The organism is Autumnicola psychrophila, assembly GCF_031846645.1.
Taxonomy (GTDB): Bacteria; Bacteroidota; Bacteroidia; order Flavobacteriales; family Flavobacteriaceae; genus Autumnicola; species Autumnicola psychrophila.
Genome location: NZ_JAVRHN010000002.1, coordinates 173,015 through 230,685, shown reverse-complemented (window position 1 = coordinate 230,685; position 57,671 = coordinate 173,015). Strand labels below are relative to the sequence as shown.

At 39.2% G+C, this 57,671-nt stretch carries 40 protein-coding genes and 2 tRNA genes (2 of these 42 running past the window's edge); 20 read left to right on the top strand and 22 right to left on the bottom strand.

Annotated features, from left to right (window positions below; all coding sequences use genetic code 11):
• The 12 genes from RM541_RS03525 to RM541_RS03470 form a co-directional block, all read right to left on the bottom strand.
• On the bottom strand, window positions 1–661 hold the 5' portion of the coding sequence (locus RM541_RS03525) for a fumarylacetoacetate hydrolase family protein (protein ID WP_311498841.1). It extends 194 nt beyond the left edge of the window; 661 of the gene's 855 nt are visible here — the first part of the coding sequence; its start codon is at window positions 659–661; its stop codon lies beyond the left edge, outside the window.
• Window positions 662–677: 16 nt separating this feature from the next.
• Window positions 678–1,451 carry an SDR family NAD(P)-dependent oxidoreductase gene (locus tag RM541_RS03520; protein WP_311498840.1) on the bottom strand — a complete coding sequence of 258 codons (774 nt, stop codon included), beginning with the start codon at window positions 1,449–1,451 and terminating at the stop codon, window positions 678–680.
• The gene (locus RM541_RS03515) at window positions 1,426–2,814 is read right to left on the bottom strand and encodes an L-fuconate dehydratase (protein ID WP_311498839.1); all 1,389 of its coding nucleotides are present in this window, start codon (window positions 2,812–2,814) and stop codon (window positions 1,426–1,428) included. The genes RM541_RS03520 and RM541_RS03515 overlap by 26 nt, the downstream gene beginning before the upstream one ends.
• Window positions 2,801–3,679, bottom strand: a complete 879-nt coding sequence (locus RM541_RS03510) for an AraC family transcriptional regulator (protein ID WP_311498838.1) — start codon at window positions 3,677–3,679, stop codon at window positions 2,801–2,803. Before RM541_RS03510 ends, RM541_RS03515 begins: the two co-directional genes overlap by 14 nt.
• A gap of 115 nt (window positions 3,680–3,794) precedes the next feature.
• The gene (locus RM541_RS03505; RefSeq protein WP_311498837.1) at window positions 3,795–5,243 is read right to left on the bottom strand and encodes a cellulase family glycosylhydrolase; all 1,449 of its coding nucleotides are present in this window, start codon (window positions 5,241–5,243) and stop codon (window positions 3,795–3,797) included.
• A 26-nt stretch (window positions 5,244–5,269) separates the two neighbouring features.
• The gene (locus tag RM541_RS03500) at window positions 5,270–7,519 is read right to left on the bottom strand and encodes a glycoside hydrolase family 3 C-terminal domain-containing protein (RefSeq protein WP_311498836.1); all 2,250 of its coding nucleotides are present in this window, start codon (window positions 7,517–7,519) and stop codon (window positions 5,270–5,272) included.
• Between the two features lie 62 nt (window positions 7,520–7,581).
• A complete protein-coding gene (locus tag RM541_RS03495) occupies window positions 7,582–9,588 on the bottom strand; it encodes a glycoside hydrolase family 97 protein (protein ID WP_311498835.1) in 2,007 nt (668 codons plus the stop codon).
• A 34-nt stretch (window positions 9,589–9,622) separates the two neighbouring features.
• Complete coding sequence (locus tag RM541_RS03490) at window positions 9,623–12,022, bottom strand: glycoside hydrolase family 31 protein (protein ID WP_311498834.1); 2,400 nt, start codon at window positions 12,020–12,022, stop codon at window positions 9,623–9,625.
• Between the two features lie 30 nt (window positions 12,023–12,052).
• Window positions 12,053–14,527 carry a beta-galactosidase GalB gene (galB, locus tag RM541_RS03485; RefSeq protein WP_311498833.1) on the bottom strand — a complete coding sequence of 825 codons (2,475 nt, stop codon included), beginning with the start codon at window positions 14,525–14,527 and terminating at the stop codon, window positions 12,053–12,055.
• A gap of 128 nt (window positions 14,528–14,655) precedes the next feature.
• Complete coding sequence (locus RM541_RS03480; protein WP_311498832.1) at window positions 14,656–16,536, bottom strand: copper resistance CopC family protein; 1,881 nt, start codon at window positions 16,534–16,536, stop codon at window positions 14,656–14,658.
• Between the two features lie 24 nt (window positions 16,537–16,560).
• Window positions 16,561–18,150: a RagB/SusD family nutrient uptake outer membrane protein gene (locus RM541_RS03475; RefSeq protein WP_311498831.1), complete on the bottom strand. Its 1,590-nt coding sequence runs from the start codon at window positions 18,148–18,150 to the stop codon at window positions 16,561–16,563.
• 10 nt (window positions 18,151–18,160) lie between these two features.
• Entirely contained in the window at window positions 18,161–21,283 is a 3,123-nt protein-coding gene (locus RM541_RS03470; protein WP_311498830.1) for a SusC/RagA family TonB-linked outer membrane protein, read from the bottom strand.
• Window positions 21,284–21,964: 681 nt separating this feature from the next.
• Here RM541_RS03470 and RM541_RS03465 point away from each other — a divergent pair.
• Complete coding sequence (locus tag RM541_RS03465; RefSeq protein WP_311498829.1) at window positions 21,965–24,595, top strand: ATP-binding protein; 2,631 nt, start codon at window positions 21,965–21,967, stop codon at window positions 24,593–24,595.
• On the opposite strand, the gene RM541_RS03460 is transcribed toward RM541_RS03465, so the two are convergent.
• Window positions 24,587–25,267 (bottom strand): LytR/AlgR family response regulator transcription factor, encoded by a 681-nt coding sequence (locus RM541_RS03460; protein WP_311498828.1) that lies wholly within the window; start codon window positions 25,265–25,267, stop codon window positions 24,587–24,589. The genes RM541_RS03465 and RM541_RS03460 overlap by 9 nt on opposite strands.
• 111 nt (window positions 25,268–25,378) lie before the next feature.
• Between RM541_RS03460 and RM541_RS03455 the strand changes: the two genes are divergently transcribed.
• Window positions 25,379–26,869: a vanadium-dependent haloperoxidase gene (locus RM541_RS03455; protein WP_311498827.1), complete on the top strand. Its 1,491-nt coding sequence runs from the start codon at window positions 25,379–25,381 to the stop codon at window positions 26,867–26,869.
• Window positions 26,870–27,398: 529 nt separating this feature from the next.
• Here the strand turns inward: RM541_RS03455 and RM541_RS03450 are convergent.
• Both RM541_RS03450 and RM541_RS03445 read right to left on the bottom strand, forming a co-directional pair.
• A tRNA-Asn gene (locus RM541_RS03450) sits at window positions 27,399–27,472 on the bottom strand.
• A gap of 124 nt (window positions 27,473–27,596) precedes the next feature.
• Window positions 27,597–27,670, bottom strand: a tRNA-Asn gene (locus RM541_RS03445).
• Between the two features lie 235 nt (window positions 27,671–27,905).
• Between RM541_RS03445 and RM541_RS03440 the strand changes: the two genes are divergently transcribed.
• The 3 genes from RM541_RS03440 to pncA are packed head-to-tail and all read left to right on the top strand — an operon-like array spanning window position 27,906 to window position 30,469.
• Window positions 27,906–28,427 carry a macro domain-containing protein gene (locus tag RM541_RS03440; RefSeq protein WP_311498826.1) on the top strand — a complete coding sequence of 174 codons (522 nt, stop codon included), beginning with the start codon at window positions 27,906–27,908 and terminating at the stop codon, window positions 28,425–28,427.
• 24 nt (window positions 28,428–28,451) lie between these two features.
• Window positions 28,452–29,861 carry a nicotinate phosphoribosyltransferase gene (locus RM541_RS03435; protein WP_311498825.1) on the top strand — a complete coding sequence of 470 codons (1,410 nt, stop codon included), beginning with the start codon at window positions 28,452–28,454 and terminating at the stop codon, window positions 29,859–29,861.
• The gene (pncA, locus tag RM541_RS03430; RefSeq protein WP_311498824.1) at window positions 29,858–30,469 is read left to right on the top strand and encodes a bifunctional nicotinamidase/pyrazinamidase; all 612 of its coding nucleotides are present in this window, start codon (window positions 29,858–29,860) and stop codon (window positions 30,467–30,469) included. The genes RM541_RS03435 and pncA overlap by 4 nt, the downstream gene beginning before the upstream one ends.
• Here the strand turns inward: pncA and RM541_RS03425 are convergent.
• The gene (locus tag RM541_RS03425; protein ID WP_311498823.1) at window positions 30,466–31,236 is read right to left on the bottom strand and encodes a THC0290_0291 family protein; all 771 of its coding nucleotides are present in this window, start codon (window positions 31,234–31,236) and stop codon (window positions 30,466–30,468) included. The genes pncA and RM541_RS03425 overlap by 4 nt on opposite strands.
• Window positions 31,237–31,438: 202 nt before the next feature.
• On the opposite strand from RM541_RS03425, the gene gdhA reads away from it, so the two are divergent.
• From gdhA to RM541_RS03390, 7 genes are all read left to right on the top strand, one after another.
• Window positions 31,439–32,782, top strand: a complete 1,344-nt coding sequence (gene gdhA, locus RM541_RS03420; RefSeq protein WP_311498822.1) for an NADP-specific glutamate dehydrogenase — start codon at window positions 31,439–31,441, stop codon at window positions 32,780–32,782.
• Window positions 32,783–32,910: 128 nt separating this feature from the next.
• On the top strand, window positions 32,911–33,630 hold the full coding sequence (recO, locus tag RM541_RS03415) for a DNA repair protein RecO (RefSeq protein ID WP_311498821.1): 720 nt from the start codon (window positions 32,911–32,913) through the stop codon (window positions 33,628–33,630).
• Window positions 33,630–36,029: a TonB-dependent receptor gene (locus tag RM541_RS03410; RefSeq protein WP_311498820.1), complete on the top strand. Its 2,400-nt coding sequence runs from the start codon at window positions 33,630–33,632 to the stop codon at window positions 36,027–36,029. Before recO ends, RM541_RS03410 begins: the two co-directional genes overlap by 1 nt.
• Window positions 36,030–36,446: 417 nt before the next feature.
• Window positions 36,447–39,866, top strand: a complete 3,420-nt coding sequence (gene ileS / locus RM541_RS03405; RefSeq protein WP_311498819.1) for an isoleucine--tRNA ligase — start codon at window positions 36,447–36,449, stop codon at window positions 39,864–39,866.
• A 3-nt stretch (window positions 39,867–39,869) separates the two neighbouring features.
• Entirely contained in the window at window positions 39,870–40,256 is a 387-nt protein-coding gene (locus RM541_RS03400; RefSeq protein WP_311493789.1) for a TraR/DksA family transcriptional regulator, read from the top strand.
• A gap of 67 nt (window positions 40,257–40,323) precedes the next feature.
• The gene (locus RM541_RS03395; RefSeq protein WP_311498818.1) at window positions 40,324–40,947 is read left to right on the top strand and encodes a DUF4097 family beta strand repeat-containing protein; all 624 of its coding nucleotides are present in this window, start codon (window positions 40,324–40,326) and stop codon (window positions 40,945–40,947) included.
• 39 nt (window positions 40,948–40,986) lie between these two features.
• Window positions 40,987–41,598, top strand: a complete 612-nt coding sequence (locus RM541_RS03390; RefSeq protein ID WP_311498817.1) for a lipoprotein signal peptidase — start codon at window positions 40,987–40,989, stop codon at window positions 41,596–41,598.
• Here the strand turns inward: RM541_RS03390 and RM541_RS03385 are convergent.
• From RM541_RS03385 to RM541_RS03360, 6 genes are read right to left on the bottom strand one after another with little or no spacing between them, the layout of a single operon-like run.
• A complete protein-coding gene (locus RM541_RS03385) occupies window positions 41,595–42,014 on the bottom strand; it encodes a response regulator (RefSeq protein ID WP_311498816.1) in 420 nt (139 codons plus the stop codon). The two genes, RM541_RS03390 and RM541_RS03385, sit on opposite strands and share 4 nt — an antisense overlap.
• Window positions 42,015–42,023: 9 nt before the next feature.
• A complete protein-coding gene (locus RM541_RS03380) occupies window positions 42,024–43,475 on the bottom strand; it encodes a sensor histidine kinase (protein WP_311498815.1) in 1,452 nt (483 codons plus the stop codon).
• A 56-nt stretch (window positions 43,476–43,531) separates the two neighbouring features.
• Window positions 43,532–44,104, bottom strand: coding sequence for a 5-formyltetrahydrofolate cyclo-ligase (locus RM541_RS03375; RefSeq protein ID WP_311498814.1), 573 nt, complete (start codon window positions 44,102–44,104; stop codon window positions 43,532–43,534).
• Window positions 44,079–45,080, bottom strand: coding sequence for a succinylglutamate desuccinylase/aspartoacylase family protein (locus RM541_RS03370; protein ID WP_311498813.1), 1,002 nt, complete (start codon window positions 45,078–45,080; stop codon window positions 44,079–44,081). The genes RM541_RS03375 and RM541_RS03370 overlap by 26 nt, the downstream gene beginning before the upstream one ends.
• 3 nt (window positions 45,081–45,083) lie before the next feature.
• Window positions 45,084–45,956 carry a 30S ribosomal protein S6--L-glutamate ligase gene (rimK, locus tag RM541_RS03365; protein WP_311498812.1) on the bottom strand — a complete coding sequence of 291 codons (873 nt, stop codon included), beginning with the start codon at window positions 45,954–45,956 and terminating at the stop codon, window positions 45,084–45,086.
• Complete coding sequence (locus tag RM541_RS03360) at window positions 45,934–46,377, bottom strand: ATP-dependent zinc protease family protein (RefSeq protein WP_311498811.1); 444 nt, start codon at window positions 46,375–46,377, stop codon at window positions 45,934–45,936. Before RM541_RS03360 ends, rimK begins: the two co-directional genes overlap by 23 nt.
• Before the next feature lie 451 nt (window positions 46,378–46,828).
• On the opposite strand from RM541_RS03360, the gene RM541_RS03355 reads away from it, so the two are divergent.
• From RM541_RS03355 to RM541_RS03320, 8 genes are all read left to right on the top strand, one after another.
• Window positions 46,829–47,374 (top strand): gluconate 2-dehydrogenase subunit 3 family protein, encoded by a 546-nt coding sequence (locus RM541_RS03355; RefSeq protein WP_311498810.1) that lies wholly within the window; start codon window positions 46,829–46,831, stop codon window positions 47,372–47,374.
• A gap of 2 nt (window positions 47,375–47,376) precedes the next feature.
• On the top strand, window positions 47,377–49,092 hold the full coding sequence (locus tag RM541_RS03350; RefSeq protein WP_311498809.1) for a GMC family oxidoreductase: 1,716 nt from the start codon (window positions 47,377–47,379) through the stop codon (window positions 49,090–49,092).
• Window positions 49,093–49,213: 121 nt separating this feature from the next.
• A complete protein-coding gene (gene uvrC / locus RM541_RS03345) occupies window positions 49,214–51,007 on the top strand; it encodes an excinuclease ABC subunit UvrC (protein ID WP_311498808.1) in 1,794 nt (597 codons plus the stop codon).
• Complete coding sequence (locus RM541_RS03340) at window positions 51,008–53,227, top strand: patatin-like phospholipase family protein (RefSeq protein WP_311498807.1); 2,220 nt, start codon at window positions 51,008–51,010, stop codon at window positions 53,225–53,227.
• Window positions 53,228–53,652: 425 nt separating this feature from the next.
• Entirely contained in the window at window positions 53,653–54,819 is a 1,167-nt protein-coding gene (locus RM541_RS03335) for a homogentisate 1,2-dioxygenase (protein ID WP_311498806.1), read from the top strand.
• A 76-nt stretch (window positions 54,820–54,895) separates the two neighbouring features.
• Window positions 54,896–56,038, top strand: coding sequence for a 4-hydroxyphenylpyruvate dioxygenase (gene hppD, locus RM541_RS03330; protein ID WP_311498805.1), 1,143 nt, complete (start codon window positions 54,896–54,898; stop codon window positions 56,036–56,038).
• A 297-nt stretch (window positions 56,039–56,335) separates the two neighbouring features.
• A complete protein-coding gene (locus RM541_RS03325) occupies window positions 56,336–57,115 on the top strand; it encodes a DUF3108 domain-containing protein (protein ID WP_311498804.1) in 780 nt (259 codons plus the stop codon).
• A gap of 2 nt (window positions 57,116–57,117) precedes the next feature.
• A protein-coding gene (locus RM541_RS03320) for a tryptophan 2,3-dioxygenase family protein (protein WP_311498803.1) crosses the window boundary here: on the top strand, window positions 57,118–57,671 show its 5' portion. Its footprint extends 415 nt past the window's final position; only the first 554 of its 969 coding nucleotides appear in the window; its start codon is at window positions 57,118–57,120; its stop codon lies off the right edge, out of view.

Sequence of the window (57,671 nt, the reverse complement as noted above, 5' to 3'; positions counted from 1 at the left end):
AAACAAAATCTGAAGTGTTGCTGCTTTGCTTCGTTTCTCCATTCAGTTTTAGCCAAAGGTTGAGGTTGTTGGGATTCTTAATTTCATCTTTGGTGACCAGCCAGGGACCTAGAGGAGCGAAAGTGTCACAACTTTTACCTTTTACCCACTGGCCGCCCCTTTCAATTTGAAATGAACGCTCACTGTAATCGTTGTGCAAAACATATCCTGCCACGTGATCTAGAGCATCTTCTTCGGAACAATAAGATGTTTTTTTGCCAATTACTACGCCTAATTCCACTTCCCAGTCAGTTTTAGTGCTGTTCTTCGGAATAATTAAATCGTCATTAGGCCCCACAATTGCGGAAGTGGCCTTAAAAAAAAGTACCGGTTCCTTTGGTGCTTCGGCTCCGGTTTCCTCGGCATGTTTTGCATAATTTAGACCGATGCAAATAATTTTGGAAGGTCGGGAAAACGGACTTCCAAGACGGGTGTCTTTGGTAATTTCCGGACAATTTTCAGTATTATCTTTTAGCCAGGTTTGCAGGTTTTCTATTCCCCCGGTTTGAAAGAATTTTTCATTAAAATCGTCAGTGAAGGCAGAAACATCTATTCGTTTGCCATTTTCCAGTTCCACACCCGGTTTTTCTTCATTTATATTTCCAAAACGTATTAATTTCATATTTTAATTTTTTTGTTTAAGTGCCATTCAGTTTTATATATCCTCCGTCTATTGGAAAATCTGTTCCGGTAATAAAAGCAGCTTCATCCGAGGCGAGGTACACCGCTAAGTTAGCAACTTCTTCCGGTTTTCCCATGCGACCCAAAGGTTGGGTTGCAGAAAGTTTTTCGAACATTTTTTCTTCCTCTCCGGGATAATTTTGCTTTATAAATCCATCTACAAAAGGGGTATGCACCCTCGCAGGAGAAATGCTGTTACATCGTATACCGTATGAAATATAATCTTTTGCTATGGAATAGGTCATGGTGAGCACCGCACCTTTGGTCATGGAATACGCGAAACGATCTGCCACCGCCACAGAAGAAGCTATTGAGGCAATATTAATAATTGTACCTTTTTGCTTCTCTTTCATTTTTGAAATACAGGCCTTAATACAGTTGTAAGTGCCTTTAATATTCACATTGTAAAGGCGATCCAGGTCGGCTTCTTCGGTTTTCTCAATATTCCCCACATGAGCAATTCCCGCATTATTCACGAGGATATCGATATTTGCCATTTTCTCTACTGCACTTTTTACTGCAGCCTGACTGGTAATATTACAGGTATGGACAAATAATACTTTTTCCTTTTTATTTAATTGAGAAGCCAGTTCTTCTCCTGCTTCTGTATTAATTTCAAGAATATGCACTGTAGCTCCCTGGGCAATAAAAGCTTCTGTTATGGCTTTGCCGATCCCGCTGGCTCCTCCGGTAACTACGGCCGTTTTATTTTTTAAGCTGAACTTCTCCATTGCTTTGATGATTATTCGAAAGAACTGTTTCTTCTAAATCTGAAAGCCATGCGGTTCCATTTGGATAAGCGTATTCCTGAAGGGAAGCGGGTTTCATGGTAATGCTGTAGCCTGGCTGTTGGGGCAGAAGGTAAGCACCATTTTTAATCATTACCGGATCCTCAAAATGTTCATGCAAATGATCAACATATTCAATTATGCGATCGTCCAACTTTCCGCTAATTGCAATAAAATCTATCATGGCCAGGTGCTGTACATATTCGCAAAGCCCCACCCCGCCTGCGTGTGGACATACCGGTATATTATATTTATTTGCCATTAGTAAAATAGCCAGAACTTCGTTTACCCCACCAACACGGCAGCTGTCTATCTGGCAAATGCCAATGGCATTGCTCTGCATTAGCTGTTTAAACATAATCCGGTTATGGCAATGTTCACCTGTAGCTACCTGAACAGGATCTACATTGCGCGCAATTTTGGCGTGGCCTAAGATATCATCTGGACTTGTTGGCTCTTCAATCCACCATGGCTCAAACCGGGCAAGAACTTTCATATTTTCGATGGCTTCATCTACATCCCATTTTTGGTTGGCATCCATCATCAACTTGAGGTCTGCACCTATTTCCTCTCTGATGATACTCGCTCTTCGTAAATCGTCTTCAAGATTGGAACCCACTTTCATTTTTATGTGTTTCCAACCTTCGGCTTTGGCCTCACGGCAAAGTTGCCTTATTTTTTCATCGGAATATCCCAGCCATCCCGCAGAGGTAGTGTAAGCAGGATAACCTTCTTCAACTAAATGCTTAATGCGCTCCTGTTTGGTAGCTTCCTTTTCCTTAAGCATAGAGAGTGCTTCATCAGGAGTAATAGCATCTGTGATATACTTGAAATCTATACAGGATACCAGTTCTTCCGGAGACATGTCTGCCAAAAGTTTCCATAATGGTTTGCCTTCAGTTTTTGCATACAAATCCCAAACAGCATTAACGACGGCACCAGTGGCAAGATGTATTACGCCCTTATCAGGGCCAAGCCAACGTAGCTGACTATCCCCGGTTATCATCGTCCAGAAAGCACCCATATTTGTTGTGAAAGATTCAAGGGTTTTATTTATTAGGAGAGGTGATAAAGATTTGATGGCTTTGGCACAAATTTCATTACCCCGACCGATAGTAAAAGTAAGACCATGGCCTTCAATATTATCTGGATGATCGGTTTTTAATATGACATATGCCGCTGAATAATCAGGATCGATATTCATGGCATCAGATCCAATGAAGTCTCTGCTTGTAGGGAAACGCACATCGTGTACTTCTATATCAATTATTGTAATTGGCTTTTTCATGGTATTAATTTCTTTCATATACCCGTTGATAATCCTGAAGATATTCTGTGGGCGTATAATTTGTTATCGCCTTAAACTGTCTGTTGAAGTTGGAGAGGTTGTTAAACCCCGATTCATAGCAGATATCTGTAATAGTATATTTTTGTTCCAGTAACATTTTACAAGCGTATCCCACCCGTATTTCATTAAGGTAGCGGGAAAAGGTTTTTTGGCTTACTCGCTTAAAAAAACGGCTGAAGGCAGCCGGATTCATATGAGCAATTTCTGAAACATCCTCCAGAGAAACAGGTTTTTTGAAGTTGTTAAATATATAAGAGTAAACTTTGTCTAAATTGTTATTGTCGCTTTGATGAAAAGAATTTAAAAAACCTGAACTTGAGAGTAATACTGAATTTCTGGATTTCGATAATAAATTTAGAACTTCCAGCATCTTGAGGACACGACCAAAATCATCAAGCTCCACCATCTTCATAATCTCCTGAATAATTTCTTCATTTTTATCTGTGAATTTAATACCGTGTCTCGCTTTTTCAAATAACTGCCCGATGTGTTTCATTTCTGCAGTATTGAAAAAGTCATGGCCTAGAAATTCCTGTTTAAAATGAACTGCTACTGCTTCAGCTTTCAGCTCGGAACCTTCAGCAAAATATGCTTTGTCATTGAGCCACATATGAGGCAAGTTTTTACCTAAGAGTATAATTTCTCCTTTGCTAAACTTTTCTATATTGTCCCCTACAAATCTTGTTCCTGTGCTTTTCAAAATTACCACAAGTTCCAACTGTTCATGGTAATGCCACAGCTTTAAAAAATTTGAATAGTTGTTATAGTGAACAGAAAGGGATTTGTTGCTAAGATCTGTCCTGTCTAAAAAGTGTAATTTCATAATATGAATCTCATACTTTATCTTAAATAAGTTCTACTTCAGGAAATTATGATAAAATTCCTGAAGTAGAAATACACTTTACACTCTAATTAACATCAACTCCAGGTTACAGAAATTATTCCTCCCCGGGTATTATTGCATCCAGAAGATCGGGATACAAAACTTCTCCAGTTTCACGGTCAAAAAGGGCAAAGCCATTGGCATTATCATCCCCATTATCCCAGTAGAAAGGTACCAGTCCATGCTCCATGGCAGATGTCGTAACGTATTCCATGTAATATTGGCGATACTGTTCATGACCATCAACATTGGGACGGGAGATAGCGCCATATTCACCTAAAATCACACCTATTCCATTATCTATGAATTCAGTTTTCATTCTGTCAAATTGATCATCAACATAAGATTCGTTCGCCCAGTCTTCAGATTCTGATGCGTCATCTCCCCATTGATAAACATTACTTTCGGTGTTTAAAGTAAAGTTGTAAGGGTCGTAATAGTGTATTTCCATCATTAGCCGGTCATCAACAACATCTTCAGGAATTTCGGCGAAATTAATGGTATGGTCAATATTGGTATTAAAGCCCTGTACCACCAGATGACGATAATGGTTCCTTCCGCCGGTAGCTCTTACGGCATCCACAAAAGTTTGATTAAATCCGTTTTGCACGGTATAATATTCTTCTGTAGGCGTTCCATAATCACCTTCTACCATTACTTCATTTGTACCTGCAAACAGAAGCCTGTCGCCATAATCCCGGAAATTAATAGCGATTTGTTGCCACATAATTTCAAGACGGTTATTCACATACTCTTCATCGTCATAGGTAGGCTGCATCCAACCGTTGTCCCAATGGATGTTGACAATGGCGTACATATCATTATCCAGGACTAAATTTACCACTTCTTCCACACGGTTCATCCAATCTTCTGTAATAACAAAATTTTCTTCATCTGAAAATTTACTCCACGCTACTGGAATACGTATCGCATTAAACCCTGCTTCCTTAACAGATTGGATCAATTGCTCATTTACTACTGGATTACCCCAGGCCGTTTCCCCGCCAATAGCATCAAGCGAATTTCCCAAATTCCACCCTATTTCTATTTCATTGGCAAGTTCAACACTCGTTAGGGCACGCATATCTGTTTCATCTGGTGGAATAGTAGCTTCAACAGGTGGTGCTTCGGCTGCGGCTTGTGTTATTAAAATATCCTGCGTGTCATCTTCAGTAGAAATGGTTAGGATGGCAGTTCTTTCTTCAGTTTCTCCATTTGCCTCTGCTGTAACTACTACATCACTTGTTTCCAATCCGCTTTCTGTAGATAACGACAGCCAGTCTGCATCACTCAAAACCGTCCACGCGTCACCACTGGTAACTTCGAAAGTGTTTTCACCTCCCATAGCTTCAAAATCAATGCTCGTTGGGGATACCGCAAATTCGATTGGATCGGGTGGTGCAACGGTTCTTGATCCTTCATCGTCTTCTGAGCAGGAAACTAACCCACTGCATATAAAAAGTGCTGTGAATATGCTAAAGGCACTAAATGCTTGTTTTTTCATAACTATTACTTTTAATTAATAATTTTTTACTCGATCTCAATATCTACTTGTTGCAAAATGTTCCTTGAGGAGTTTCCTATTTTAAGGGTATATGTGCCGGGTTCAACTGTCCACGATTTATTATCCACGTTGAAATAAGACAGGTCTTTAACCGGTATTTTAATGGAGACTGTTTCTGAACTTCCTGTTGAAACATTTACTTTTAGGAATCCTTTCAGTTCCTGTGCAGCACGTTCTATCTGGGAATCAGATTTTGAAACATATACCTGTACTACTTCTTTACCATCTACTTCTCCAGTATTTTGTACCTCTACATTCACAGTGATCGTATCGCTCTTTGTGTATGCTCCTTCTTTGTCCACTTCCGGATTATTAAATGCAAAGGAAGCATAGGAAAGTCCGTACCCAAAAGGATAAAGCGGATCCACATTTTTAGTATCGAACCAGCGATAGCCTACTAAGATTCCTTCATCATAAGTTGCTGTTTCATCTCCGGGAAAGCTGTTGGTGGCGTGCGCAGGAGAATCTTCAAGTTTTTTAGGCATAGTCCAGGGAAGTTTACCGGATGGATTCACGTTGCCCAGAAGCACATCTGCAAGAGCATTTCCACCTTCAGAACCATTAAACCAGCTCCACACGAGCGTCGAAGTTTTTTGATCAATGTTTTCAATATCAAAAGGTGCTCCGGCAATCATTACTACAATGGTATTCGGATTGGCCTCTATTACCTTCTCAATTAATTCTTCCTGTCCAAACGGTAAATCCAGGCTTGCCCTGTCTGAAGCTTCCGTTTCATAATCACGATTAGAACCGGCAAATATTATAGCGACATCAGAATTTTTAGCCGCATTCACGGCCTCATCTACCAATTTCGGATCAAGTTCATCAATGGTGACAGGACCGTCCAAAGTTATATCACCAAGCTTGGCTTTTTCTGTTTTGGAATAGCGCTCGAGGTAACCTTGCGCATGGTTGATTTGTACCGACTCGGGTAATCTGTTCTTGAGACCTTCCAACGGAGTTACCTCGCGTTTCGTTTTAACGCCTGCTCCAAAACCTCCCAAAGCATTTTTCTTGGTAGCGTTGTCACCTATTACTGCAACGCTTTTAATGTCGTCCAACTTCAAGGGTAGCATATCATTTTCATTTTTGAGCAGTACCACCGATTCTGAAGCTATGTCATAAGCATCCTCAAAATGCTGCTCCGCATTTCTGCTGCCTTTTGCACGACTGGTAGAATCAATACTTTTAATATTATACATTACTCTGAGCACTCGTCTTACATGCTTGTTCACTTCTTCTTCAGAAAGTTTACCTGCCTGTACAGAATCAATTAGGGGCTGAGCAAAGAAATATTCATCAAAGGGAGCATTGGTTCCCATTTCCACATCGGCTCCGGCCTTTAACGCTTTTACGGTGCTATGGATGGCATTCCAATCCGAAATTACAATACCTTTAAAACCCCATTCATCTCTTAGGACATCCTGAAGCATGTACTCATTTTCGTTGAGATAATCTCCCCGGAGTTTATTATATGCACCCATTACGCTATAAGCATGAGCATCTTTAATGGCTGCTTCAAATGCTGGAAGATAAATTTCCCGTAATGTCCGGTCGTCCAATTGAACATCTACAGTACCACGGTTTGTCTCCTGATTATTGACCGCATAGTGTTTTATACAGGCAGCCACGTCATTGTCCTGAACCCCTACGATATAAGGAACTGTTATCTGCTTGTTCAAAAATGGATCTTCCGTGAAATATTCATAAGTACGTCCACCTAATGGAGTTCTTATAATATTGAAAGCAGGAGCCAATAAAACATCTTTATTTCGGTCTCGTGCTTCTGCTCCAATAACATTTCCAAAAGTATATGCCAACTGCGGATTCCAGGTAGCCGAGAGCCCGGCACCTGCGGGAAGGTAAGTTGCGTAGTCGTTCTCCCAACCTGCAGGCGCCCAGGAGTCACGGGAGATCTCTTCACGTACTCCAAGCGGTCCGTCTGCCATTGTTAGTTCAGGGATTCCAAGGCGTGGAATACCTGAAGTGGCAAACATACTGGTGCCGTGCAGCATTCCTGCTTTTTCTTCTAATGTCATTTGAGAGATCAGGCTGTCGATTTCATTTTCATATTTCATACTCAGAGGCTCGCCCTGGAATATTTCCTTTTGTTCTGCGGTTTCAGGATTGCTTTCAATGGCTTCCGGGCTTTCGCCACATGCTGTAAAAGCCGCAAGGCTAGCAAAGCTCAGAAAGGTGAATATGTTATTTTTCATAATAATGTAAATATGGAATGCGTTTTTAATTCCTTTTCAGCTTAAGATTTATGCCTTACGATTTATAGTTTTTTGAACCTTATCGCTGCTCCTCCACTTTCACCAAGTTGGAGCGTAAGATTATCTGCGGCTGTTACTTCTTTGGTGGTAATTTTTACTTCCGAAGGGTTGTTATCTAATCCGGTTCCTTCGGCATCTGCATATATCTGAGCTTCGTAAGTTGCTCCTTCATCGAGAAAGGATAGGGAAATTTCCAGATCGCGTGCATTTTCATCGGTAATACTTCCCAGGTACCAGTCTTCACTATCTATATCTTTCCTTACCGTGGTGATATAATTCCCAATTTCGCCATTGAGAACTTTTGTGTCTTCCCAATCCATTGGCACATCTTTCAAAAATTGGAATTCTGGTTTGTTCACGTAGTTTTCCGGTAGATCGGCCAACATTTGTATTGGCGAGTATACAGTTACCAAAAGGGCCAATTGTTTGGCTGAAGTGGAATGTACCCTTCTGCCGGGATAACCCTGGCTAACCTCCACATCCAGAATTCCGGCAGTGAAATCCATAGGACCAGCAAGAAAACGGGTGAAAGGTAAGATGGTGACGTGATCTGGAGGGTTACCTTCGCTCCAGGCATTATATTCTATTCCGCGGGCCCCTTCTCGCGCCAGCATATTAGGATAGGTGCGTCTTTCCCCGGTGTCTTTTATAGGTTCGTGGAAAAGTACATTCAGGTTATACTCTGCCGCTTTTTCAAGTACATATCTAAAGTAATTTACCCCAAATTGACCGTGATGCCATTCTTCCATATTTAGCATAGAACCAACGTGACCAATTTTTACATCATGAATTCCAACTTTGTTATAAAGAGCAAAAGCACTGTCTATTTGTTGTAGATAATTGTCAATATTTGAACCTGTTTCATGATAACCGATTATACGTACGCCATTTTCCGCAGCATAGTCCGTTACTTCTTCCAGATCAAAATTGTCTGCTTCTTCTGTAAAACTGAACTGGTGCAAAGCATTCTCGTACCATGATGGTGTCCAACCTTTGTTCCAGCCCTCAATCAACAAATGGTCAATTCCGAGCTGATCAGCATAATCAATGTGTTCTCGGGCGTTTTTGGTGGTTGCTCCCTGGTTTTCACCTTCCCAAAAAGTGTATTTTCCAATATGCATTCCCCACCATATTCCTATATATTTTACAGGCTCTATCCAGCTGGTATCTTCAATTTTATTGGGCTCATTAAGGTTTATAATGAGATAAGAAGTAATAAGATCTGTTGGTTCTTCACCTATCTGGATTGTTCTCCAGGGAGTGGTAAAAGAATTTGTAGTACGAACCTTCACTCCGTCTGCCCAGGGAACCAAATTAGCTTTTAGCTTGGTTCCTGAAATGTTTTCAAGAGTCATACTGGCAAAATCTGTCAGGTTTGCTTCATGGAAGCTAATTGCCAGTCCGTTTTCACTCTCTATAGTGAGCGGTGTATGAACGGTATCCAGTTCACTCACAGGAGAAGCTTTATAAAGGTTCTCATAACGTTGTTCGTGATAGGCAGGAATCCACCAGGCTTTTCCTTCATCTTTTAAACTGAAGGTGGTAAGCTCGTCCATAATAAAAATACTGTCGTTGATTCCCTGCTCCGGAAAAACATATCGGAAAGCAACTCCATCATCAAAAGCACGAAATTGTACCTGAAGTTTCCGTTGTTTTTCGTTTTTCTCCTGAAGGTTTACAACCAGCTGATTGTAATGGTTCCTGATGTTTTTCTTCTCTCCCCAAACCTGCTCCCATGTTTCGTCATAGGAAGATTCTTCTACAGAAGCAATTTCAAAATTACTGCTAAGCGAATCATTGTCCCGGAGAACAAAACCCATTTCTGAGGGGGAAATAATTTCGGTATCACCATGAGAAACAGAATATTTTGGGCTGTTGCCAGAAAGTTCAAACCTTATTTTATTCTGTCCATCGGGCGATGCTATTTCATGAACATCTTCTACCTGTTGTTGTCCACAGGAGATTAATGAAATTAGAAGTGCGGAGACTATGCTTAATCTTTTTATCATTTTTGTATTTACTTAAACTTGGTATAATAATATTTTACTTCTGCCACTGGGTTTTGAAAGTTGTTTTTCCGCTTAAAGGATTTTCTGTAACTTCAAAGTTGTTTCCTTCTTTTGAAATGTTAATGGTTTGTACAGCATCTCCTTCCGGAAGGAAAATTTTTCCTGAAGCAGAGTTTGTTCCTTCAGCAGCAAAAACTTTTAGATCAAGATTTGACCAATCCATCGCCTGGGTAGATTGTGCCAGTTTGATATGTGGAATCACCGTCCCGTCTTTTACCAAAACAATTATAGGAATATCCCCGGCTTTTATGGTGTGCCAACCGCTTTCATAAACTTCTTTTGTCTGATAATCAATCCATTTTCCTTCTGGCAAATAAACCTGCCTTTCGGAAACTTCTTCAAAAAGTGGGGCAACCAACATGCTTGATCCAAACAGGTATTGATCGTCCACCAGCCATGAACCCGCATCATCGGGATATTCCACAAACAATGCGCGCATCATTGGTAGTCCATTTTCTGAACTTTCTTTTGCCTGGGCATAGATGTACGGCATCAATTCGTAACGCATATTATCGGCTTTTCTGAAGGCTTTCAGGAAGCTCTCATTATAAAGCCAGGGCTCTGTTGGTGGCTCCCCGTGGCTTCTTACGTGTGAAGAAAGCATTCCGAAGGGCGTCCATCTTCTGTAAAGATCTTCAGGAGCTGCGGTTACAAATCCACCCACGTCATGGCTCCAGAAACTGAATCCACTCAGCCCGAGGGAAAGTCCACCGCGAAGGGTTGCAGACATAGCTGTATTTGTAGTAGCGGCGTCTCCACCCCAATGCAATGGGTAACGCTGACTTCCAGCCCAGGTGCTACGAGCCCAAATTAGGCTGTAGCCTTTTTCCTGTTTTGTCAATTCTGCCACCGCTTTATTGTAGCGTAACGGATATAGGTTGTGCTCATAAAATCCTGTACGACCGGAATGGTAAATTCCATTAGCCGGTGCTGCTTCTCCAAAATCTACTTTAAAAACGCCAACTCCCTGGTCAAACAGGTGCCGGAGCTTGCCCTGGTACCATTCCACTGTCTCTGGATTCGAAAAGTCAAGCACGGCATCTTCATAAGGGATATTCCCTTTTCGATCTTTAACGGCAAGTTCGTTTTCTACGATTTCATCAAAAAGTGTATTTTTTGGAGTGAAGTAGGGGAGTTGCCATAAAGAAACATGGAAACCGTCCTCCTTCATATCTGCCATCATATCTACTGGATCATCAAACCGGTCTGCAGCAAATTCATAATTGTTACGCCAATCGACATCAAACCAGCCGGTATCAAAATGAATCACATCGCTGGGAATCTCATATTTCCGAAGGTTGCTGGCAATTTCACGACCTTCTTCTTCAGAAAAATAGGTGATACGGCTCATCCAGAATCCGAAAGACCAAAGCGGGGGCATTTCGGCTTTTCCGGTTAGATCTGTGTATTCATCAAGAATGTCTTTAGGTTCTCCAAGGAAGAAGAAAAGATCTGCTTCATCATCGCCCAGCATCATGTTATTGGCTGCATTAAAATATTTTCCGAAGTCAACAGTAATAGGAGAGGAGGTATGCATAAAAACTCCATACCCACGGCTACTCATATAAAACGGAATAGGTTTATACATGGTTTCATTTTGCACCCCGTTGGCATCATCTACCCAAAGCACCACTTTTTGTCCGCGTTTGTTGAATTGCGTAAAAGATTCACCCAATCCGAAGATTTTTTCTCCTGGTTCCAGGGTTAAAACCGCTGCCATGCTTTTTGAATAATCACTATTTCTTCGAACATAGGAAAATGGCAGTACCGGAGTATAAGTATTTTCTGTGTCTGAAAGATGTAAAGTGCTGGTCAATAATTTGCCATTTTCGTCATACAGTTTTACATGCCATGGCTGCACCAGAATTTCCACCCTTCCGTGTTCACTGGAATATTGATGCCCTCCTTCTATTTTTGAGTAGCTCCATGCTTTCGGATTATTAGGAGCTGTACCGTTAACCAACATCAAAGATTCCTGCTGATTGTGAAACTGCGGACCCGAAGCCATTTTTATTCTTATTGTACGATCTGATACAAACTGGACCTGGAAAGGCAGTTCGGGTGATGATTCATATTCAGTAGCAGGGAATTCATTTGCTTCCACAGGAATGGGCCTCATCAGCATATTATTAAATGCCTGCCGCGTTTGAAAATCATGACGGAGGTATTTTACCGTCCCAATTCCCGTTTCAGGATTAAAAGAAGCAAGTGAGTCTGCAAGGTAGAAAGTATTGTTATAATCAAGGAAATCCTTGCTAACATCAACCGGAGTGTTAAGGATGTCCACTTCCTGGATCTGGGCAGTGGCACTAGTGGAACCTATAAATCCAAAAGCCAGTGCTAAAACTGTTTTGCTGATTCCATTTTTACTCATCTTCAGATTATTTTTGATATAATTCATCTTTTATTCAAAGTTTATTGTTGTAGTTGCCGCTTCCAAACCTTCTGAAGTTGCTGTTAACTCTACAGAACCTGCATCTTTTCCAGACTGAACGATCACAAGTACCTTTCCGCTAAGGGCAGAATGTTTTGTTCCTTTAAAAGATTCATGGTTTGTAGGGTCACCACTTGCTACTCCCACGATTTTTCCGCCTTTGCTTAGCTCAAAATGAACTAAATTATCTGCCCTGGGAGCTAAAGTACCATCTTCATCTGTAATGGTAACGGTAATAAAAGAAAGGTCCTTCCCGTCAGCTTTAATGGTCTTCCTGTCGGCTTCCAGGTTTAATTTAGCTGGTTCTCCAGCGGTTTTGATTTCCTTTTCAAGGACGATATTGCCATCTTTTCGGGAAATTGCTTTTAAAGTTCCTGGTTCATACGGGAATCTCCACATCACGTGCAGGTCATCTCCTTTTTTTCTTTTAATTCCTTTGGATTCTCCGTTGACGAAAAGCTCTACTTCATCGGCATTATTGTAATAAGCCCAAACATCTACCGTTTGTCCTTCTTCCCAGTTCCAGTGTGGTAAAATGTGCAGTACATCTTCATTGGTCCATTCACTTTTGTACATGTAGTAGGAGTCTTTTGGGAATCCCGCAAGGTCAACAATTCCGAAGTAAGAGCTTCTTGAAGGCCATGTGTAAGGAGTTGGTTCTCCCAGATAATCAAATCCGGTCCAGATATAAAATCCGGAAAGAAAATCGTGCTTTTTGATCACCTTCCAGGTTTCTTCATGTGTAGATCCCCACGGGGTCCTTACCTGATCAAAAGCTGAAATCGTATTATCAGAATTTCCTCCGTCAAATGGAATGTCCCAGCGTACCGGCCAAACCTTAATAGTATCGGACGGAAATTCGTAATACCCCCTGGTCGCTAAAGCCGAAGTGGTTTCGGTGGCGATAAATGGAGTGTTCGGAAAATTTACCTGGTGTTTGGGATATGTTTGATGCGCATAGTTGTAACCAATAATATCCAGAGCTCCCGAACCTGCAAGGGCATTTGGCTGCTGTGGTTCATCAAACTGAAGGGTCACATCCTCATCACCGGTGTGGATGGGCGGGTTCATGGCAGCTGTTATAGGTCTTGTGGAATCAACATTACGGGTAATATTTGCCAATTTTCGACCTAGTTCTGCACCACGTTCACTCCATTGCTCCGGAATTTCATTTCCTATGCTCCACATAAAGATGCTTGGATGGTTGCGGTCCCTTAAAAGCATATCTGTATGATCACGCTCGTACCACTCATCCCAGTGGTTGCTATAATCGTATTCAGTTTTGCCCTGTTCCCAGATATCAAAAGATTCATCCTGAACGATAAAGCCCATTTTGTCACAAAGGTCCAATAATTCTGGGGCAGGAGGGTTGTGGGCAGTTCTAATTCCGTTTACGCCCATTTCCTTCATGATTTCCAGCTGGCGTTCTATGGCCCGCGTGTTAATTGCCGCACCCAAAGGCCCAAGATCGTGGTGAAGGCAAACCCCTTTTATTTTCGTTTGCTTTCCGTTTAAAATAAAACCTTCTTCAAGGTCAAATTCAAAGCTTCTTATCCCAAAAGGTGTTTTATATTGATCTACAACTTCTCCGTCTATAGAAATTTCTGTGACTGCTGTATAAAGCTGGGGCTCTTCTACAGACCATAATTTTGGATTTTTAATGCTGGTGCGTTGCGTTATTTTTTCTTCGGAATTTCCATCAATTTTTATTTCTTCTGAAACAGAAGCAACCTCATTTTCTGCCTGAAAAAATGTAGTGCGAATAATGGCAGTTTTCGACTTTGGGTAGGCATTGGCAATTTTCAGTTCAATGTTTACTGAAGCACTATCTTTACTTACTTCCGGGGTAGTAACGAAGGTTCCCCATTTTGTCACATGCAGTTTATCTGTAGTTATAAGCCATACATTTCTGTAAATTCCGGATCCTGAATACCAGCGGGAATTGGGCTGTTTAGAGTTGTCAACTTTTACAAGAAGTTCATTTTCCGTTTCGCCATAGTTGAGATAGGGGGTAAGCTCGTACTGAAAGCCCATATATCCATTTGGGCGTTTTCCGAGGTAATTTCCATTGATCCAGACTTCGCTATTATGGTAAACCCCGTCAAACATTACAGATGTCACTTTTGTGCTGTCTGTTTCCTCTAATGTGAAGGATTTTTTGTACCATCCCAATCCTCCCGGCAAGGCTCCGCCACCTGTACCTGCGGGATGCTCAGGACTAAAGTCCCCTTCAATGCTCCAGTCATGAGGAACATTTAAAGTTCGCCAATTTGTATTTTCTGAAATGGTATCGGTATCCTGAACAGAATCGTTCAGGTGGAATTGCCATTCTGAGTTAAACGCGATTTTTCTTTCTTCAAAAGCAGCTTTTTCCTGCTCATCCTGACAAGATACCAGAGAACAAAGAAGTAATAAATATAAAGGGTTCAGTTTTCTGAAATTCATATAAAAATCTTCTAAAATTATCAAAGGTAAAGCTGAACCATTGAAGTGGGAAGTTATAACTCTGGAACTTCAATTTCAATGGTTCAGCAATTTATACTAAAAGTTATTAAATACTACTTGAACTTCAATTAGTACATGATAATTTCATCAATGGTTGCCGAAACAGCATTCATATCTGTAATATCAGTGCCTATTCCAACTACATCTATAACAAAAACAAATGTTCCCTGAGCGGCACTTGGCGCCTCATAAGTTACTGTATAAGTTCCGTCGCCATTAACGGTTACTACAGTGCCATCCCCCTGAGGAGCCCAATCTCCATCAGCAAAATAGATCTTTGCATCATAAGTCCCAGCGGCATCTTCATTGAGTGTTATTCCATCTAAGGTAAAAGTGACTTCTATCTTTTCATTAAAAGCGATATCGGAACGGGTTAGCCCGGGATCACTCTTTGTAGCTCCATACTCATTAAATAATTCCAGCCGCAGGTTGCCTTTTTCTTCGATGTCGCCGATTACTAATTTGGAGTTGTCAAAGTTTAATACGGTAGGTTCCGTAGATCCGTTTCCATTATCTCCGCCACTGTTGCCTCCTAAAATATAATGGAAAGCCAGCCACTCATCTTTTGATTCATCGTATAAAGTTCCTAACCAAATTCCGCGGGATACATCATCATAAGCTTTTATGACCTTTAAGGTGCTTGTAGAAGGACTTAACCCGTGGCCCTCAACCCCTAGTAAAGTATTTCCTGCCTCAAGTATAATTTCGTTATTTTCTTCATTAATGGAAAAAGTTCCTGAAGTTTGAACGCCATTTTGATTTCGTGTATAATTCATTCCACCCCATTGATCAAATCGTATCCAGGAGTTGGCTGCTAATTCATCCCAATTAGAATTCCATCCCCAGTCTCTGGAGCTGTCCGCATTTTCTGTCCACCCCATTCCTGAAGCGATCCAGTCAATTGGGTTGCCATTAGCGTCAAGTTGCCAATATCTTCCTGAAGATGGCCCACCTGTTAAAATCTGAAGTAATTCGCCAGATTCAAATTCAGGGTCAAAACCTTCATCTATTGTTGGTTCTTCTACTTCAGGTACATAATTTTCCTTATATTCTTCAGTGATGAAGTTATATACCAACATTGCAGGACCTTCATTGTTGCAGCCGTCTGGTCTCAACACTCCAAGTTGCATAGTATCATCTGTGAGGGAGAATATATGTACATTTCCCCAGTTAATAGCGCAAGCATCAACTCCTTCATTATGAAGAATACCGGCATCGGTTAGGGTAAGGGTATGATTGTCCTTATCAAGAAAGAAAGTTCCTGATTGTTCGCCTAAGTTTGCTGCCATCTGATGGTCAACAGTTACAAAAGGTCCTCCTTCAAGGCTAAAAGTCATAGAGCCATAATCTCCTGCAGGCATTAACCAGGTATTGCCAGCCCATTCGGGGCTCCAGTTCCAACAGTCACCGCCTTCTTCATAGCATCCTGTAGCGCCGCCATCCCATTCGCTTCCGCCTTCGAGCCATCCATTGTTGGTTCCATAAAAATACAATGGGCCGCCGAAATATGTTGAAGTTCCCTCTTCATCAAGATCCAGCAACCAGGTTTTAGATTGCCCATTACCTCCCGTTAATTTGGTCCAAAGTGGATCCTCGACATAACTAAGATTATCCTCTGTGACAGATATAGTTACAGGATCTACATCTACTACTCCTCCGGCAGTAATTACATCAAGGTTTATTTCATAATCTCCCTGAAAAGCAAAGCGTACCGTATCAACCGCTCTGGAAGATTTACCGGTTCCATAATTCCAAACCGGGGTGGCCCCGGGTGTATTAAATTTCAGGATCACCGTGTTTCCTCCGGCATCAATATCGTAATCCTGAATGACTTCAAAATCTATTTCTGAAGGGTCTAATTTGTCGCCCATGGAATATTCCTCGGACTGGCAGGAGCTTAGAAGTAAACCTACCAGAAAAAACCCGAACCATAATTTTAAATTTTTCATAACTCTGATGTTTAAATTGTTCTACTACCAGCCCGGATTTTGAATTAAAGCACCGTTGGATAGCGTAATCTGATTATTAGGAATTTGTTGTAGGCCCTGAGTTTCCTGAATGTTGGAAGCAGAAATAACTTTAGGGGTTTCAACACCTCCATTTAATAAAGTAGTATTTTCAGCAATTATCTCCGCTGCTTCGCTAACCCCTCTTCTTAAGAGATCCCAGTATCTGATTCCTTCCAAAGCAAACTCTAGCCATCTTTCATGCTGGATACGTTCCAGTGTAACAGCCTGTGACGTGAAATCATCCTGATAGGCTCTTTGGCGTACCTCATCAAAATAAGCCTGGGCATTGGGACTTCCTAGTTCTGCTGCCATTAGCAGCACATCTGCATAACGCATCACATAGAAATCCTGAAACTGACCAATCTGAAAATCAGCACCACCCAATTCCACTGCAAGACTACCGCCATCTTCTGTTGCCAAAGGAGTGTACTTTTTGGTATAATAGCCTGTATATTCACGCTGGTTTTCAATCTTATCAAAGGGAATCTCTTCTTCTTCGATGGCAATAATAGATGCTTCTTGTCTGGTGTCGTCTTCAGTATATGCATTGTATAACTTTGGATTTACCGTAATACCCCAGCCATTTGCATAAGGATAATGAGTAAATTCCCGCATTCCCAACATTACCATCCAGTGGTTACCATCCGTATTACCATTATAATCACTCGTGTATGTATGTTTAACCGAAAATACGATTTCCTCATTGTCTTCTCCGGCAAAATCTTCTAGAGATGCTGCAGGCCAAAGATTTTCATATTCAGGAACCAAGCCATGTCCACTGTTATTAATTACATTTTCCAGATGACCTAAAGCGTCAGATTGAGAAACCAATCCTACAAGATCTGCCTGGTCGTAATATCCTGTGTAGTAAAGATAAACTCTTGCCAGCATAGATTTTGCAGCCCATCTTGTTACTCTGCCAGATTCAACTGAGTTGTAGGATTGTACCGGAAGGTTTTCACTTCCAAACATAAGATCTTCAGCAATTAAAGTGTAAACTTCATCAGGATCTGCGGGTGGTACAATTCCTGAAGAAGGCTCTGTTAATAAAGGAATATTCCCCCAAAGCTTAACCATCTGGAAGTATAAATATCCTCTTATAAACCTGGCTTCAGATTCGTATTGAGTTCGCAATTCTGGATCCTCACTCCAGTCAATCTGGTCCATTTTACTCAAAAGTACATTACACCTGTAGACAGCCCGGTAATACTGTCTCCACAAGTTTTCGTATAAATTTGAATAAGTTGGAGCACGACTAATATCAAATTCATCCACCGCCTGGAAATTAAATGGATCTGCATTTCCCGCGCCACCAAACATATTATCAGATAGCACCATACTGGTTACAGGATAGCTTAAACCTCCAACTCCTCCCGAAGCAATTTGTAAGCCGTCATAGCAGCCAACTAAAGCAGAAAAAGCATCTTCAGGATTTCTGTAGAAATTTGAATCTGTTGTTTCTGTGATTGGTTCTGCATCAAGAAAATCTTCTGAACAGGATACTGTGGTGAGCAGCCCCAGGAACAGTAAAAAATAAATATTTGATCTTTTCATACTATTTTTTTTAAAATGTTACGTTTAATCCTACTAGAAATGTTCTGGGTCTTGGATAATAACCTAAATCCACACCAGAGGAAAAGTTATATGTATCACCTGATACACCATAGCCCACTTCAGGATCCATTCCGTTATAATTGGTAAAGGTGTAAAGGTTAAGAGCAGAGAAATAGAGCCTGAACTTTTCTATTCCAAAACTGTCTGTTACTTCGGCAAGATCATAACCCACTGTCAAATTGCTTAACCTAAGGAAGTCACCATCCTGCACATATAGATCTGAGAAATTTGAATAGTTTCTGTTGTCCAAAGTTACACGTGGAACAGTATTCGACGATCCCGGTCCTGTCCATCGTTCAAAAACAGCAGTGGTATAATTTGCAAACTGGTTGGCCTGGTTCCTATAGGATTGTACCAGCTGGTTTCCTGCAACACCATTGGCAAGCAGGGAAAAATCAAGTCCTTTATAATCAAAGGAAATATTAAAACCATAAGTAAGGTCAGGGTTAGGATCACCAATCTCTGTTTTATCGAGATCATTAATTACACCATCATTGTTCTGATCAACAAAGATTGCATCACCCGGTCTTGCACCTGGCTGAATAAGTCGGCCGTTCGCAGTGTAACTGTTAATTTCTTCTTCCGTCTGGAAAACTCCGCCGGTTTCCAGCCCCCAGAAGTAACCCAGAGGGTAGCCGCTTTGGGCTCTATAAAATTCCGGTGAGTTAGCGAAAAGCTGATTTGTTAAGCCATGAATGATTCCATCTACTGAAGGAATATTACCCACTTCATTTTTATTATAAGCACCATTAACCCCAATGTTAAAGTGGAAGTCCTCGCCAATACTATTATTATAACCGAGAGCAAGTTCAATTCCCCTGTTCGTAACATCTCCACCATTAATAAATGGCGCATCGGCTCCTGCTGTATCGGGTATTGGAGAAATAATTAACCAGTCTTTCGTTGTTTTTTCATAAAAATCAAGATTTACACTCAAGGTATTCATGAAGAACCGTGCATCAAGACCAAAGTTAATTTGTTGAGAAGTTTCCCATATAAGATCAGGATTTGCTAACCTGTTGGGAAATGCACCTGGGGTTTGAATCGCTTCTTCACTTCCAAAATTGTAATTAGTATTCATGAAAGTCACAGGAGCGAGATATTGAAAAGCACTGGAATTCTGATTTCCTACCTGTCCCCAACTCGCTCTCATTTTTAAATAACTAAAGATGTCTGAATTTCTAAGAAAATCTTCTTCCGTAGCAATCCAACCTACAGAAATGGAAGGGAAGTATCCCCAGCGATTTCCTGGAGCAAAATTCGAGGATCCATCTGCTCTAAAAGTGGTATTTAAAAGATACTTATCTCTGTAATTGTAGTTTATTCGCCCGAAATAAGACATCCTCTTGTTCTCGTTATTAGGTCCGCCTCCATTGCCCATTAGAGGAGCACCTTCAGAATTGAGCGCGTTATCCAGCCATGCATGTTCGAGATCATTGAAAATAAGATCTACGTTGTTACCACTTATATTGGTTCCCTGATAGCTATATGAAGAAGTACCGGCAAGAACCTCAAAGAGGTGATCTTCTGCAAGAGCAAAATTGTAAGTCAGTAAATTATCCCATAACAGTGAATATCCTTTACTCTGATTTTGGTAAACCCTGTCCCGGTTTCTAAAGGCGTATACAGAAAGTTCGTAGATAGGCTCATAAGAATGTCCTTCGGATGCAAAATAATCGAGTCCCAGACTTGTTCTGAATTTAAGATTGTCCATAAGCTCAAATTCTGCATAAACATTTCCCAGTAACTTCTGGGTATTATTTTCATTTTGGTTATTATAAACCATAGAAGCGTATGGGTTTGCCCAACCGCTTAGCCAAGGCTCGGTATCGCCGGTGGTATTATAGAAATCACCGTCGTTATCATAAAAGTAAACTGTTGGTGGTGTTCCAAAAGCACCACGCAAGCTATTACTGTATTGATTTCCAACACTAACCCCGTTACTATTAATATAGGAGAATGTAAGATTTTCACCAAATGTTACGAAACCATCATAAAGTTCGTGTTCTGAATTTAATCTGAAATTGATACGCTCATAATTAGAAAGATCTTCTCCGCCTACAATTCCTTCATCCTGTGTAAAGGATAAAGAAGAGGAAAAGGTAGATGTTTCACTACCGCCGGAAAATCCCAAATTATGATTTTGAGTAATGGCATTTTCAACAAACATCTCTTCTATCCAGTCTGATCCTTCACCAAGCTCAGCAATTTGTTCATTAGAAAAAATAGGAGAACTGCCGGAATTTAATGCGGCTTCATTGGTAATAATAGCATATTCAGTAGAATTTAGCATATCAATTTTATTGGGCACACTTTGAAAGCCGTAATAAGAATCAAAGGTGATTCTCGAGCTATTTTTTCTTCCACCTCTTGTGGTGACCAAAACTACCCCGTTGGAAGCCTGGGAACCATAGATTGCTGCAGAAGCAGCATCTTTTAAAATGGAAATGGACTCAATATCTGCGTTGTTAAGATAAGAGATATCCCCAGTCAACACTCCGTCAACCACATAAAGAGGAGAGTTGTTTCCGGTAGACCCAATCCCCCTTATCCTAACGTTAAGTCCCGAGCCCGGCTGTCCTGAAGTAGATGTAATCTGCACTCCGGGAGTTTGTCCCTGCATTGCCTGTAATGCGTTTGTAGTACTTCGGTTCTGTAGATCTTCCCCATCTACCTGGACGCTGGCACCGGTAACCAGAGCCTTTCTTTGCGTACCATAACCTACCACCACAATTTCGTCTAAAGCATTGGTATCTTCCTGCAGAGCAATATTAATTGTATTCCTGTTATTTACATCTACTATCTGTGTTTCAAAGCCCACGAAGCTAAACTGCAGTTGGGAATCTGCAGCTGCAGTAATGGTGTAATTACCGTCAAAATCAGTTACAGCTCCAGTTTGCTGTCCCACAATAGAAACACTTGCTCCCGGAAGAGGAAGGGTGTCATCTGCAGAAGTAACTGTTCCGGAAACCTCAATCGTTTGAGCAAACGAGAAAGAAAAACAGAAGAAACTAATCAGAAGCAACAAGTACTTGCTGCACCTACTTAAAGAAAAGAGGTAAAATTTTAACATTTTGATGAGTTGTTTTAGTTAATTTTAAATGTGATTAAGAGAGAATATTTCATATTATGAAATTGAAAAGATGATGTTTTCCTGAATATACTGCCAGTTTTTTGCGAAATGTCTAATATATTCATGATACGTTCAGGAAAATCTAACAAAATTCAAATATAAAGACAGCTTAATCCCTGTACTAAGAGTTTTTTTGCAGATAATAATACTTTTTTTGCCTATATATTTTAAACTGGGCTTTAGCAGCACACTTAATACCATAAAAACGCTTAAAGCTCTCTAAAAGAGCTTGTAGAACTACTTTTAAGGGGGGTGTTTTACTTCACGAAGAGTGCTGTACGAAGGAATTTGCAAATGAATAGAAAGTTTATCCTTACACCTACTGTAAATCGAAAATTGACGTTTTGGAGCCCACTCTTTGAAAAAGCTATGCACAATAAATTTCTTTGACGTAACTCACTTTACTTTCCCCTGTAAAAAACTTTTTCTATAAATTTAATGTCTTCCAGATGCCAGGAGCACAGAACAACGGCATCAAACAGGGAGTTGAGTCATTTAATTTCCCATTTAAAAGGTTATTGAAGAGATGAATTTTTTCCCACTGAAGTTAATAAGCTTATGTTCGTTTGTATTGAATTTAAATAAACCATACATTGAAACATATTCTCTTATTCTTTCAACTTGAAGTTTAGGTATTCCATAGTAACCCGTTTTGCCCTCTTTTTTACTGCACTCATTATTTTTTCGATCCTTTTATCGGGATATCTCGTTTTTAGGAAAGCATCAGGAGTAATTGTAGCATATTCTCAGGATCGTATTAATTACTCATCTGAAATGGCAGAGCAGGCTTTTTATGCATTGCTAAACGAAGTGTCGAATGATATAGCAGTAATAGCCAACAGTCCCACTCTTCAGGAATATGTAGATAATCCTTCCCATGAAAACACTGCCGACATAGATCAGCTATTTCGAATTTTACTTCAGAAAAAACCTTCCTACTTTCAAATAAGGTGGATAGGAGTCCAGGGTAATGGAAAGGAGATCATTCGCTTCGATAAAAGAAATAATGAAGTTTTTAAATCAGATACCTTACAGGAAAAAGGAGATCGGGAATATTATAGGAAAAGCCTTGAATTAGGGCAGGGCGAATTCTATTTTTCTGAAATTAATCTCAACGAGGAATACGGGGTTATAAGCGAACCATTAACACCTACCTTACGAGCGGCGAGTCAAATCTTTAATTCTGCGGGTCAACCTATGGGGATTCTGGTGATCAACGTTAATATGAATAAATTATATGAAACTCTTGACCGTATTGCAGGAAGCGACTACCAATTGTACTTAATTGATTCAAAAGGAGAGTATCTATATTCTCCGGCCGAAGAAGATCGGTTTGCAAGTCAGAGAAATAAAAGTCATAATTTTTATACGGATTTTAATGTTGACCCGGTAGAGAAACTTAGTAGCCACGAGAATTTCGATTTATTGAAGACTGAAAATCAAATTTATCTTTCCTCTATTAAGGAGCTGGAATATTTTAAAGGGAAAAGGAAGGTCTATTTAATTTCGTCCATAGAACAGCAGATCTTACTTGAAAGTGCCCGTGCAGTACGCCGATATAGCTTAAGAACACTTTTTGTTGTATGCCTGTTGTCTATTTTGGTTTCCTTGATTTTTACCAGTTTTCTTTCCAATAAAATAAAACAGATTACCCGGGCAATTAGTAATTATGAAAAAGGATTGAGTAATAATATTAGTTTGCCGGTTAGTAGGAAAGATGAAATAGGAATTCTTGCAAGTTCATTTGCCAAAATGAAAACTCGTATAGATGAAAATGTAGAGGCATTGAATCAATCTCTGGAAAAAGAAAAACATGCAAAAAAACAGCGGGATGAATTTTTGCAAAATATGAGCCATGAGATGAGAACACCTCTCAATTCGATTCTTGGACTTACTCAAATTCTTTATAAACATTCACCTTCTGAAGCTCAGCTTCCAATCATTAGTTCCCTCGAAAAAAGTGCAAATAACCTGGCCGGGTTGGTATATGATGTCTTAGATCATCAAAAACTGGTGGAAGGAAAATTACAAATCAGCCATCATTCAACAAATATTGCTAAACTTTTAAAAGATATTCATTCCAGTTATCAGTTTGAAGCAGTTCAAAAAGGACTGACCTTTACTTTAAGCCTGGATAAGAAACTTGAGGAAAACAAATTTAAAACAGATCCTCTCCGTTTGTCGCAAATAGTGACTAATCTGGTTGTAAATGCACTAAAGTACACACGGGAAGGTAAAATAGATCTGACCGCCAAAATTATAAGCTTTAAGACTGAGACTCCGGTTTTGGAAATAGAGGTGAAGGACACTGGAATAGGGATAGAATCTGAAAATATTAGTCGTATTAATGACAGGTTTTTTAGGGAAAAAGAAGATTTATCGGGTAGATATAGCGGTTATGGGCTGGGGCTTTCTATAGTAAAGCAATTAACAGAACTCTTTGGTGGCGAGTTACAGGCAAAATCTACAAAGGGGAGTGGTTCAGAATTTTATGTGACAATTCCTGTAACCATTGCCGGACAGGAACATATGAATAAAGATCAAGTTGCAAGACAAACTATCTCTCCCAGATTAGCTAATGTTTATAATATTCTCCTAATTGAAGACGATTTGTCTACAGTAGAATTAATAAAACATATACTGGATGATAATAAGATTACTTTACAGCAGGTAGACCATCTAAATGCAGCCGTGGAAATCCTGAATACCAGTTCTCCAGATTTGGTTATTAGCGATTTAATGCTGGAAGACAAGAATCTACAACCCATTCTAACGGATTGGGTAAACTTAAAAAAAATTAAGTGTCCGCTTGTTGTTGCTTCCGCTCTTGAACCTGGCGATTTGAAGAAAGTGAGTCCATTTTATTTTCAAAAACCGTATAATCCAAAAGATTTGAATGATCGTATATACCAGCTATTAGGAAAAAATGAATTTCCAATTCCTGATTTTTCTAATATTTACAGTAATTACGATAATGACTCTGATAAAGTTTCAAGGGTATTAAAGCTGCTTCACGAAGAGTTTCACACTTATTTAGAGCGTATTTATAAAGCTGCAGAAAAAGGAGATCAAAAGGAGTGGGAAGCTATTCTGCATAAGCTTATTACCCACATAAATAACCTTGCACTTCACGAATTTAGGGAAATATTACCTAAAAAGGTAGCTTTAGTAAATAGAGCTAAGCTGGAGACAATTCATGATCATTTTGCCTACTACCTGTGTTGCATTAGAACTGAAAGATATTCAATTTAATAGATCGATCTTCTTAAGCAATTCTTTTTCGTAACTGGTGCTGACTGGGATATGTTCTTTTTCAATCTGTATGGCATTATTATCAATAAAATCTATCTTGTTAAGATTAACAATATAAGAACGGTGGACTTTTTGAAAGAAATTCGGTAGTTTATGTTCAAGTTCTTTTAAGGTCATCAAGGTCAGGATTTTTCTATTTTCCATAAAAATCGAAATATAATTTCCTTCAGATTTAAAAAAATTAATTTCAGATAAATTAATTTTAATGAGTTTACTCCCTTCCTTAACAAAAATCCGTTCTTCTTGTTCCGTATGTCGGGTAAGAAATGAATGAGCTTTTTGAAAACCCTTATAAAATCGTGAGTAATTAACAGGTTTTACAAGGAAATCGACTATTTGATCATAATTATAAGATTCTGAAGCAAAGTCTTTATGCGAAGTAACCATTATCACCGGGATAGTGAAATCAAGAATATTGAGGATATCTTTACCCGTAATATCTGGCAGGTCAAAATCCAGAAATATCAAGTCAAAACGAGAACTATTAACAAGATTAATAGTTTCAAAACCTGAGACTGCCGTGCTAACATTTTCTATTCCTTTTGTCTTGCTACAAAAGTGCTCCAGTAAATCACATATTAAAGGATCATCATCAACAATAAGACACTTCATAGATTTATCAAATAAATGAATGGTTTCATCAACGAATATACCTATTTCATATAATAATTATTATTTGAAGGCTTTGATTACGTATTATTGAGTTGCTAAAAATATCATTAAATGAAGTTTAAACTACTTTTTTCTTCCATTGCATTTTTATTATTATTTGTTTCTGGGGGAAATGCTACTGAATTAAATAGTAAGGTCAACGGAACAGAGCCGACCGGAGCCGATAATGTTGCCTATCAATGGGCGTATCTGGCGCTTACGGCAACCGCTCATGATACTGATATAAATGAACCACGGCCTACTGTTACATCAAGGTATCTCGGACTTATTTTTACTTCAATGTTCGATGCCTGGACTCGCTACGATGAGAAAGCCAGTCCCCTTTATTTGCAAGAGGTGGAAAGACGTCCTGAAACAGAAAGAAACCTTAGAAACAAGGAAATTGCTATAAGTTATGCTGCATATAGAGCTTTAGATGCCTATTATCCTTTTGATGGACAGGTGTTTCGGGACAAAATGCGGGAATTAGGATTGGATCCTGATAACACTTCCTTAGATCCAGGCACTCCCACGGGCATAGGAAATCTGGCTGCAAGGACTGTTATGGAAAGAAGGATGAATGACGGATCAAATCAATTTGGTGAAGTGGAGGGATCAGATGGGACTCCCTATTCAGACTATACAGGCTATATGCCGGTGAATGACATTGATAATAACATTGACCTTAAAAGATGGCAGCCCAAGTATTTCATAAATGAAGAAGGTGAGAAATATAATCCTGGTTGTTTAACTCCATACTGGCAAAATGTTGAACCTCTTTTAATGAAAAAAGCAGATCAGTTTCGTCCGGGACCTCCTCCCGCTATAGGTTCTAAGAAACTTGAGATGGAAGTGCAGGAAGTAGTTGATTTGCAGGCAAATTTAACTCCCGAAAATAAAGCACTTGTTGAATTTATGCGTGATGGTCCTCTTTCAGCACAACAAGCCGGACATTGGCTTGTATTTTCTCAGGATGTTTCGGTTAGGGATCAGCACACGCTTGATGAAGATGTTAAAATGTATTTTTATGTAGAATCTGTGGCGCTAGATGGTTTCATTGCCTGTTGGGATGCAAAAATGTTTTATGATTATGCGCGTCCTTACGCTCTTGTACATGCCTATCTTAAAGGTAAAACAATACGTGGTTGGGCAGGACCCGATAAAGGTATGGTTAGTATGAAAGGACAGGACTGGAGACCTTATTCTCCCGACTCTTTTCTATGTCCTTCCTTCCCAAGCTATGTTTCAGGGCATAGTACCATAAGTGGCGGCTGTGCCGAAGCGCTAAGGCTCTTTACAGGCAGTGATGAGTTTGGGGTTGAGGTAGAGCTCATTCCGGGAGAACTTACAGAGCCTGATAATTTAGGTGAGCCGGTAGTTCTTCAGTTTCCGACATTTACCAAAGCCGGGGAAATGGCAGGTATATCAAGAGTGATGGGGGGCTATCATATTCAGTCTGATAACATTGAAGGTTTAAAACTGGGCCGGAATATTGCACAATATAACTACCGGAAATATCTTGAACTTATAGGGGAAGATGTTAGTGGTCAAACCGGTCAATAGGAAATCTTTTTTAACTGTATATAAAACCTGCTGCCTGAGACGATCCGGTTGAGGAAAATAATATTAGCTGAGAGTCCTAAGGCTGGAATCACTCTTCTTGCGGTTCTAAATTAAGAAAAAAGCTTCAGAAACGTTTTTACAAGAAAAAACAGCTAGTGGAATCACGAATGTGCGGCTGTGGATAACTATTTTGGCGTGCCAAACCTCATGCTTATCCACCACTTAGTTTTAAAAGATCTTTCAAATGAGATAGCTGAAGTAAGCTTTGCTCTGCCTGGTAAAGAATTTATCTCCCTCTTTTTTTTAAATTCCCAGATTATAAATCTGCTTTTCAGATATTTTTTAAGTCGTTCTGGTTTTATAGCCTGTCTGAATCGTGAACTCCAATGGCAGAATTCGCTTTGCAATCACCCCGGAAGCCTGTGCACTTTTCTGAGTAAGCAGAAATATACTTTTTACGTCTCTGAGGTAAAAAGAGAGGGGTTATAAAAAAAATAAGCCTTTTAATTTCTCAAAAGGCTTTATTTTGCTCCCCCTCTTGGGCTCGAACCAAGGACCCTTTGATTAACAGTCAAATGCTCTAACCAACTGAGCTAAGGAGGAATTTCAGTATGTCCAGAATTTTTAAAAAAAGCTTTCTGTTGCTTTTTGCTCCTCCTCTTGGGCTTCCCTCGACTCCGCTCGGGACAGGCTTCTCGCCCAAAAGAAAAATCATTTTCAAAATTTGCTCCCCCTCTTGGGCTCGAACCAAGGACCCTCTGATTAACAGTCAGATGCTCTAACCAACTGAGCTAAGGAGGAATTTTGCAATCATTTTTGCGGATGCAAATATAATGTATTTTTTGTTTCTCGCTAAATATTATTAAAAAAATCTCAGTAAAATTTAAGTTGGAAGGTATGTCTAAAAAGCAATCTCTCTTCGGTTAAAATAAGAGGAAAATAAACAAAATCATATTTTGAGATATAGAAAAATTAGAATATGATTTTTTATACCGCGGTAATATGCTAAATTCATAAAAAATATTTTATAGAGCTTATGCATAAAGAAGTTAAATTATTGGCTGTCAAGGGTGGAATTACGCAACAACCAGACGTAATGGCCATAGTAAATGCTGCCAATGCCCACCTGACAACAGGGGGTGGCGTGGCAGGTGCGATTCATCATGCAGCAGGTAATGACCTTTATAGAGAATGCCAGGAATTGGCGCCTATAAGGCCGGGTAATGCTGTGATTACTAAAGCTTACAATTTACCTAATGATTATATTATCCATTGTCTTGGACCCGTTTACGGCAAAAACAAACCGGAAAACGTTATATTAGCCAAATGCTATAAAAATGCGCTGCGGCTTGCAGAAGAATATAAAATCACCTCTATAGCTTTTCCTGCAATTGCCACCGGCGTTTTCGGATATCCAATGGAAGAAGCAACCGAAGTCGCAATAAAGACAATTTTAGCAGAACTTCCCTCTCTTAAGCATTTGGAAAAGATTAAATTTGTCCTATTCTCAGAGGCAGATCTGGAGGTTTACCAGAAAAAGCTTGCAGAAGTTCAATAGGTTAATAACGAAGGCAAATTTTGTATGTTCGATTTTACTGCTACTTATACAGACCAGTACCAGCTTGCTATGGCCCAGGTTTATTTTGAAAATGGCCAAAAAGATCACCGCTCTGTTTTTGATTATTTTTTTCGAAAATTGCCATTTGAAGGAGGTTATGCAGTTTTTTCGGGACTGCAGGATTTGTTGGAGATTATTGAAAACCTAAGGTTTGATAAAAAGGATATCGCTTATCTGGCACAAACGGGATTTAGTGAGAACTTCCTGGATTACATTAGGGATTTCAAATTTCAGGGTTCTGTATTTTCAGTAAAGGAAGGTGATGTGGTATTTCCAACAAGGCCTGTGCTGCAAATAGAAGCAAACATTATAGAAGCCCAGATCGTTGAAACCCTGCTCCTTAATTTGTTAAATTTTCAAACGCTTATTGCTACTAAGGCAAGCAGGATGAGGCTGGTGTCGGGAGACCGTCACTTATTGGATTTCGGACTTAGAAGAGCACAGGGTCCCGGAGGTTATTATGCTACCAGGGCAGCCATTACAGGTGGATTCGACGGTACAAGTAACGTCGTGGCTGCCAGAAATTTTGATATTCCGGTTTCCGGGACTATGGCGCATTCTTTTGTGCAGAGTTATGATAACGAAATTGATGCTTTCCGCAGTTTTGCCAAAGGTCGTCCCGAAAATTGCGTTTTACTGGTCGATACTTATAACACTTTAAACAGCGGAGTTCCGAATGCAATTAAGGTCGCTAAAGAAATGGAAGAGCGGGGGCAGAAGCTTCTGGCTATTCGGTTGGATAGCGGCGATTTGGCATACTTTGCTAATGAAAGCAGAAAACTTCTTGACAAAGCTGGGCTGGAATATGTGAAAATTGCCGCTTCTAATCAGCTGGACGAGTATGTGATCAAAAGTCTGCTGGAGCAGCAGGCTCCAATAGACATATTTGGTGTAGGTACAAACCTTGTTACGGGAAATCCCGATTCTGCTTTGGACGGGGTTTATAAACTGGCCGAATCTAATGGGAAGCCACGAATAAAGCTTTCAGAGAGTCTGGCGAAAGTGACGCTTCCGCATAAAAAGCAGGTTTTCAGAATTAAAAATAATAGTGGGCAATGTGTTGGAGCAGACGCGATAGGTTTAAGATCTGAATCTAGAATCGAGGAAATGTTTCATCCTTTTGAACCTTACAAATCGATGAAACTCCAGGATTTTGAGCAGGAACCACTGCTTCATAAAGTCATGGAGAACGGGAAGTCGCTTTTAGAGAAGCAATCACTGAAAGATATAGCAGATTACAGCCTTTCCAGGTTGGCCGAACTGCCTATAGAATATAAGCGTTTTAATAATCCTCATATTTATAAGGTTGGGATTAGTAACGCATTAAGAGAGGATCGTGATAAATTAATTAAAGAATATAAACAACTGTCATGAAAGCGCTTTTAATTATTGATGTTCAGAATGATTTTATGCCGGGAGGTGCTTTAGCAGTTCCTGAAGGGGATAAGATTGTTTCGCTTGTGAATAATCTTCAGGGTAAGTTTGAGCTTGTAATTGCCACCCAGGACTGGCATCCTCAAAATCATGCGAGTTTTGCTGAAAACCATTCCGAAAAAAATGAATTTGAAACAATAGATCTGAATGGAATTCAGCAAATTTTATGGCCGGTGCATTGTGTACAAAATTCTGAAGGAGCCGAGTTTCACCCTGAATTGAAAATTGCCAAAATTGAAGCCATCTTCAGAAAAGGAACAAATCCTGAAATTGACAGTTATAGCGGTTTTTACGATAATGCGCACCTAAAATCAACCGGGCTTTCGGGTTATCTTCGGGAAAAAGGGGTGAAGGAGATCTATTTCTGCGGACTTGCTGCAGAATTTTGTGTTTCTTTTTCAGTTAAAGATGCATTACAGGAAGGTTTTTCAGCAATATTAATAGAAGATGCCACGAGAGCTTTGGATAAATCAGAATTTAAAAAGGCAAAGGAAGAAATTATAAAAAATGGCGGAAAAATTATAACTTCTGAAGAGCTCTTCGACTAAAAATTGATCTGATAAACATATCCAAAACCTACCCAAAAAACCCAGTCATCAGCTTTGTTTTGGGGGGCGTCAATATTCAATCCGTCAATCCAGTCGCTGCCGTAATAATGCCATTTTCCCTCTATCATGATATCTCCGCTGCGGTGTACTTTATAACGAACTCCCATACTACCAATTGTCGCAAAGGTATTCTTCGCATCGAGATCAATACCGTCCTTAAAAGTCGGAAAGACATTATTGCGATCCTCCAAAGGTCCAAGGTCGGAATATGCATCTGGTCTAAAGTGCACATAATGCACTCCCAGGCTTACGTAAGGAGAAAAAAGATATCCAAAATTGGCAAAATCTTTAATGTTTAGGAGATGGTATTCCAGATGCATTCCCACTTCATAAGTTTCAGAAAAACCATGCATCGCTCTTAAAAGCTTTCCGCCCGTGGTATTTTCAGAAGCTACTGGTCCATGGTGTTCCAGGTCAGAACGTAAATAATCAAATTCACTACGAATTCTGAAATGGTTATTGAAAAATCGATTTCTGGTGTAACAATTACATTCTGCGTCAAAAGCAAAGTTAATGTAGTGTACAATCCCTATCCCTAGTCCTGAGTTACTTATGTTGTTTTCAACATTCCATCGCTCTCCATAATCAGTAAAGAAAGAAGATGGACCAACTAAGACTCCAATTTCATGCGAGAATCCAAATTGAGAATAGCTTTTGCCACAGAAAGAAAGGAAAAAGAATATTAATAAGAATGCAGTGCGGAGCATTATGACTGGTATAGTTAGAAACAAATATATGAAAAGAACCTTAACAAGGTTGGAAAAGCTATATTTCCCCCCGGATAGGAAGTTTTTCTCATGTTAATATTATATCAAAACATAAAATTGAAGAGCTATGGCTTGCAGAAATCTTATATTTGCAAGGCATAAAAGCAATATTTTTTAATAATCCTCATTATATATCTTTAGTATGGAACAAAACGTGAAAGATTTTCTGGATAAAATATCAAAGAGAAATCAAAATGAACCTGAATTTATGCAAGCGGTTCATGAAGTTGCAGAAACCATAATTCCTTTTATAGAAAAAAATAATAAATATCAGAACGCTAAACTTCTAGAGCGCATGGTTGAACCGGAAAGGGTAATCATGTTCAGAGTGCCATGGCTGGATGACGAAGGTGAAATTCAAGTAAATCGTGGATTCAGGATTCAGATGAATTCTGCTATTGGGCCTTACAAAGGGGGGCTGAGGTTTCACCCGTCAGTTAACCTGAGTATTCTAAAGTTTCTTGCTTTTGAGCAGGTATTTAAAAATAGCTTAACCACTCTGCCAATGGGCGGCGGTAAAGGAGGATCAGACTTTGATCCCAAAGGAAGATCTGATAACGAAGTAATGCGTTTTTGCCAGAGCTTTATGACAGAACTTTTTAGGCATATTGGCGCAAATACCGATGTTCCGGCTGGAGATATAGGAGTAGGAGGTCGTGAAGTAGGTTATTTATATGGTCAGTATAAAAGATTGCAGAACGAATTTACCGGAATTCTGACCGGTAAAGCAATTTCTTATGGAGGTTCATTAATTCGTCCTGAAGCTACAGGTTATGGTAATGTATATTTCACAGAAAATATGCTGTCCAGAAATGAAGATAGTATTAAAGGTAAAACCCTGGTTATTTCCGGATCTGGAAATGTAGCACAATACGCTGCAGAAAAAGCGCTGCAATTAGGGGCTAAAGTGCTTACCATGTCAGATTCTGGTGGATATGTTTATGACAAAGAAGGAATAGACGCCGGCAAGCTTCAGTATATCATGAACCTGAAAAATGTTAAGCGTGGCAGGATTAGTGAATATGTTGAGGAATATCCTAATTCGGAATATCACGAAGGACAAACTCCGTGGACAGTTAATTGTGATATTGCGATGCCTTGTGCCACTCAAAATGAGTTGCAGAAAGAAGATGCCGAAGCTTTAGTAAATAACGGTTGTATTTGCGTGGGAGAAGGTGCGAATATGCCTTGTACCCCAGATGCTGTTGAAGTTTTTCAGAAAGCTAAAATTTTATTCTCTCCTGGGAAGGCCTCAAATGCAGGTGGCGTCGCCACTTCAGGGCTCGAGATGTCTCAGAATTCTATGCGCTATTCCTGGACTTCAGAAGAGGTAGATGGAAAGCTTAAGGAAATTATGAATGATATACATTCCAAATGTGTTGAATTTGGTACAGATGAAGATGGATATGTAGATTACGTGAAAGGAGCTAACATTGCTGGTTTTGTAAAAGTAGCCGATGCAATGCTCGCACAGGGAGTAGTATAAATTCTATTTCTATACGATTTAAGAGGTCGTCTGAAATTGCCAATTTTCGTCCTTCTGATTATTTTCAGTTGAAGAAAAAAGAATTTTGGACGACCTCTTTTTAATATCTTTGGTTTCAAACTTACCCAATGCACGTAAACACCGAAGCTATAGTTATTAGTGCGCTAAAATATGGAGAGGCAGATCTTATTGTGAAAGCCTACACCCTGGAAAGCGGACTAAAAACATACATGCTACGGGGAATATTGAAGTCAAAAAAGGGCAAATTAAAGGCATCGCTGTTTCAGCTGCTCACCCAGCTTGATCTTGTCGCCAGCCACAAAAACAAAGGCACGCTCGAATACCTTAAGGAGGCGAAAGTGCTGCACACATACCAGACTTTGCACACAAACGTGATAAAAGCATCTATGGTAATGTTTTTAGCTGAAGTTTTAAAGAATGCAATCAGGGAGGAAGAGGCTAATAAGCCACTTTATGAGTATTTGACAGCTGGTTTAAACTGGCTGGACCTTCACGACTCCATAGCAAACTTCCATTTGTTATTTTTACTCAAATTAACCCGATATTTGGGGTTTCAGCCCGATGACTCCAGTAAAGATTTTTCGTATTTCAATATGCTCGACGGGGTTTTTCAGGAATATAAAAGAAATGAGTACTGTATTGAGGGTGAAAATGTGCAAATTTTGCGGCAACTCTTGGGCATAAATTTTGATAGTCTCACAAATGTAAAACTAACCCAGGTAAGCCGGACGAATTTCTTAAATATGCTCATTTTGTATTACGAATTGCATATCGAAGGATTTAGAAAACCAAAGTCTCTTGCCGTGCTGAACGAAATTTTTAGCTAATGCGATTTTTGTCAGGCATCATTGCCTTTTTTTTATCTCTTTCAGTTTATGCGCAGGAAATCCAGGTTTTTGATAAAGAAACTAATGAGCCTCTTCCCAATGTAGCAATTTACAATCCCGAGAAAACCAAAAGTACCCTTACCAATTTTGATGGTTTTGCAGATATTACCAAATTTAGTACAAATGAAATTCTCATTTTCAAACATGTTTCCCACGATGAGGTGAGACTTCGGAAATTTGATATTACCAGGAAGAATCATTCTGTTTATTTAACAGGAAATGAAAATGAACTCGAGCAGGTGATTTTGTCTGTTTCGAAGTTTGAAATGAGCAAGGAAGATATTCCGCATAAGATTGTTAGCATTACTCCTGAAGATATTAAGTTCTATTCACCGCAAACTTCGGCAGATCTTCTTGAAAACACCGGGCAGGTTTATGTGCAAAAGAGTCAGTTAGGAGGTGGAAGTCCCATGATTCGTGGCTTTGCGACTAACCGATTGCTAATTACGGTAGATGGTGTGAGGATGAATACGGCAATTTTCAGGAGTGGAAACCTTCAGAATATTATTTCCATTGATCCGCTTGCCGTGGAGAGCAGCGAAGTGATTATTGGTCCCGGCTCTGTGGTTTATGGTAGCGATGCTATTGGCGGAGTTATGAATTTTTATATGCTGAGCCCCAATTTTTCTTTCAACGGAAAAACTTCAGTCTCCGGAAATGCCTACACCCGTTATGCTACTGCAAACAATGAGAAAACGATACATACAGATGTGAATATTGGTTGGGAAAAGTGGGCCTCTCAAACTTCTGTTACGTATTCTGACTTTGGAGATCTAAAAATGGGAAAGTACGGTCCCGAAGAATATTTAAGAACTGACTATGCTATTCGTCGTGATGGTGAGGATCTTCAAGTGGAAAATCCAGATCCAAGGGTTCAGAAACCTACCGGCTACAATCAGATCAACCTTCTGGAAAAGATAAAATTTATGCCCGATGGAAACTGGGATTTTAACCTGGGGCTTATTTATTCTACAACTTCAGATTATCCGCGGTATGACAGGTTGTATAGGAAAAGGGAAGGGGTTTTGCGATCTGCAGAATGGCATTACGGTCCGCAAACCTGGTTTCTGGGGAATTTAAAGATAAACAAGACCGGAGATGGAAAAGTTTACGATAAAGCCCAGTTTACAGCGGCTTATCAATATTTTGCTGAGAGCCGAAACGACCGGAATTTTGGAGAGGAAATACTTTTTACCACGGAAGAAAATGTAGGTGCTTACTCTTTTAACCTCGATTTTGAAAAGCGGTTTCAGGAAAGCAGGATTTTCTACGGACTCGAATATGTGATTAATAATGTCAATTCTGAAGGTGAAAGTATAAACATAAGTTCTGAAGAAACTAATCTTACGGCTTCCCGATATCCCGATAATTCTTCCTGGCAATCTCTTGCCGCTTACGGAAGTTACCAGTGGAAAATCCGGGAAAACCTGGCTTTTCAATCAGGTTTGAGGTACAATTGGATCATTCTAAACGCCAATTTTGATGCCGGTTTCTACGATTTCCCTTTTGGACAGGCAGATGTAAATACCGGTGCGTTAACCGGAAGTGCCGGGGTAAACTGGCAGCAAAACAGCAGTCTTGGCTGGAGGCTGAATTTTTCCACAGCTTTTCGTGCACCAAATATAGACGATATTGGTAAAATTTTCGACTCCGAGCCCGGTGCAGTCGTAGTTCCCAATCCCGGGCTGAAACCCGAATATGTTTATAATGGCGAACTGGGACTGGACTGGACTCCTGCAGAAAATATCCGTTTTGAATTTGCAGGATTTTATACCTATCTGGATAACGCTATGGTAAGACGGGATTTTGATCTGGATGGGGAAAAGATCATAGATTACCAGGGAGAGCCAAGTCGAGTGCAGGCCATCCAGAATTCAGCAAGTGCTTATGTCTACGGTTTTGAAGGAGGAATGAAAATCGATTTTTCAGTGGCTTTCAGGCTGACTTCCCAGCTCACAATCACTGAAGGGAAAGAAAAAGAAGGCAACGATTATGTGCCTTTGCGGCACGCCGCGCCCGTTTTTGGCAATACGCATCTTTTATGGCATAAAAAAAGACTGAAATTAGATCTTTACGGAGAATACAACGGCGAATTTGCATTTGAAGACCTGGCACCTTCAGAACAAAGCAAGGAATATCTATATGCTATTGATGATAACGGAAATCCCTATTCTCCCGCCTGGTATACGATCAACTTAGCTGCCCAATACACGTTAAGTGAGCATTGGAAGGCGACAGCATCACTGGAAAATATCACGAATCAGCTTTACAGGACGTATTCTTCGGGAATTTCAGCAGCTGGAAGAAATTTTATTTTGGCGTTGAATTATAGTTTTTAGCTGTCACTGCGAGTGTAGCGAAGCGGTCTGCATCTTACAGCTACAAGTACTTTTAAGCCAGTGCCTGTAAATGCCTATTTTCGGCATGTAGAGATTTCTTCGGCTGAAGGTAAAAATTATATCAGGTCGATAATTGCCATTTTAAGGGTCGGCTTTGGAGAGCCTGCTTTTTTAGTAAAACTTCTTCAGTATCTAGGGTGAGGAGCAACTTTCCAGATGTTTTGGAGCTTTTTTTTTAGCACTTTGGCTTCAGTCGTACTCCTGTTTTTCAGATTTAATGTTCAAATTCTGATTTTCTCCGCTTTAAAATCCTTCTGATCTTTTCAGGTAAAGGTTCCTGGGATAGGATTTTCTTTTTATGCCCCTCTCTTTTGTCAAAATTGATTAATTTCGCACATCATTAGAAATTTCGACAAAATGAGCAATAAGTTCCCTGAATATAAAGGACTTGACTTACCAAAAGTTGCAGAAGAAACCTTATCCTGGTGGAAGGAGAATAAGATATTTGAAAAAAGTATTACCTCGCGGGAAGGTGAGGAGCAATTCATCTTCTTTGAAGGCCCACCATCGGCTAACGGACTGCCGGGAATTCACCATGTTATGGCCCGGGCAATCAAGGATATTTTTTGTCGCTATAAAACCCAGAAAGGATTCCAGGTTAAACGAAAAGCCGGATGGGATACCCACGGTTTGCCAATAGAACTTGGTGTTGAAAAAGAGCTTGGAATTACCAAAGAAGACATTGGTACAAAAATTAGTGTTGAGAAGTACAATGACGCCTGTAAAAATGCAGTAATGCGTTACACCGATGTGTGGAACGATCTTACCGAAAAAATGGGCTACTGGGTAGATATGGACGATCCATACATTACCTATAAATCCAAATACATGGAAACGGTGTGGTGGCTGCTTTCCATAATTTATAAAAAAGGTCTAATCTATAAAGGTTACACCATTCAGCCTTACTCGCCAAAGGCGGGTACCGGTTTGAGCTCCCACGAGCTTAACCAGCCGGGAACTTATCAGGATGTTACCGATACCACGGTGACAGCTCAATTTAAAGTAGTTCAGAATGAAACTTTTAAAGCCTCACCTCTTGGGGCGGATTTGAAGGGAAATTGGGGCGATCTTTTCTTTATCGCCTGGACGACCACTCCGTGGACCTTACCTTCCAATACTGCTCTTACTGTAGGTCCAAAGATTGAGTACGTAACAGTAAAAACCTATAACCAGTATACCTTTGAGCCAATCACTATTGTGGTGGCAAAAGATCTTGCTGAAAAGCAGTTCGATAAAAAGTTCAAAAAGGTTGAAAGCGAAGAAGCTCTTCAGGATTACAAACAAGGGGATAAAATCCCTTCTTATAGAGGGAAGAGTTATTCGGGAAAAGACCTTGTCGGGATAAAATATGAGCAGTTATTGCCGTATGCCCAACCTTATAATAACCCTGAAAATGCTTTTAGAGTAATTGCAGGAGATTTTGTGACGACTGAAGATGGTACGGGAATCGTACATACGTCACCTACCTTTGGTGCAGATGATGCGCTGGTAGCGAAGCAGGCAACTCCGGAAGTTCCACCATTGCTGGTTAAAGACGAAAATGATAATCTGGTTCCGCTTGTAGATTTGCAGGGGAAATTCAGAAAAGAACTTGGAGAGTTCGCCGGGAAATATGTAAAGAATGAATATTATGACGAAGGAGAAGCTCCGGAAAGATCTGTAGATGTTGAAATCGCAATAAAACTAAAAGAAGAAAATCGTGCTTTTAAGGTTGAAAAGTATGTGCACAGTTATCCGAATTGCTGGAGAACAGATCGCCCTATTCTTTACTATCCATTAGATTCCTGGTTTATAAAGGTAACCGATGTTAAGGACCGGATGCACGAATTAAACCTCGGCATCAACTGGAAACCAAAAGCTACGGGAGAAGGACGTTTTGGAAACTGGCTGGCAAATGCGAACGACTGGAACCTGTCCAGGAGCAGGTATTGGGGAATTCCGTTGCCAATCTGGAGAACAGAAGATGGCCGGGAAGAAAAAATCATTGGTTCTATTGCAGAGCTAAAGGAAGAAATGGGCAAAGCTGTAGCGGCTGGCGTGATGGACAAGGATATTTTTGAAGGTTTTGAGCCGGGAAATATGAGTGATGAGAATTATGAACAAGTAGACCTTCATAAGAACGTGGTAGACGGGATTACGCTTATTTCTGAAAGTGGAAAACCCATGAAGAGGGAGGCCGATCTTATAGATGTATGGTTCGATTCCGGGTCTATGCCTTATTCTCAGTGGCATTATCCTTTTGAAAATAAGGAAAAAGTAGAAAAGACATGGCGAAAAGCCGATTTTATTGCTGAAGGGGTAGACCAGACAAGAGGTTGGTTCTACACATTGCATGCTATAGCAACCATGATTTTTGATGATGTTGCTTATAAGAACGTGGTTTCCAACGGACTTGTGCTGGATAAAAACGGACAGAAAATGTCCAAACGCCTGGGTAATGCGGTAGATCCTTTCGAAACTTTGGCAGCGTTTGGTCCCGATGCGACCAGGTGGTACATGATTTCCAATGCCAATCCATGGGATAACCTAAAATTTGATATTGAAGGAATTGGGGAAGTACAACGTAAATTCTTCGGAACACTTTACAATACATATTCTTTCTTTACACTATATGCCAACATAGATAATTTTACTTATTCTGAAGATGAAATTGCGTTGGAAGAAAGACCGGAAATAGATCGCTGGATCCTTTCAGAATTGCATACGCTTATTCAGAATGTTGATAAATTCTACGCCGATTATGAGCCTACACGGGCTACAAGAGCGATTTCAGAATTTGTTCAGGAAAATTTGAGTAACTGGTTTGTACGTTTGAGCAGGAGAAGGTTCTGGAAAGGAGATTATCAGCAGGATAAGATTTCAGCTTATCAAACGCTTTACACCTGCCTGGAAACTGTGGCGAAGTTAGGTGCTCCGGTAGCTCCTTTCTATATGGACAAACTTTACAAAGACTTAAACAAAGCTACCAATAAGGAAACATTCGAATCTGTACATTTGGCGAAGTTCCCGGAGTTTGAGGAAAAGTTTGTTGATAAATCTTTAGAGCGAAAAATGGAGAAGGCGCAAACCATTTCTTCTCTGGTACTTTCGCTGCGAAAAAAGGAAATGATAAAAGTTAGACAGCCTTTGCAAAGAGTAATGATTCCCGTACTGGATGAGCGACAGAAGGAAGAAATTCTTGCTGTTCAGGATTTGATTAAATCTGAAGTTAATGTAAAGGAACTTGAGCTAATAGATGATGCTTCAGGAATACTTGTGAAACAGGTGAAACCAAATTTTAGAGTTCTTGGGCCCAGATTTGGTAAAGATATTAAGCTGATTGTTAGTGAAATAAATAAGTTTACTCCTGAGAATATAACGCAAGTTGAGCGTGAGGGAAGTATTGATATTGAAGTTAATGAAAAAATGATTAATTTGGCAATCGATGAGCTGGAAATAATATCCCAGGATATAGAGGGATGGACAGTAGCCAGTAGTGGAAATATTACGGTAGCCCTGGATGTAAGTATTTCTCCTGAGTTAAAAAAGGAAGGAGTTGCCCGGGAGTTAATTAATCGTATTCAGAATATGCGTAAAGATTCTGGTTTTGAAGTAACAGATACTATTAACGTGACCCTACAAAAGGATGGCATGATCGAGGATGCCGTCAATGAAAATCTAACATATATTAAAAATGAAACATTAACTGCAAATCTCGAATTTGTAGATGTGGTGGAAGAAGGTTCTCTGGTAGAATTTGATGAAATTACCACAAAATTGTTTATTAAAAAACATTAGCCTATGTCTACAACAGATGTTAAAGAAAGATACAGCGATGCTGATTTGGCAGAGTTTAAGGCCTTAATCCAGAAAAAGATTGCTAAGGCCCAGGAGCAACTTGAAATCTATCAAAATGCTTATAAAAATGATGGGAATAATGGTACTGATGATACCTCTCCTACATTTAAAGCTTTTGAGGAAGGAAGTGAAACCATGAGTAAAGAAGCTAATTCCCAGCTTGCCATTCGTCAGGAGAAATTTATAAGGGATTTAAAAAATGCTTTAACGCGTATCGAGAACAAAACTTATGGGATATGCCGTGTCACTGGAAAACTTATTGCGAAGGAACGACTTCTGCTTGTACCCCATGCAACGCTGAGCATAGAGGCTAAAAATCTTCAGCGGTAAGATTCATCTTAAATAAAGTAAATAACGCTCCTGTTGAATTCAGCAAGGAGCGTTTTTGTTTATTGTTATGAGGACATTTAGTTTCGGAATTTTTCTGCTTTTCGGAGTTCTTTTGAGTAATGCTCAGAAAGATACACGGGAAATTTTTAATTCCAGCGACATTAATGAAATAGAAATTAATGCTGATGAGGTCTATAAGATCATCCTCTGTACTTCCAAAACAGGGAAAATTAAAATTTCAGCACATTCTGAAGGCGAATACTTTAATGATATCTCTCTTATTTCAGAAGTAGAAAAGGATAAGCTGAAACTCCATACAAGATATCCTGAGGTCCTGACGGGAGGCTACGATAAACTTAGCGCTCATAAAGTTATTTCTATGGAAATACATATGGAGGTTCCGGAAAATATGACCATCTTCATTCGCTCTAATCTGGCTTCTGTAGTGGCAAAAGGAAATTACAATAGTTTTTATGCTGATCTTCGGGAAGGCTACTGTAATCTCCTGGATTTTATAGGGAATGCAACTGTAAATACATATAAAGGGAATATTTACGTGGAGGCGATGTCTGGAAATGTAAAAGCAGAATCCCGAAACGGAGTAGTACATATTCAAAAAGAGATCTATGGATCCAATCTTCTTAAACTCACCTCTATTAATGGTGATATTAGTGTCCTCAAAACTAAATAATATTAGTATTTTTGGTTCGTTTTTAACTTAAAAGTATTCATGTCTCTAAAGAAAGCCGGCTTTATCATTTTCCTGGTCCTGTTAATAGATCAGATTTCCAAAATATACATTAAAACTAATTTCACTTTAGGAGAAGAGGTTCCTGTCTTTGACTGGTTTCGTATTCTCTTTGTTGAAAATGAAGGAATGGCCTGGGGAACCAAAATTCCTGGCACATACGGGAAGCTTATTTTAACTTTATTCAGGCTTGTGGCTATCGTAGGAATTGGGTATTGGTTGTGGGATTCTGTGCGTAAAAATGCATCTAAAATACTTATCACTTCCATTGCACTTATTTTCGCAGGCGCAATGGGAAACATAATAGATTCTGTTTTCTATGGAATTATTTTCAGTGATAGTTATGGGCAGGTGGCAGAATTTATGCCGGAAGAAGGAGGCTACAGTACACTCTTTCATGGTAAAGTTGTGGACATGCTATACTTTCCCTTATATGAAGGATATTTACCGGCATGGATTCCTATTTGGGGAGGAGAATATTTCACCTTTTTTGAGCCTGTTTTTAATATCGCCGATAGCGCAATAAGTGTAGGTGTGATTCTTCTGCTTATTTTTAATAAAAGAGCCTTTCCAAAACACGAGGAAGAGAACTAGGCAGCGGGTATTGCTCTTTCAAAAATTTTTTCGAATTTCTTGAGCTCTATAGGCTTAATAAGATAATCTGTTACCATGTTTATGGATTTGGCCCTTTCCAAATCTCTTGGATCTATTGAAGAGCTCACTACGTAGAGTGTAATCTTTTTATTGAAGTTGTTTTTAATTTTTACAAATTCGTTTAAAAATTCCCAGCCGTCCATTACCGGCATGTTTAAATCAAGAAATATAATTTCCGGAAGCCTTTCTTCAGACATGTTGCCCAGGATATGCTTGAAGTGGTCCATAGCTTCTTTTCCGTTTTTATAGATTAAAAGATTTTCCGAAAGTTGCTTAATTTCGATTATTTTCTTTACCAGGTTCACGTATATCTTGTCATCATCGATGATACATGCTAGTTCTATTTTTTGCCCCATATAACAGATCTAAAAAGTTATTTTAAAAGTGGTCCCGATGTTAACTGTGCTGGTAATAGAAATTGAACCTCCCAGTGCTTCCACTTGATTTTTGGTGATAAACAGCCCAATTCCTTTTGCATCAGGATTATGATGAAAGGTCTTGTACATTCCAAACATCTTATCTCCATGTTGATCGAGATCTATTCCTAATCCATTGTCGCTAATCTCCAGAAACCTCTTTCCATTGGAAATATAGGACTGTATATAAATAACCGGTTTTCTTCCAGGTTGCTTATATTTTATTGCATTAGTAATTAAATTTAATAAAATACTTTCAAGATACTCAGGGATATACGATATTTCTTTCAGAGAGTGAAATTCAGCGACGATTTTTGCATTTTCCCGATTAATGAGTGGAGCAATAGAGGCAAGAACGGTATTAAGCGCATCGTTAAACTTAATTTTTACACTCTTTTTGGCTAGTGTTGTTTCCACGTTAATCAAATCATTGAGTTGAGCAATAGCGGTATCGAGATTTTCAGAAATATAATTTATATTATCAAGTAAGTCCAATTTATCCCTATCTGTTTTAGCTTCCTTTAGTAATTCAACCACCAGGCTAAGGTTACTGCTATGGGATCTTAAGTTATGGGATACAATGTGAGCGAAACTAAAAAGGCGGTAGTTTTGGGAAGCAATAATGTCCAATGAGTTCTGGAGATTAATTTCGTTGGTTTTGTTCTCATTTATATCCTGGAAGACTCCTCTTATGCCTATTATTTGTTGCTCCTGATTGTATACGGGCTTTCCAGTTGCCCGTACCCAGAACTCTCTGTTATAAAGGGTCAACATTTTAAGCTCAATCTTAAATGGAATACCGTAAAGCTCACATTTCTTAAATGCGGAATTCATTATATGATGATGTTCCGGGGCGTAGAACCTCAATCTTTCTTCGTAATCCAGGTGAAAGTCCTGGGGGCAATCCATTATTTTTTTAGTAACATTATCCCAGTAAATATTTTTGTCTATAATGTCTACGTACCAACCGCCGGTACAGGTCATTTCTGCTGTTTCTCTGTAGTAGAAAAAATTTTCTTCAATAGTATATTGATCGCGTTTGCTCTGGTGGATATTTACAAATAGGAGCACAGCCGTTTCTCTTAAGCTTTCGTCTTTATTTCTAAGGTTTTTGCACTCAAACCATCGATATTTGCCATTTTCAAGGCGCATCCTTATTTCGAAGCTGAAGGTTTCGTTTTCTGTTAATAGTTTTTCGAAATTCACCCTGAAATCGTAACGATAATCTGGGTGGAGGATTTCCTGAAGAAAGTATTCGTAAGGATTATTAGCTGAATCAAGATTATCGACCAAAGTAGTAAAATGATCAGACCAATCGATTTCCTTGCTGAAGAGATTGATTTTCCAATAAGCTATATCAAAATCCTCAAGGATACTATTAAGCTGAAGGTCATTAAGCATTAAACCGGGGATATTGGGCTAAAAGTAGCTTAATGTTAATAGTCCTACAAATAAATTTAACCTTTTTTAAAGCTGTAGGTATTTTCAGGTGTTACGCAGTAGTCCAGAGGGATATCTGATTGGTAAGTATCCTCAATTTCTATTTCAGATTCAAAAAACGAGAGGCCGACTTTTACAACGTCTTCTTTGCAGGCTGCCAGAAATTTGTCATAGAAGCCCTTGCCATAGCCAACGCGGTGTCCAGACTTGTCAAATGCGAGAAGAGGAATAAAAACAACATCGATTTTATCTACATTTATTTCTATTCCATCTAGTGGTTCGGGAATATTCCAACGGTTTCTTTTAATTACCGTTGTATCCGTTAAAAGGTAATTTATGAGTTTATTTGTAGGAACATCAGTTTTAGGAAGTACCACATTTTTATCCTTTCCCTGTAAGATATGGAGTATAGGTTCTGTCTCTACTTCTTTCTGTTCTGCGATACTTAAAAACAGATGATAAAAATCATAGTTCCAGATAGGCAATGTTAATAATTGATTAGCAATTTGGAGGCTGAGATCCTCTATTGTTTCTTTAGATAAACCCAGTCTTAGCTTCTTATATTTAGCTCTCAGAAATTTCTTCTTCATTGCTCCTTTTTGGTAATGAAATATGAAAAACAGCATCTCCCTGGTAAACTATGGGAGATTCATTTACGTTAATTATATAACCTTCGTTGGCAGCTTTAATTTTATGCCGAAATTTGCCATAAGGGTCAGTAATTGTGGCAATGAATTCTCCTTTTTCCACATGCTTCCCGCAGGGAATCTTTACGTGTAAAAGCCCGCTGTACTTTGCCCGCATCCAAAAGGTATTTTCAATTATAACCGTTTCTGTAATAGCATCTGGATAATCAAACTTCGGTTTTAGCATGTCCAGATGGCTTAGAATACGTGTTGCTCCATCTACGCCATGTCTTGCAATTTCTTTGTTGCTATTAGAGGATTTTCCGCCTTCAAAAAGAAGAACCGGAATTCCCAGTTTTGCACAAGTTTCTCTGTAAGATTTTGTTATTGTTTTAGAATTAATGGTAAACGGTGCGTTGAAGATATGCGCATATTTAAGACTTTCTTCGTTACCTTTTTTTATCCTAATTTGTGGTGCGTTAAATCTACTTGCTCCTCCTGTGTGGAAGTCCATACAAAAATCGGCTATAGGCAGTATTTTCTTCACGAATTGGAAAGCGAATCTACTGGCAAGAGAACCATGTTTTGTTCCCGGGAAAACCCGGTTTAGATCCCGGCCATCGGGAAATTCTCGTGTCAACGTGAGAAAACCGAAAATATTCACCACCGGAATGCAAATTATAGTACCTTTTTGCGGCCTGTTAATTCCCTTAGAAATAATCTGCCGTACAATTTCTACACCGTTTATTTCGTCACCATGTATTCCTGCTGTCAACAGTACAACCGGCCCAGGCTTTTTTGCACGTTCAATAATTACCGGTACCTCTACAGATGTGGTGGTGTAGAGTTTGGCCATATTAAAATTAATTGTAGCACTCTTTCCGGCAGGTATTCTTTTTCCTAATATTTCCAGGACATTGTCCTTATCTATTTGTGGCATAAATTAAACATTTCGCTCAATGTACCTAATAATAGTTTTTGCTATGTCTTTTCCGGTAGCAGCTTCTATTCCTTCAAGACCTGGAGAAGAATTTACTTCCAGGATAAGAGGCCCTCTGGCACTTTGTAACATATCTACACCTGCAACTCCAAGGCTCATGGCTTTTGCGGCTTTTATAGCTGCATTTTCTTCTTCATCTGTAAGTTCAATAATTTCAGCCGATCCTCCCCGGTGGAGGTTAGAACGGAATTCTCCTTCTTTCCCCTGCCGCTTCATGGCGCCAACCACATGTCCATCTACAACAAATGCCCGAATGTCGGCACCGCCGGCTTCTTTAATAAATTCCTGTACAATAACCCTTGCCTGCAAACCATTAAAAGCTTCAATGACAGATTCGGCTGCATTATTAGTTTCTGCAAGTACAACCCCAAGACCCTGTGTGCCTTCTAGTAATTTAATGATAAGAGGAGCTCCCCCAACATGATCTATCACTTCCTTAACATCTTTGGAGTAATTAGTGAATACTGTTTTTGGCAGTCCAAGTCTGGCACGGGAAAGGATTTGCAAACTCCTTAGTTTATCCCGGCTTCTCACAAGTGCCTGTGATTCTGTAGTAGTAAAAACACCCATCATTTCAAACTGTCTTACAACGGCGGTTCCAAAGAATGTAACCGATGCTCCAATTCTTGGAATTACAGCGTCTGCTCCTTCAATAGCTTTTCCTTTGTAGAATATTGATGGTTTTTTCTTTTCAATAACGAGATCACATTTAACTGGATCTATTACTTCAACTTCATGGTCACGTTTTTTAGCGGCTTCCACAAGTCGTTTGGTTGAATAGAGATTGCTATTTCTAGATAGAATTTTTAGCTTCATTTTCTTGCTGATTATTAGAGACGTTCGTAAGTTCTGTATCGACTATAAATTTTTTGGTGAGAAATTTTCTCCCGATAAGAACCGGAAATCGCATTTCCTGACGCGAAGACAAAGAAAGGGAAATTTTGAAAATCTTATTAAAAAGTTTGATGTTGGATTGTACCTGATATCTCTTTTGAATCATGCCGTTACTACTGCGTACAAAAACAATGTCAAAATCTTCGAAAACAATTTCTCTGCCGTTGTATAAAGGATGTTCTTCATCCAGAAAAGTACAATAAAGCTTGTCCTCTTTCTCTTCTATATTTTCGCAATGTATGGAAGAGGTATATGCTCCCGTATCTATTTTTATTGCGATGTCGTACAACTTCAGGGCTGGAAAATCTGCTTTGTCAAATCTGCCTATCACTTTTTTCTCCATATTGCAAGATAATAAAATAGACATCCTTTCTTCTTAATGTCTTCTGAAAATAGTCTCTAAGGAAGTCCTGAGTAATTCTTGAATGAAAGATTCAGAAAGAATTATAATTTCTTGAAAATTCTTGTTCTCTAGATCTTTCCTTCGGAAGAAGTTCTACTGAGATAATTTCATATAACTCAAGAGTTGTATTCCCGGCTGGTACAGTTTGTGTGTAAGGTAGATTGAAATTGCAGAAAATACTTCAGAAGTTATAACTGTTAATGTCGCGGCAATTAATTGAATTAGCCTGTGAAATTTTGTTTTTTGCACTTTAAGCTTGACTTTTAACTTTATCTTCACAACCTGTTTACGGCATAAGAAGAATAATGTTTGAGAATCAACGAATTATCGTACGATTAATTTGCTGAACCTGGAATTTTCTTAAAAAAGTACGACCTTATAATTAATTGAAATGAAGAGAAGAGACCTCATTAAAACCCTTGGAATATCTGCAGTAGGACTGGCAACAGTACCTTTTTGGATCGATTCCTGGACAACGGAGGAATTGCCCGAAGCAACCGGCGATATAAAAGACGATCAAAAGCTAATGCTGGCAGGAATTGTAGATACCATTATCCCTGCTACAGATACACCCGGAGCAAAAGAGCTTGAAGTAGATCGCTTTGTGCTTGTGATGGTTAATGACTGTTTTGAGAAGGAAGTTCAACAGGAATTTGCGGCGGGTTTTGAGAGCGTAGACGAAGCTAGTAGAGACCAATATGGAAAAATTTTTATAGAACTTTCGGGTGCTGAACGGCACGAAATTTTGAACAAAATGCTGGCAACAGAGAAATCATCAGATAAAAAGATCAGTTTTGTTCCTTTTGTAAAAGATCTAACCATAGCGGGTTATACTACCTCTAAATATGTCTTGGAAAATATTTTGGATTATGAGCAGGTTCCTTCAAGATGGGATGGAAGTTATCCGGTTAACCAGGAAAAATATCACAACGCATAATTATGGCATACTTTAATATAGACGGAGTAGAAGAAAAAACTTATGATGCAATTGTTATTGGCTCTGGCATTAGTGGGGGATGGGCAGCTAAGGAATTAACTGAAAAAGGGCTGCGCACCTTGGTCCTGGACCGTGGTAAAGATGTGAAACATGTGGTAGATTACCCTACTACCAGTTTACATCCATGGGAGATGGAGCACAGGGGAACGCTGCCACTTGACGTAAAAAAGGAAAATCCTATTGTAAGTAAATGCTACGCCTTTAAAGAAGATGCTGCCCACTTTTTTTCAAAGGACAACGAGCATCCTTATGTACAGGAAAAACCTTTCGACTGGATAAAAGGATATCAGGTTGGTGGAAAATCTTTACTCTGGGCAAGACAGGTACAGCGCTGGAGCGATTTCGATTTTGAAGGCCCGGCAAGAGATGGTTTTGCTGTAGACTGGCCAATACGGTATAAAGACCTGGCTCCCTGGTACAGCTATGTTGAAAAATTTGCCGGAATATCCGGAAATAAAGATGGCCTTGCCGAATTACCTGATGGTGAATTTTTACCGCCGTATGAACTGACGAAGGTAGAAAAGTACTTTAAGGAAAAGGTAGCGGAAAAATATGGTGATCGTCACGTGATTGTTGCACGCTGCGCACACCTTTCAGAACAAAAAGATATCCATAAACAACAGGGACGGGTACAATGCCAGAACAGGGTATTGTGCCAGAGGGGTTGTCCTTACGGAGGCTACTTCAGTAGTAATTCTTCAACTTTACCGTGGGCCGAGAAAACAGGAAACCTCACCTTAAAACCTAATTCTGTTGTGGAATCGCTTATTTACGATGAAGAAAAAGAAAAAGTTACAGGTGTACGCGTAATTGATGCTCACACCAAGGAAGTTACAGAGTATTTTTCCAAGATTGTTTTTGTAAATGCGGCGGCTGCAAACACGAACCTTATTTTGCTTAATTCCAAATCAAACCGTTTTCCCAACGGTCTTGGGAATGATAACGGACTTCTTGGTAAGTATTTTGCTTTTCATAATTACAGGGCCCGGGCAACTGCAGAATACGATGGTTTTCGAGATTTTACTACAGACGGAAAAAGGCCTACTAGTGGATATATTCCAAGGTTCAGGAATATCCATAAGCAGGAAACCAACTTTTTAAGAGGATATGCTGCAGGTGTTAGTACCTACCGGAGTGAATATACAAGCGAGGATGGTTTAGGGGTAGCTTTAAAAGAAAACCTTGCCAAACCAAAGCTGGGACCATGGAGGATTGGAAGCCATATGATGGGTGAAACAATTCCGAAGGAGAGTAATTTGGTTAGCCTTAATAATAGTAAAAAGGATGAATGGGGAATCCCGTTGCTCAATTTTGATGTAGCTTATGATGATAATGATGAAAAGATGATCCAGGACTATTTTGAGCAGATCACCGAAATGTTTGAAAGCGCAGGATTCACAAACATCCGCACCAGCGATTCGAAACAGGCTCCCGGGCTGGACATTCACGAAATGGGCGGCGTTCGTATGGGCAAAGATCCGAAAACCTCTTTGTTGAATGAGTGGAACCAGTTGCACACCTCTAAAAATGTTTTTGTGACAGATGGTGCCTGTATGACTTCAACAGGAACTCAAAATCCATCTTTAACCTATATGGCTCTTACCGCCAGGGCAGTGGATTATGCTGTTAAAGAATTAAAGAACGGAAATATATCGTAGGCTGAAAGGTCGATTTGTTTAAGGAAAAACCATCGGTAGCAGCTGCAAACCGGTGGTTTTTCTGTTTTAAATTTTAAAATTCACGACGGCATTAAGCGCAATAAATTTTATCTTTGAAGTAATGGAAAAGCCTGCACTGGAAGTACAACTGCAAACTCTACCGGATAGCCCGGGAGTATATCAGTACTACGATAAAAATGGAAAAATATTATATGTAGGTAAGGCCAAAAACCTTAAAAAAAGGGTGACCTCCTATTTTACCAAACGTCACGACAGTCACAGGATAGGCGTAATGGTAAAGAAAATAAGAGAAATCAAGCATATTGTTGTAGCTTCTGAAACTGATGCGCTGCTGCTTGAAAATAATCTTATCAAAAAACATCAGCCACGGTTCAACGTAATGCTGAAGGATGATAAAACCTATCCCTGGATTTGTATCAAAAATGAGCGATTCCCCAGGGTTTTTCCAACCCGAAGGCTCATAAAGGATGGTAGTGAATATTACGGCCCCTTCACCAGTTTTAAAACGGTAAATACGCTTCTTGATCTTATAAAAGGCTTGTATAAACTCAGGACCTGTAATTATGACTTAGCTGAGGACAAAATTAGAAATGACAAATACAAGGTGTGCCTGGAATATCATCTTGGCAACTGCGAAGGCCCTTGCGAAGCAAAACAGGCAGAAGAGGATTATAACCGGAATATTGAAGCTATAAGACAGATTGTAAAAGGAAATTTTAAGGATTCCCTGCAGCAGTTTCGGAATCAAATGAAAGTACATGCTGAAAACATGGAATTTGAGGATGCGCAGCGCATCAAGGAAAAAATAAACGTGCTGGAAAATTATCAGTCAAAATCTACAATTATAAATCCCAAAATTACTAATGTAGATGTTTTTTCTATCACCAGTGACGAGGGTTATGGCTATGTAAATTTCCTTCAGATTTCCCATGGCGCCATTATCAGGTCGCATACTATTGAAATGAAGAAAAAGCTGGACGAAAGCGACCAGGAACTGCTGGAATTGGCAATTACAGAGATAAGGCAGCGCTTCAATTCAAATTCAAAAGAAATTTATCTTCCGTTTAATATTGAATTTGCTGAAGATGTAAAAGTTACCGTTCCCCAGTTGGGCGATAAGAAGAAGATTGTAGAGTTATCCCTTAGAAATGCCAAATATTACCGCCAGGAACGGTTTAAGCAAATGAAAATTATAGATCCAGACCGCCATGTGAATCGTATTATGGCACAAATGAAGGAGGATTTACGTTTAAATGAAGAACCACGGCATATTGAGTGCTTTGATAACTCAAACATTCAGGGAACCAACCCGGTAGCGGCCTGTGTGGTCTTCAAGAACGGAAAACCGAGTAAAAAAGACTATAGAAAGTTCAATATTAAGACGGTAGAAGGCCCAAATGACTTCGCTTCTATGGAAGAAGTGGTTTTTAGAAGGTATCGGCGACTGCTAAATGAAGGTGAAGACCTGCCGCAGTTAATTATAGTGGATGGTGGAAAAGGGCAATTATCGTCCGGGGTTAAAGCTTTGGAGACTTTAGGTCTACGTGGTAAAATTGCAATTATCGGCATTGCGAAAAAGCTGGAAGAAATTTTTTATCCAGATGATAATATTCCTCTTTATCTGGACAAGAAAACAGAGAGTTTAAAAATTATTCAGCAGTTAAGAAACGAGGCGCATAGGTTCGGAATTACTTTCCATCGTAACAAAAGGAGTAAAGTTGCGTTAAATACAGAGTTGGAATCTATTGCGGGAATTGGAGAAAAAACAGTTATTGAATTATTAAAACAATTTAGATCTGTTAAAAGGATTAAAGAAGCTTCGCTGGAAAATCTGAGTGAAGTAGTAGGAGCTTCAAAAGCACGTATTTTATATGAGCATTATCATAAGGAATAAATGAAAAACATACTGGTCATTTTTTTGTGTTTAATAAGTGTTAGGGGATTTTCCCAGCAAAAAGATGATCCTAAGGTTGGTCTTGTTTTAAGTGGTGGTGGTGCAAAAGGCCTGGCACATATTGGTGCTTTAAAAATTATTGAAGAAGCCGGGGTACGTATAGATTATATTGGAGGAAGTAGTATGGGCGCTATAATTGGCGGTTTATATGCTTCGGGTTATACTGCTCATGATCTTGATTCTATATTTCATGAAACTAATTTTAATATTCTTATCCAGGATGACCTTCCGCGAAGCGCAAAAACTTTTTATGAAAAAGAAGACACAGAGAAGTACGCCATAAGTCTTCCTTTTGATAATTTTAGATTAGGCCTGCCATCGGGACTTTCCAAAGGCCAGAATATTTATAACCTCATGTCGCGTTTAACGATGCATGTGAGCGAAATTAATGACTTTAACGAGCTTCCCATTCCGTTCTTTTGTACTGCTGCAGATATAGAAACCGGCGAAGAGGTTATTTTGGATAGCGGTTCTCTTGCCAAGGCAGTATCGGCCAGCGGTGCAATTCCTTCTATTTTTAGCCCGGTGAAAATCGATGGCCGATTACTTACAGATGGCGGGGTGGCAAATAATTATCCTATAGAGGAATTAAAAAGGAGAGGTGCAGAAATTATTATTGGGGTAGATGTTCAGGATACGCTTATAGATAAGGATAATCTCCGGAGTGTGCTTGATATTCTAACACAAATAGGAAATTTCAGGACGATAAGTGAGATGAAAAAGAAGATTCCGCTCACAGATATTTACATAAATCCTGATATTTCGAAATTTTCTGTGATTTCATTTAGCGAAGGGGGTGCTATAATTGATTCCGGAAGGGTTGCAGCACAGGGAAAATACGGAGAATTGCAACAATTGGCTGCACGGCAAAAGGATTTTAAGAGAGAACTGAAAAAACAGCGGCAGGATAGTATTTATGTGACAGATTTAAAAATTGAAGGAAACAATACTTACCCTCAGTCTTACATTTTAGGTAAACTGAAGCTTGATCCTGAAGAAAAATTAACATTTAACGACCTCAATATTGGTGTAAATAACCTTTCGGCTACCGGAAATTTTAATAAAATTAGTTACAACCTGGTGCCCGGTGAAGAGGGCGAGGAGTATACCCTGAATATGGATATTGAGGAAAGCGATAACAAATCTTATCTCCGTATGGCACTGCACTACGACGAGCTGTATGAAAGCGGAGTATTGCTGAACCTTACCCGTAAAAGTTTACTTTTTACCAATGATGTTGCGTCGCTGGATGTGGTGGTGGGCGATCAATTTCGGTATTATTTTGACTATTACATTGACAAAGGTTATTATTGGAGTTTTGGGGTAAAATCGAGGTATAATAAATTTAATAAAGACATCTCATTTGATTTTGCAAATCAAAACGGCAATTTGCGAAACCTTGGAGTGGAGAATATAGGTGTAGAATATCGGGATATTACCAACCAAATTTACATTGAGACACTTTTTCAGCAGGTTTTTTCTTTTGGGATGGGAATTGAACAGAAGTATCTTGATATAACTTCTGAAGCTTTTCAGGATGGAGATGGGAAGACGGCCAATAATGTGTTTGACGATAACCATTACTACAGCGCTTTTGGTTATCTAAAATTTGATTCTTACGATAACAAATATTTTCCCAGCCAGGGAGTTTACTTTGATGGTGATTTTCACCTATATTTATTTTCTTCAAACAATGATTTTGCTGAATTTTCTATAGCCAAAGGGAAGGTGGGTTATGCTGTCACACCTCTTAGAAAGTTTACCACCCGCATTTCTGCAGAAACCGGATTTAAAATCGGGAATGATGATATTAATACATTGGATTTTTTCCTTGGGGGGTATGGTAATTATCCCATCAATAATATTACACCTTTTTATGGATATGATTTTATTAGCCTTTCGGGTGACAGCTATATAAAGGCTCTACTGGAAGTTGATTACCGTATTTTGAGGAAACACCATCTCATCGCAGGTGTAAACATCGCAAATGTGGAAAATAAATTATATACCACCGGAAATTGGCTGTCCATGCCAGATTACACAGGCTATGCACTTGGCTATGGTATAGAAACCTTTCTTGGCCCACTAGAAGTAAAATATTCTTATTCCCCTGAAGTTGACAGGAGTCATTGGTTTTTTAGTTTAGGCTTCTGGTTCTGATTTCATGCCTAAGAAATGAAGAAACTTACGGTGAGAAGAAGCCATATAAATAATGCTAAAATAACCTTTAGTGTCACCGATAATATATTCTTCATGGACTTAGATTTTCCTGGTGCCTGAGATAAGATGATACTTTTCATAAGTTGCTTTCTAATTTTATTTAAAGTTAAAGTCAAATGACAAGTTTTGTATCATCAGTATATTAAATCCAGACGCCTCAATTTTATCTTTGCGTTACACAAACTTTAAATAATTGCAATGAAGTAATATTTAATGTAACTTTCTTGTTTACAGTATATAGGGAAGTTTCTTTTTAATCCTTCTTTAAGAATATTTTCAATTTAAAAGGCCGATATTTATAGAAATAACTGCTTTTAAAAATGCTTCATATTAAGTAACAGGTTTTCTTAATCCTTAATTTTATTATGGCTTTCTATCATAAACTCGGAAAAATACCACATAAAAGACATACAGTTTTTAAGAAACCTGATGGCAGCCTTTACTACGAACAGCTATTTGGAACCATAGGTTTTGACGGAATGTATTCTAATTCTTATCATGAGCGCAGGCCTACTCAAGTAAAGGAAATGAAAGTAGGCTATAGTGTGAAGCCGAAAATAGCAATAGGAAATAATTTAAAATCATACCGATTTAAAGGTTTTAAAATTGTGCCTGCACCAGATTATCTGGAAAGTCGAAAAGTAATTTTAACCAACAGTGATGTGGACATTGCGCTTGCTTCTCCGCAAGCTTCGACAAGGAATTACTTTTATAAAAATTCTGATGCAGATGAGCTGCTCTTTATCCATAAAGGCAGTGGAAAATTGAGAACACACCTTGGAAATCTCAATTTTAAATATGGAGACTATTTGTTAATTCCAAGGGGCACAATTTATAAACTCGATTTTGATGATGAGAATAATCGATTGTTCATCGTAGAATCCCGCCGCCCCATTTATACTCCAAAGAGGTATAGAAACTGGTTTGGACAATTACTGGAGCATTCTCCTTTTTGCGAAAGGGATTTACGTAGACCTTATGAGCTGGAAACAAATGATGAAGAAGGAGATTTCGTTATAAAAATTAAGAAGCAGGGGGAGATTTTCGATGCGGTTTATGCGACCCATCCTTTTGATGTGGTAGGTTACGACGGCTATAATTACCCTTACGCTTTTTCAATCCACGATTTTGAGCCGATAACTGGCAGAATTCACCAGCCACCACCGGTACACCAGACTTTTGAAACTGATGCTTTTGTCGTTTGCAGTTTTTGCCCGCGCAAATATGATTATCATCCGGAGAGTATTCCGGCTCCTTACAGCCACAGTAATATAGATAGTGATGAGGTACTCTACTATGTTGATGGTGATTTTATGAGCCGCAATGATATTGAAGAAGGGCATATTTCTCTTCATCCTGCCGGCATTCCTCATGGACCTCATCCCGGAGCGGTAGAGCGTAGTATAGGCCAGGTAGAAACTAAAGAGCTGGCGGTTATGGTTGATACTTTTAAACCTCTTTTGATTACTGAAGAGGCTATAGAAATTGCGGATGAAACTTATTATAAATCATGGCTGGAAGGAAATCATTAAATTGAAGGATTTTGGGAGAGAAGTCAGTTCAGTAATACAACCTTCAAGAAGTAAGTGATCACTTAAAAGGAATAAAATGGCGATAGATAAAACATCATCGAATTTAAAGAAGGAAGTGCCGGAAGCAGAAGATTTCTTGCCAATCCTGGGAACAGACTTTGTGGAATTATATGTAGGGAATGCGAAACAGTCTGCATACTACTATCAGCATGCGTGGGGATTTCAGCCATTAGCTTACTCGGGATTGGAAACCGGGAAGAAGGATAGTGTATCTTATGTCCTTCAGCAGGGAAAAATAAAATTAGCGCTAACTTCTCCTTTGCAGCCAAAAGGAGAAATTAACGAACATATAGACAAACATGGCGATGGTGTAAAAATGATAGCGCTGTGGGTGGATGATGCCAGGAAAAGTTTTGAAGAGACTACAAAACGAGGAGCTAAATCTTACAAGGAGCCTTATGTAATGCAGGATGAATATGGATCTGTTGTTATTTCAGGCATTCATACCTATGGCGAAACCATTCATCTTTTTATAGAACGGAAGAATTATTCCGGCTCCTTCCTGCCAGGATACAAAGCATATTCTCCTTTGGCAAAATCTAAAGAAACGGGTCTCAAATATATAGATCACATGGTTGGAAATGTTGGCTGGAATGAAATGAACAAATGGTGTGAGTTTTATGCTAAAGTCATGGGTTTTGCTCAGATGGTTTCTTTTGATGATAAAGATATTTCTACAGAATATACTGCTTTAATGAGCAAAGTAATGAGTAATGGTAACGGCAGGATTAAGTTTCCAATTAATGAGCCGGCTAAAGGAAAGAAGAAATCTCAAATTGAAGAATATATTGACTTTTACAATGGTGCAGGAGTACAACATATTGCACTGGCAACAGATAACATCATTAAAACAGTCACACAGTTACGGGACAATGGCGTAGAATTTCTCCATGTGCCCGAAACCTATTACGAGACGGTTTTAGATAGGGTAGGCAAAATTGATGAAGAACTTGAGCCTCTTAAAGAATTAGGTGTGCTTGTAGATAGGGATGATGAAGGTTATTTGCTTCAAATTTTCACCAAACCTGTCTTGGATCGTCCTACGATGTTCTTTGAAATTATACAGCGTAAAGGAGCAAACTCCTTTGGAAAGGGGAATTTTAAAGCTCTTTTTGAAGCTATAGAAAGGGAGCAGGATTTGCGAGGTACCCTTAACTAAGTATAAAATATTGCTTATCTAAAAAGATAAGGACCTGTTCTTTAAAAAGAAATAATCCTTTTGGTTAAATTTTATTTAGCCGTTGTTTTAACTGGAAAACATCAGGAATTTTGCGCTCACTTCCTGAAGTAATTTTTAGGAGTGTTTTCATAATTTAGTTAGTTGGTTAAAAGACAAAAAGCCCCGGCATAGTTTGACGGGGCTTTCTGTTTTAATACATTTGGAATAGTAATTGTAAATATGTTTAAGTAATCTTACAAATTGCGCCGGAGCTACGGAATTATAACAAATTTTATTATGAAAAAATTTTTTGCGATTACTATCCTCTCTTTTTTTGGTATGCTACCCTCCAAGGGGATTTCTCAAGAGGCATTTCAGAAGGGTGAATGGCTTAAATTTCGCATTCATTATGGCATGTTTACTGCTAGTTTTGCTACACTCGAGGTAGATGAAACGATGGTAAACGGCACACCAGTCTATCACATTGAAGGTATAGGAAAATCAACAGCGCCTTTAAGCTGGTTTTTTAAGGTAGATGACAATTATCAAACATTTATAGATAAAAAAGATGGGAAGCCATACAGGTTCATCAGGAAAATTAACGAAGGAGGACATACTAAAGATCTTGAGGTTCATTTTAATCATAAGGATAATCAGGCGCTGGTCTACAATAAAAAATATAATACCAACAAGACTTACACTACAAAAGAAAATGTGCATGATATGTTATCTGCATTTTATTATATTCGCAACGAAATCAGCAGCGACGGTTTAACACCTGGAGAGGAATTGAATCTGAACCTTTTTATCGACGATGAAAATATGGATTTCAAATTACAATTCCTTGGACGTGAGGTTATCAAAACAAAATTTGGAAAAGTAGCCACTCTTAAATTTCGTCCCTTTGTAATGGCGGGTAGGGTATTTAAAGAGAAGGAAAGTCTTACTTTTTGGGTCACCGATGATGAAAATAAAATACCAGTGAGGATAGAAGCAGATCTTGCCGTTGGGTCATTGGATGCAGATTTGGATGCTTATAAAGGGCTAAGGAATCCGTTTAGGATAATTATGGATTAAAGATGGAAATAAAACCGGAAATAGCTGATCGTATTTCTAAACTTCAGGAAAAGTTTAAAAATTCCGGGCAGGATATGGGATCCTATTTGGATGGATTGCTCTATGACCGATACTTGTCTTATTGGGATTATGTGAGTCTGGATACCTTGTTAAGCCTGCAAAAGACAAACACCCATTTTCCGGACGAAACAATTTTTATTACCTACCATCAAATTACGGAATTATACTTTAAGCTCATTATACATGAGCAAAAGCAGATTATTGAAAACGAAAGCCTTACGGCTTCTTTTTTTATTGAAAAACTATCACGACTAAATCGGTACTTCCGGATTCTTATAGATTCTTTTGATGTGATGATAAAGGGAATGGAGAGAGAACAGTTTTTGAAATTCCGGATGGCCTTACTGCCGGCAAGCGGATTCCAATCTGCTCAATTTAGAATGATTGAACTTTACGCTACTCCTCTTGAACATATTGTTCTTCATGGTAACAGAAAAAATTTCTCTCAGGAAAATTCTATTGAGGAATTATATGAACAGGTTTACTGGAAAAGAGG

Bases quoted from the DNA above. Each gene is read 5' to 3' on its own strand.
- RM541_RS03520 (WP_311498840.1), bottom strand. From the start codon at position 1,451: ATGGAGAAGTTCAGCTTAAAAAATAAAACGGCCGTAGTTACCGGAGGA.
- RM541_RS03515 (WP_311498839.1), bottom strand. From the start codon at position 2,814: ATGAAAGAAATTAATACCATGAAAAAGCCAATTACAATAATTGATATA.
- RM541_RS03510 (WP_311498838.1), bottom strand. From the start codon at position 3,679: ATGAAATTACACTTTTTAGACAGGACAGATCTTAGCAACAAATCCCTT.
- RM541_RS03505 (WP_311498837.1), bottom strand. From the start codon at position 5,243: ATGAAAAAACAAGCATTTAGTGCCTTTAGCATATTCACAGCACTTTTT.
- RM541_RS03500 (WP_311498836.1), bottom strand. From the start codon at position 7,519: ATGAAAAATAACATATTCACCTTTCTGAGCTTTGCTAGCCTTGCGGCT.
- RM541_RS03495 (WP_311498835.1), bottom strand. From the start codon at position 9,588: ATGATAAAAAGATTAAGCATAGTCTCCGCACTTCTAATTTCATTAATC.
- RM541_RS03490 (WP_311498834.1), bottom strand. From the start codon at position 12,022: ATGAGTAAAAATGGAATCAGCAAAACAGTTTTAGCACTGGCTTTTGGA.
- galB (WP_311498833.1), bottom strand. From the start codon at position 14,527: ATGAATTTCAGAAAACTGAACCCTTTATATTTATTACTTCTTTGTTCT.
- RM541_RS03480 (WP_311498832.1), bottom strand. From the start codon at position 16,536: ATGAAAAATTTAAAATTATGGTTCGGGTTTTTTCTGGTAGGTTTACTT.
- RM541_RS03475 (WP_311498831.1), bottom strand. From the start codon at position 18,150: ATGAAAAGATCAAATATTTATTTTTTACTGTTCCTGGGGCTGCTCACC.
- RM541_RS03470 (WP_311498830.1), bottom strand. From the start codon at position 21,283: ATGTTAAAATTTTACCTCTTTTCTTTAAGTAGGTGCAGCAAGTACTTG.
- RM541_RS03460 (WP_311498828.1), bottom strand. From the start codon at position 25,267: ATGAAGTGTCTTATTGTTGATGATGATCCTTTAATATGTGATTTACTG.
- RM541_RS03455 (WP_311498827.1), top strand. From the start codon at position 25,379: ATGAAGTTTAAACTACTTTTTTCTTCCATTGCATTTTTATTATTATTT.
- RM541_RS03440 (WP_311498826.1), top strand. From the start codon at position 27,906: ATGCATAAAGAAGTTAAATTATTGGCTGTCAAGGGTGGAATTACGCAA.
- RM541_RS03435 (WP_311498825.1), top strand. From the start codon at position 28,452: ATGTTCGATTTTACTGCTACTTATACAGACCAGTACCAGCTTGCTATG.
- pncA (WP_311498824.1), top strand. From the start codon at position 29,858: ATGAAAGCGCTTTTAATTATTGATGTTCAGAATGATTTTATGCCGGGA.
- RM541_RS03425 (WP_311498823.1), bottom strand. From the start codon at position 31,236: ATGCTCCGCACTGCATTCTTATTAATATTCTTTTTCCTTTCTTTCTGT.
- gdhA (WP_311498822.1), top strand. From the start codon at position 31,439: ATGGAACAAAACGTGAAAGATTTTCTGGATAAAATATCAAAGAGAAAT.
- recO (WP_311498821.1), top strand. From the start codon at position 32,911: ATGCACGTAAACACCGAAGCTATAGTTATTAGTGCGCTAAAATATGGA.
- RM541_RS03410 (WP_311498820.1), top strand. From the start codon at position 33,630: ATGCGATTTTTGTCAGGCATCATTGCCTTTTTTTTATCTCTTTCAGTT.
- ileS (WP_311498819.1), top strand. From the start codon at position 36,447: ATGAGCAATAAGTTCCCTGAATATAAAGGACTTGACTTACCAAAAGTT.
- RM541_RS03400 (WP_311493789.1), top strand. From the start codon at position 39,870: ATGTCTACAACAGATGTTAAAGAAAGATACAGCGATGCTGATTTGGCA.
- RM541_RS03395 (WP_311498818.1), top strand. From the start codon at position 40,324: ATGAGGACATTTAGTTTCGGAATTTTTCTGCTTTTCGGAGTTCTTTTG.
- RM541_RS03390 (WP_311498817.1), top strand. From the start codon at position 40,987: ATGTCTCTAAAGAAAGCCGGCTTTATCATTTTCCTGGTCCTGTTAATA.
- RM541_RS03385 (WP_311498816.1), bottom strand. From the start codon at position 42,014: ATGGGGCAAAAAATAGAACTAGCATGTATCATCGATGATGACAAGATA.
- RM541_RS03380 (WP_311498815.1), bottom strand. From the start codon at position 43,475: ATGCTTAATGACCTTCAGCTTAATAGTATCCTTGAGGATTTTGATATA.
- RM541_RS03375 (WP_311498814.1), bottom strand. From the start codon at position 44,104: ATGAAGAAGAAATTTCTGAGAGCTAAATATAAGAAGCTAAGACTGGGT.
- RM541_RS03370 (WP_311498813.1), bottom strand. From the start codon at position 45,080: ATGCCACAAATAGATAAGGACAATGTCCTGGAAATATTAGGAAAAAGA.
- rimK (WP_311498812.1), bottom strand. From the start codon at position 45,956: ATGAAGCTAAAAATTCTATCTAGAAATAGCAATCTCTATTCAACCAAA.
- RM541_RS03360 (WP_311498811.1), bottom strand. From the start codon at position 46,377: ATGGAGAAAAAAGTGATAGGCAGATTTGACAAAGCAGATTTTCCAGCC.
- RM541_RS03355 (WP_311498810.1), top strand. From the start codon at position 46,829: ATGAAGAGAAGAGACCTCATTAAAACCCTTGGAATATCTGCAGTAGGA.
- RM541_RS03350 (WP_311498809.1), top strand. From the start codon at position 47,377: ATGGCATACTTTAATATAGACGGAGTAGAAGAAAAAACTTATGATGCA.
- uvrC (WP_311498808.1), top strand. From the start codon at position 49,214: ATGGAAAAGCCTGCACTGGAAGTACAACTGCAAACTCTACCGGATAGC.
- RM541_RS03340 (WP_311498807.1), top strand. From the start codon at position 51,008: ATGAAAAACATACTGGTCATTTTTTTGTGTTTAATAAGTGTTAGGGGA.
- RM541_RS03335 (WP_311498806.1), top strand. From the start codon at position 53,653: ATGGCTTTCTATCATAAACTCGGAAAAATACCACATAAAAGACATACA.
- hppD (WP_311498805.1), top strand. From the start codon at position 54,896: ATGGCGATAGATAAAACATCATCGAATTTAAAGAAGGAAGTGCCGGAA.
- RM541_RS03325 (WP_311498804.1), top strand. From the start codon at position 56,336: ATGAAAAAATTTTTTGCGATTACTATCCTCTCTTTTTTTGGTATGCTA.